The sequence below is a fragment of the Staphylococcus sp. HMSC072B07 genome, assembly GCF_001815505.1.
In the GTDB taxonomy this organism is placed as follows: domain Bacteria; phylum Bacillota; class Bacilli; order Staphylococcales; family Staphylococcaceae; genus Staphylococcus; species Staphylococcus simulans.
In genome coordinates this window covers 171919-229589 of record NZ_KV820915.1, presented here as the reverse complement: position 1 = coordinate 229589, position 57671 = coordinate 171919, and the positions used below count along the sequence as shown (strand labels likewise).

At 36.7% G+C, this 57671-nt stretch carries 53 protein-coding genes (2 of these 53 only partly in view); 37 read left to right on the top strand and 16 right to left on the bottom strand.

The window, feature by feature from the left end:
- The 17 genes from HMPREF3031_RS08460 to HMPREF3031_RS08380 all read left to right on the top strand — a co-directional run.
- Positions 1-223, top strand: partial view of a YceI family protein gene (locus HMPREF3031_RS08460; protein ID WP_002479741.1) — the 3' portion only. 293 nt of this gene lie to the left of the window's left edge; 223 of the gene's 516 nt are visible here — the last part of the coding sequence; its start codon lies off the left edge, out of view; its stop codon occupies positions 221-223.
- 144 nt (positions 224-367) lie between these two features.
- Positions 368-838, top strand: a complete 471-nt coding sequence (locus tag HMPREF3031_RS08455; RefSeq protein ID WP_002479740.1) for an SRPBCC family protein — start codon at positions 368-370, stop codon at positions 836-838.
- Between the two features lie 90 nt (positions 839-928).
- Positions 929-1120, top strand: a complete 192-nt coding sequence (locus HMPREF3031_RS08450) for a hypothetical protein (RefSeq protein ID WP_002479739.1) — start codon at positions 929-931, stop codon at positions 1118-1120.
- Positions 1121-1336: 216 nt separating this feature from the next.
- Positions 1337-2167: a formate/nitrite transporter family protein gene (locus HMPREF3031_RS08445; protein WP_002479738.1), complete on the top strand. Its 831-nt coding sequence runs from the start codon at positions 1337-1339 to the stop codon at positions 2165-2167.
- A gap of 190 nt (positions 2168-2357) precedes the next feature.
- A complete protein-coding gene (locus HMPREF3031_RS08440) occupies positions 2358-3074 on the top strand; it encodes a sirohydrochlorin chelatase (protein WP_002479737.1) in 717 nt (238 codons plus the stop codon).
- Between the two features lies 1 nt (position 3075).
- Entirely contained in the window at positions 3076-3531 is a 456-nt protein-coding gene (locus tag HMPREF3031_RS08435) for a precorrin-2 dehydrogenase/sirohydrochlorin ferrochelatase family protein (protein WP_002479736.1), read from the top strand.
- Positions 3532-3533: 2 nt separating this feature from the next.
- Positions 3534-5939, top strand: coding sequence for a nitrite reductase large subunit NirB (gene nirB / locus HMPREF3031_RS08430; RefSeq protein ID WP_002479735.1), 2406 nt, complete (start codon positions 3534-3536; stop codon positions 5937-5939).
- Between the two features lie 2 nt (positions 5940-5941).
- Entirely contained in the window at positions 5942-6256 is a 315-nt protein-coding gene (gene nirD, locus HMPREF3031_RS08425; protein ID WP_002479734.1) for a nitrite reductase small subunit NirD, read from the top strand.
- The gene (gene cobA, locus HMPREF3031_RS08420; protein ID WP_002479733.1) at positions 6247-7200 is read left to right on the top strand and encodes a uroporphyrinogen-III C-methyltransferase; all 954 of its coding nucleotides are present in this window, start codon (positions 6247-6249) and stop codon (positions 7198-7200) included. Before nirD ends, cobA begins: the two co-directional genes overlap by 10 nt.
- A gap of 221 nt (positions 7201-7421) precedes the next feature.
- The gene (locus HMPREF3031_RS08415; protein WP_070724817.1) at positions 7422-11096 is read left to right on the top strand and encodes a nitrate reductase subunit alpha; all 3675 of its coding nucleotides are present in this window, start codon (positions 7422-7424) and stop codon (positions 11094-11096) included.
- Positions 11086-12654: a nitrate reductase subunit beta gene (gene narH / locus HMPREF3031_RS08410; protein WP_002479731.1), complete on the top strand. Its 1569-nt coding sequence runs from the start codon at positions 11086-11088 to the stop codon at positions 12652-12654. The genes HMPREF3031_RS08415 and narH overlap by 11 nt, the downstream gene beginning before the upstream one ends.
- On the top strand, positions 12647-13222 hold the full coding sequence (locus HMPREF3031_RS08405; protein WP_002479730.1) for a nitrate reductase molybdenum cofactor assembly chaperone: 576 nt from the start codon (positions 12647-12649) through the stop codon (positions 13220-13222). Before narH ends, HMPREF3031_RS08405 begins: the two co-directional genes overlap by 8 nt.
- Positions 13215-13901 (top strand): respiratory nitrate reductase subunit gamma, encoded by a 687-nt coding sequence (narI, locus tag HMPREF3031_RS08400; protein ID WP_002479729.1) that lies wholly within the window; start codon positions 13215-13217, stop codon positions 13899-13901. Before HMPREF3031_RS08405 ends, narI begins: the two co-directional genes overlap by 8 nt.
- 11 nt (positions 13902-13912) lie before the next feature.
- Positions 13913-14368, top strand: coding sequence for a nitrate respiration regulation accessory nitrate sensor NreA (gene nreA / locus HMPREF3031_RS08395; protein ID WP_002479728.1), 456 nt, complete (start codon positions 13913-13915; stop codon positions 14366-14368).
- Positions 14355-15404 (top strand): nitrate respiration regulation sensor histidine kinase NreB, encoded by a 1050-nt coding sequence (gene nreB, locus HMPREF3031_RS08390; RefSeq protein WP_002479727.1) that lies wholly within the window; start codon positions 14355-14357, stop codon positions 15402-15404. Before nreA ends, nreB begins: the two co-directional genes overlap by 14 nt.
- A gap of 11 nt (positions 15405-15415) precedes the next feature.
- Positions 15416-16069: a nitrate respiration regulation response regulator NreC gene (gene nreC, locus HMPREF3031_RS08385; protein WP_031262458.1), complete on the top strand. Its 654-nt coding sequence runs from the start codon at positions 15416-15418 to the stop codon at positions 16067-16069.
- A 331-nt stretch (positions 16070-16400) separates the two neighbouring features.
- On the top strand, positions 16401-17567 hold the full coding sequence (locus HMPREF3031_RS08380) for a nitrate/nitrite transporter (RefSeq protein ID WP_002479725.1): 1167 nt from the start codon (positions 16401-16403) through the stop codon (positions 17565-17567).
- A 136-nt stretch (positions 17568-17703) separates the two neighbouring features.
- Here HMPREF3031_RS08380 and HMPREF3031_RS08375 read toward each other — a convergent pair whose 3' ends face one another.
- Both HMPREF3031_RS08375 and HMPREF3031_RS08370 read right to left on the bottom strand, forming a co-directional pair.
- Positions 17704-18903, bottom strand: a complete 1200-nt coding sequence (locus HMPREF3031_RS08375; RefSeq protein ID WP_002479724.1) for an FtsW/RodA/SpoVE family cell cycle protein — start codon at positions 18901-18903, stop codon at positions 17704-17706.
- Between the two features lie 225 nt (positions 18904-19128).
- On the bottom strand, positions 19129-20298 hold the full coding sequence (locus tag HMPREF3031_RS08370; protein ID WP_002479723.1) for a hydroxymethylglutaryl-CoA synthase: 1170 nt from the start codon (positions 20296-20298) through the stop codon (positions 19129-19131).
- 111 nt (positions 20299-20409) lie between these two features.
- Here HMPREF3031_RS08370 and HMPREF3031_RS08365 point away from each other — a divergent pair, with 111 nt between their 5' ends.
- Positions 20410-21561 (top strand): thiolase family protein, encoded by a 1152-nt coding sequence (locus tag HMPREF3031_RS08365; protein ID WP_070724816.1) that lies wholly within the window; start codon positions 20410-20412, stop codon positions 21559-21561.
- 5 nt (positions 21562-21566) lie between these two features.
- Entirely contained in the window at positions 21567-22844 is a 1278-nt protein-coding gene (locus HMPREF3031_RS08360) for a hydroxymethylglutaryl-CoA reductase, degradative (protein WP_002479721.1), read from the top strand.
- A gap of 123 nt (positions 22845-22967) precedes the next feature.
- On the opposite strand, the gene HMPREF3031_RS08355 is transcribed toward HMPREF3031_RS08360, so the two are convergent.
- Both HMPREF3031_RS08355 and HMPREF3031_RS08350 read right to left on the bottom strand, forming a co-directional pair.
- A complete protein-coding gene (locus HMPREF3031_RS08355) occupies positions 22968-23372 on the bottom strand; it encodes an Hsp20/alpha crystallin family protein (RefSeq protein ID WP_002479720.1) in 405 nt (134 codons plus the stop codon).
- Positions 23373-23522: 150 nt separating this feature from the next.
- Complete coding sequence (locus tag HMPREF3031_RS08350) at positions 23523-23960, bottom strand: MarR family winged helix-turn-helix transcriptional regulator (protein ID WP_002479719.1); 438 nt, start codon at positions 23958-23960, stop codon at positions 23523-23525.
- Between the two features lie 168 nt (positions 23961-24128).
- Here HMPREF3031_RS08350 and HMPREF3031_RS08345 point away from each other — a divergent pair, with 168 nt between their 5' ends.
- From HMPREF3031_RS08345 to HMPREF3031_RS08330, 4 genes are all read left to right on the top strand, one after another.
- Complete coding sequence (locus tag HMPREF3031_RS08345) at positions 24129-24755, top strand: nitroreductase family protein (protein ID WP_002479718.1); 627 nt, start codon at positions 24129-24131, stop codon at positions 24753-24755.
- A 125-nt stretch (positions 24756-24880) separates the two neighbouring features.
- Positions 24881-25237 carry a DUF3139 domain-containing protein gene (locus HMPREF3031_RS08340; protein ID WP_002479717.1) on the top strand — a complete coding sequence of 119 codons (357 nt, stop codon included), beginning with the start codon at positions 24881-24883 and terminating at the stop codon, positions 25235-25237.
- Positions 25238-25436: 199 nt separating this feature from the next.
- A complete protein-coding gene (locus HMPREF3031_RS08335) occupies positions 25437-26339 on the top strand; it encodes an EamA family transporter (RefSeq protein WP_002479716.1) in 903 nt (300 codons plus the stop codon).
- Positions 26340-26511: 172 nt separating this feature from the next.
- The gene (locus HMPREF3031_RS08330) at positions 26512-27789 is read left to right on the top strand and encodes a cation:dicarboxylate symporter family transporter (RefSeq protein WP_002479715.1); all 1278 of its coding nucleotides are present in this window, start codon (positions 26512-26514) and stop codon (positions 27787-27789) included.
- A gap of 118 nt (positions 27790-27907) precedes the next feature.
- On the opposite strand, the gene HMPREF3031_RS08325 is transcribed toward HMPREF3031_RS08330, so the two are convergent.
- The gene (locus HMPREF3031_RS08325) at positions 27908-28246 is read right to left on the bottom strand and encodes a DUF4889 domain-containing protein (protein WP_002479714.1); all 339 of its coding nucleotides are present in this window, start codon (positions 28244-28246) and stop codon (positions 27908-27910) included.
- A 124-nt stretch (positions 28247-28370) separates the two neighbouring features.
- Here HMPREF3031_RS08325 and HMPREF3031_RS08320 point away from each other — a divergent pair, with 124 nt between their 5' ends.
- Positions 28371-28934, top strand: a complete 564-nt coding sequence (locus HMPREF3031_RS08320; protein ID WP_002479713.1) for an LOG family protein — start codon at positions 28371-28373, stop codon at positions 28932-28934.
- A 69-nt stretch (positions 28935-29003) separates the two neighbouring features.
- Here the strand turns inward: HMPREF3031_RS08320 and HMPREF3031_RS08315 are convergent, their stop codons facing one another.
- On the bottom strand, positions 29004-29939 hold the full coding sequence (locus HMPREF3031_RS08315; RefSeq protein ID WP_002479712.1) for a magnesium transporter CorA family protein: 936 nt from the start codon (positions 29937-29939) through the stop codon (positions 29004-29006).
- Between the two features lie 163 nt (positions 29940-30102).
- Between HMPREF3031_RS08315 and HMPREF3031_RS08310 the strand changes: the two genes are divergently transcribed.
- The 3 genes from HMPREF3031_RS08310 to HMPREF3031_RS08300 all read left to right on the top strand — a co-directional run bounded on the left by HMPREF3031_RS08310 (position 30103) and on the right by HMPREF3031_RS08300 (position 32277).
- Positions 30103-30549 (top strand): MarR family winged helix-turn-helix transcriptional regulator, encoded by a 447-nt coding sequence (locus tag HMPREF3031_RS08310; protein ID WP_002479711.1) that lies wholly within the window; start codon positions 30103-30105, stop codon positions 30547-30549.
- Between the two features lie 93 nt (positions 30550-30642).
- Positions 30643-31083 (top strand): DUF2871 domain-containing protein, encoded by a 441-nt coding sequence (locus HMPREF3031_RS08305; protein WP_002479710.1) that lies wholly within the window; start codon positions 30643-30645, stop codon positions 31081-31083.
- Between the two features lie 156 nt (positions 31084-31239).
- Positions 31240-32277, top strand: a complete 1038-nt coding sequence (locus HMPREF3031_RS08300; protein WP_002479709.1) for an NAD(P)/FAD-dependent oxidoreductase — start codon at positions 31240-31242, stop codon at positions 32275-32277.
- A 57-nt stretch (positions 32278-32334) separates the two neighbouring features.
- Here the strand turns inward: HMPREF3031_RS08300 and HMPREF3031_RS08295 are convergent, their stop codons facing one another.
- Together HMPREF3031_RS08295 and HMPREF3031_RS08290 are read right to left on the bottom strand one after the other, a co-directional pair.
- Positions 32335-33693 (bottom strand): glucose transporter GlcP, encoded by a 1359-nt coding sequence (locus HMPREF3031_RS08295; protein WP_002479708.1) that lies wholly within the window; start codon positions 33691-33693, stop codon positions 32335-32337.
- Positions 33694-33866: 173 nt separating this feature from the next.
- Positions 33867-34859, bottom strand: a complete 993-nt coding sequence (locus HMPREF3031_RS08290; protein WP_002479707.1) for an acrylyl-CoA reductase family protein — start codon at positions 34857-34859, stop codon at positions 33867-33869.
- A 218-nt stretch (positions 34860-35077) separates the two neighbouring features.
- Between HMPREF3031_RS08290 and HMPREF3031_RS08285 the strand changes: the two genes are divergently transcribed.
- Positions 35078-35836 carry a hypothetical protein gene (locus HMPREF3031_RS08285; RefSeq protein WP_002479706.1) on the top strand — a complete coding sequence of 253 codons (759 nt, stop codon included), beginning with the start codon at positions 35078-35080 and terminating at the stop codon, positions 35834-35836.
- A 93-nt stretch (positions 35837-35929) separates the two neighbouring features.
- Here HMPREF3031_RS08285 and HMPREF3031_RS08280 read toward each other — a convergent pair whose 3' ends face one another.
- Entirely contained in the window at positions 35930-37648 is a 1719-nt protein-coding gene (locus tag HMPREF3031_RS08280) for a CDP-glycerol glycerophosphotransferase family protein (protein ID WP_002479705.1), read from the bottom strand.
- Between the two features lie 327 nt (positions 37649-37975).
- Here HMPREF3031_RS08280 and HMPREF3031_RS08275 point away from each other — a divergent pair, with 327 nt between their 5' ends.
- On the top strand, positions 37976-39577 hold the full coding sequence (locus HMPREF3031_RS08275) for an L-lactate permease (protein WP_002479704.1): 1602 nt from the start codon (positions 37976-37978) through the stop codon (positions 39575-39577).
- Positions 39578-39652: 75 nt separating this feature from the next.
- Here HMPREF3031_RS08275 and HMPREF3031_RS08270 read toward each other — a convergent pair whose 3' ends face one another.
- A complete protein-coding gene (locus HMPREF3031_RS08270; RefSeq protein ID WP_002479703.1) occupies positions 39653-40810 on the bottom strand; it encodes a glycosyltransferase in 1158 nt (385 codons plus the stop codon).
- 337 nt (positions 40811-41147) lie between these two features.
- Between HMPREF3031_RS08270 and mqo the strand changes: the two genes are divergently transcribed.
- Positions 41148-42635 carry a malate dehydrogenase (quinone) gene (gene mqo, locus HMPREF3031_RS08265; protein WP_002479702.1) on the top strand — a complete coding sequence of 496 codons (1488 nt, stop codon included), beginning with the start codon at positions 41148-41150 and terminating at the stop codon, positions 42633-42635.
- 59 nt (positions 42636-42694) lie between these two features.
- Here the strand turns inward: mqo and HMPREF3031_RS08260 are convergent, their stop codons facing one another.
- Together HMPREF3031_RS08260 and HMPREF3031_RS08255 are read right to left on the bottom strand one after the other, a co-directional pair.
- Positions 42695-44104: a sensor histidine kinase gene (locus tag HMPREF3031_RS08260; RefSeq protein ID WP_061054608.1), complete on the bottom strand. Its 1410-nt coding sequence runs from the start codon at positions 44102-44104 to the stop codon at positions 42695-42697.
- Entirely contained in the window at positions 44097-44771 is a 675-nt protein-coding gene (locus tag HMPREF3031_RS08255; protein ID WP_002479700.1) for a response regulator transcription factor, read from the bottom strand. Before HMPREF3031_RS08255 ends, HMPREF3031_RS08260 begins: the two co-directional genes overlap by 8 nt.
- Positions 44772-44926: 155 nt before the next feature.
- Between HMPREF3031_RS08255 and HMPREF3031_RS08250 the strand changes: the two genes are divergently transcribed.
- The gene (locus HMPREF3031_RS08250) at positions 44927-45985 is read left to right on the top strand and encodes an ABC transporter permease (RefSeq protein ID WP_002479699.1); all 1059 of its coding nucleotides are present in this window, start codon (positions 44927-44929) and stop codon (positions 45983-45985) included.
- Positions 45985-46674: an ABC transporter ATP-binding protein gene (locus HMPREF3031_RS08245; protein WP_002479698.1), complete on the top strand. Its 690-nt coding sequence runs from the start codon at positions 45985-45987 to the stop codon at positions 46672-46674. The genes HMPREF3031_RS08250 and HMPREF3031_RS08245 overlap by 1 nt, the downstream gene beginning before the upstream one ends.
- A gap of 159 nt (positions 46675-46833) precedes the next feature.
- Here HMPREF3031_RS08245 and HMPREF3031_RS08240 read toward each other — a convergent pair whose 3' ends face one another.
- Complete coding sequence (locus HMPREF3031_RS08240) at positions 46834-47823, bottom strand: YdcF family protein (protein WP_002479697.1); 990 nt, start codon at positions 47821-47823, stop codon at positions 46834-46836.
- 167 nt (positions 47824-47990) lie between these two features.
- On the opposite strand from HMPREF3031_RS08240, the gene HMPREF3031_RS08235 reads away from it, so the two are divergent.
- From HMPREF3031_RS08235 to HMPREF3031_RS08225, 3 genes are all read left to right on the top strand, one after another.
- On the top strand, positions 47991-48449 hold the full coding sequence (locus tag HMPREF3031_RS08235; RefSeq protein WP_002479696.1) for a MarR family transcriptional regulator TcaR: 459 nt from the start codon (positions 47991-47993) through the stop codon (positions 48447-48449).
- 316 nt (positions 48450-48765) lie between these two features.
- Positions 48766-50109 carry a TcaA second domain-containing protein gene (locus HMPREF3031_RS08230; protein ID WP_002479695.1) on the top strand — a complete coding sequence of 448 codons (1344 nt, stop codon included), beginning with the start codon at positions 48766-48768 and terminating at the stop codon, positions 50107-50109.
- A 166-nt stretch (positions 50110-50275) separates the two neighbouring features.
- Positions 50276-51496, top strand: coding sequence for a putative multidrug effflux MFS transporter TcaB (locus HMPREF3031_RS08225; RefSeq protein ID WP_070684081.1), 1221 nt, complete (start codon positions 50276-50278; stop codon positions 51494-51496).
- A 91-nt stretch (positions 51497-51587) separates the two neighbouring features.
- On the opposite strand, the gene HMPREF3031_RS08220 is transcribed toward HMPREF3031_RS08225, so the two are convergent.
- Complete coding sequence (locus HMPREF3031_RS08220) at positions 51588-52142, bottom strand: TetR/AcrR family transcriptional regulator (protein WP_002479693.1); 555 nt, start codon at positions 52140-52142, stop codon at positions 51588-51590.
- A gap of 127 nt (positions 52143-52269) precedes the next feature.
- Between HMPREF3031_RS08220 and HMPREF3031_RS08215 the strand changes: the two genes are divergently transcribed.
- Both HMPREF3031_RS08215 and HMPREF3031_RS08210 read left to right on the top strand, forming a co-directional pair.
- Positions 52270-52914: an HlyD family secretion protein gene (locus HMPREF3031_RS08215; RefSeq protein ID WP_002479692.1), complete on the top strand. Its 645-nt coding sequence runs from the start codon at positions 52270-52272 to the stop codon at positions 52912-52914.
- 12 nt (positions 52915-52926) lie between these two features.
- On the top strand, positions 52927-54759 hold the full coding sequence (locus HMPREF3031_RS08210; protein ID WP_002479691.1) for a DHA2 family efflux MFS transporter permease subunit: 1833 nt from the start codon (positions 52927-52929) through the stop codon (positions 54757-54759).
- A 111-nt stretch (positions 54760-54870) separates the two neighbouring features.
- Here HMPREF3031_RS08210 and HMPREF3031_RS08205 read toward each other — a convergent pair whose 3' ends face one another.
- Positions 54871-57396 carry an MMPL family transporter gene (locus HMPREF3031_RS08205; protein ID WP_002479690.1) on the bottom strand — a complete coding sequence of 842 codons (2526 nt, stop codon included), beginning with the start codon at positions 57394-57396 and terminating at the stop codon, positions 54871-54873.
- A gap of 165 nt (positions 57397-57561) precedes the next feature.
- Positions 57562-57671, bottom strand: the end of a protein-coding gene (locus tag HMPREF3031_RS08200) for a hypothetical protein (protein ID WP_070724813.1). It continues 529 nt past the right edge of the window; 110 of the gene's 639 nt are visible here — the last part of the coding sequence; its start codon lies off the right edge, out of view — the gene reads right to left on this strand; its stop codon occupies positions 57562-57564.

The window sequence follows — 57671 nt, the reverse complement described above, 5'->3', positions numbered from 1 at the left end:
AACAATCAAAGGCGAAACACATGAAGAAACTTTCGATGTTGACTTTGAAGGCGTAAGTAAAAACCCATTAAACGATACTAACGTAGCTGGATTCACAGTTTCAGGTAAAGTTGACCGTGAAAAATACGGTATGACATTCAACCAAACATTAGAAACTGGCGGCGTATTAATCGGTAAAGACGTTAAATTCGAAGCTGACGTAGAATTTATCGTAGAAGACTAATCTTTTCCTACTCACTGGAATATGGCGGAATGCTGTATTCCAGTTTTTTTATGCGCATTTTTTGCTTTTGAAATGGTATGATATGCCTGTTATTTGGGAAAAGATTATCAAGACATTCAAATCAACATTAAAGGAAGTGTAAATGTGACAGTCACAAGAGAAGGTAATGAAATTATCGGCAAGCGTACATTTGATGCGCCGATACAACAGGTATTCAATGCTTATACTACAAAAGAAAAATTTGAACAATGGTTCTTTCCTAAAGGGGGGGAGATACAAGTCTTTGAATTTAATCCAAAAGCAGGTGGAAAGAATTTCTTTAAAATAACGATGCCAGACGCTCAAAGTTATACTGTACAACACTATGAAATGATAGAAGCTCCAAGCAAAATTATTTATCGTGATTATTTCGCAGATGAAAAAGGTCATGTGGATACAAAAATGCATGGTATGCGTGTGGAAATCTATTTAACATCACAAGGAACTCATCAGACAGAAGTACGTTCTGTGTCAGTGATGCCTTCAGAAGAAGCAGCGAAACAACTAATGGAAATGGGTGTCGAACAAGGTATGGAGAGTACATTGGATCAGTTAGAAGAACTCCTGAAACAGTGATAGGGGATTCCCCGATTTCTGCGCTAAGTGATATTCAATCTCATTTGAAAGTGCTAAACTATAATTGTTAACATAAAAGAGGTGAGATGAATGAACGAGCGTTACGTAAAAGTTGTGATTCTTTACGTTATCAGTACATTACTTCCATCCTTAATTTTCCCATCAAAATGCGTTTCAAATAGCGGATTGAAATGGACATTAAGAACAATCGCAGGCTGTGGTATCTTCTCAGCTGGCTTAAAATGGATGGTTAAACGTAAAACACAAAAACAAGCTAAATAATTGATATGGAAATACTGGAGCGTTTTTGTTCCAGTATTTTTTCTTTTCTAATTTCCCATAATTTCAAAGAAACATTTACATAATTTTAAAATTGATTGGTCTGAACAGATTATTTAAATATTAGATATAGGAAGATTTAAATAAAGGGTAGGCATCGGCTTAAATTAATAATATACTAGATACATCTTGATTAGATTATGGGAGGGAAAGTTTTTTATGGTTATGCAAAATCATAAAACGGTTGAAGATACATATACTTCACGCGAAACGATGGATAGCGTAGTCAGTTCATCACAAATGAAATCAGTAATGTTAAGCAAAACCCCTGCACGTTACTTTTTAAAATCTATGATGTCAGGTTTCTTATTATCAATTGTGGCAGTATTTATGCTTGCGATGAAAACACAACACACTGGTTTAAATGAAGGAACAATCAACTTTATCGGAGCTGTTTCATTCAGTTTAGCCTTAGTATTAATTGTATTAACGAATTCAGAACTTTTGACGAGTAACTTTATGTATATGACTGCTGGTGCGTATTATAAATCAGTACCAATCGGTAAAATCTTATGGCTGTTTTTCGTATGTTTCCTAGGAAACATTGTCGGAGGCTTTGTGTTATTCGGTTTAATGAAATTCACAAGCGTTATGACTCCAGAAATGGTTAAAGCGTTGACAGGTATTGTCGATAAGAAAACAATCCTTGGCACTTGGGATGGTATTTTAGTGAAAGCCATCTTCGCAAACTTCTTTATCAATATCGGTATTTACGTATCTATGCAGTTTAAAGACGGCTTATCAAAAGGCTTCTTTATCGCATGTGGTGTTGTAGTCTTCGTATTCATGGGCTATGAACACGTTGTTTACAACGCTAACTTATTCTCAGGTATGATGTTCTACAATATCGGCGCATTAGCTTGGTTAGATGTCTTAAAAAATATTGTTTTCGCATTTATCGGAAACTATATCGGCGGCGGTATTTTCGTAGGTCTGCTTTATGCATTCTTTAACGGAAAACGTAATCACTACTTAGATCAACAAAAATAATAAAAGAATATGCAGCAGATGATGTAATGTTTTTTAATTTTTTATGTTTTCACATATAAATAGTTGAATACGTCAGGGAATCCCCTCAAGATAGAGCTAAGGGGATTCCCTATTTTTATATTAATTATGTGAATGCATTCACATTAACTCAAAATTTAAGGTACAATGCAATTAAAGGGGGGAAATGCATATGACACAAACCATTGTCGTTATGCATGGAATGAGACGTGGCAAACAAAATCAATTATTGATGGAGGAGCTTGACAGTGTTGCACAACAAATAGAAGGCACATTTGATGTTGCGTTTATCGAGAGTGATGAACTTTCATTACCTCAGGTAATACGTAAACATTTATGGGAGGGTGAAACTTCCTTTGTGATTGTGCCGCTTTTATTATTTTCTGGCAGACATTACTTACAAGATTTGCCTGAAGTGATGCGTCAGATGCAACTGATGTTTCCAAGTATTACGTATGAAATACGTCAGCCCCTTTGCGACCATCCAAGTTTAACTAAATGGATCAATCAACGTATCGAAGCATGGCCAGATGCACATACACCTGGTTCCGCAATTGTTTTGATTGGGCACGGCAGTCCGATTGTGACAGAGCCTGATGCTGAAATCGATGATATTGCGACACGAATTACTACAGATTTACCGGTCTACACCATGATGTTTTATGGGGATAAACAATTTGAGGGGTTACTCCCTGAAATAAAAGAGGATTATGACCAAATCTATGTGATTCCAATTTTCTTTTATGATGGTTTCTTGGTCAATAAGATTAAGAAAAAAATCGAGAAAATAAAAGGAGAATCCAATATTACAATCGCTTCAGCGTTGAATTTTGAACCGGAGTTAGATGAGATGTTAATTGATAGATTGAATCAGAAAGAGGCGGTTTGATATGTATCCTATACAACTGGATTTGTCAAAGAAACATGCAGTATTAGTCGGCGGAGGCAGAATCGGATACCGTAAGTTTAAACAACTGGCAAAAGCCAATTGCGGAGATGTTACAGTTATTTCCAAATCTTTTTTGCCAGAATTTTTTGAAGAGTCTTACCCCAATATGAAATTAATCACAAAAGACTATGCGAAGGAAGATATTGAAAACGCAGATGTCGTGATTATCGCAACAGACTCACCAGAAATCAACGATCAGATCAAGAAAGATACTAAACCGACACAGTTGGTTAACCATACAGGGGATAAAGAACGATCTGACTTTTTTAATATGAAAGAATTTGAGTTTGAAGATTTATCCATCAGTGTCCGTTCAAATGGCGGAGATTATAAAAAAGCGAAACATGTGGCACAAGCGATTCAACAATTTTTAGCTGAAGAATACGGGAGGGAATAAGGATGCCAAAAACTAAGTTAGTCATGATCGGTAACGGTATGGCCGGCGTCAGAACAATTGAAGAGATTTTAGAGAGAGACAAAGATAAATATGAAATCACAATTATAGGGAAAGAACCTTATCCAAACTATAACCGCATTATGTTATCAAACATTTTGCAAAAGAAAATGTCGGTTGATGAAACAATCATGAATCCTTACTCATGGTATGAGGAAAATAACATTTCACTTATTACAGGAGAACGTGCGACACGCGTTAATCGTGAACAAAAATTAGTGGAAACTGAATCAGGACAAGAGATTCCATATGATATTTGTATCTTTGCGACAGGTTCAAATGCGTTTGTCTTACCGATTCCAGGTCATGAATTACCAAGTGTAATCGGATGGCGTACGATTGAAGACACAGAACGTATGATTGAAATTGCGCAAACGAAAAAAGAAGCAATCGTTATCGGTGGCGGCTTGCTTGGCTTGGAATGTGCAAGAGGTTTACTTGACCAAGGTATGAACGTTACTGTTGTTCACTTAGCTGAATGGTTAATGGAAATGCAGTTAGACCGTCAAGCAGGTGAAATGTTACGTGAAGACTTAGAAAAACAAGGCATGCGCTTTGAATTAGGTGCGAATACAAAAGAAATTCTAGGTGAAAACGACGTTGAAGGTATCCGTTTAGCAGACGGCAGAGAATTACCAGCTGACTTAGTTGTTATGGCTGTTGGTATTCGTCCATTTGTTCAAGAAGCGAAAGACTCTGGTCTAGATGTAGAACGCGGTATTGTTGTGGATGACTTCATGCGTACAAGTGATGAAAACATTTACGCAGTAGGTGAATGTGCGCAACATAACGGCAAAGTTTATGGTTTAGTCGCTCCTTTATATGAACAAGGTAAAGTATTAGCTGACTACTTAACTGACCGTGATACAGACGGCTATAAAGGTTCAACAACATTCACATCATTGAAAGTATCAGGCTGTGACTTATACAGTGCGGGTCAAATTCAAGAAGATGAAGAAGTTGAAGGTGTTGAAATCTACAACAGTCAAGATCATATCTATAAAAAAATCTTCTTAAAAGGTGAACGTGTTGTAGGTGCGGTATTATACGGTGATACAGATGATGGTACGCGTTTCTTCAATATGATGAAAAAACGTGAATCTATCGAAGACTACACATTAGTTTCATTATTAAGCAAAGCTGGCGAAGAAGAAGGTTTATCTGTTGCGGACATGGATAATGAAGAAACAATCTGTGGCTGTAATGGTGTAACTAAAGGTACAATCGTCAATGCGATTGTAGAAGATGGTTTAACATCTGTTGCGGAAGTGACTAAAGCTACAAAAGCAGGTAACTCTTGTGGTAAATGTAAACCGCAAATTGGTGAATTATTAGAACATACATTAGGCGGCGCGTTTGTCGCATCAAGACCTGCTGGTATTTGTGAGTGTACAGATTTAACACGTGATCAAATCGTGACTCAAATCCGTGCTAAAGGTCTGAAAACATCTAAAGAAGTACGTAATGTGCTTGGATGGAAAACTGAAGGCGGTTGTCCTAAGTGCCGTCCAGCAGTCAACTACTACTTAAATATGATTTATCCAAATGAACACGAAGATGAAAAAGCATCTCGTTTCGCAAACGAACGTTACCACGCAAACATCCAAAATGACGGTACATTCTCAGTTATCCCACAAATGCGTGGTGGTGTGACTAACCCTGATCAATTAATCCGTTTAGGTGAAGTTGCGAAGAAATATGATGTACCTCTAGTTAAAGTAACAGGTTCACAACGTATTGGGTTATATGGTATTAAGAAAGAAGACTTACCGAAAGTATGGAAAGATTTAGGCATGCGTTCAGCATCAGCATACGCGAAGAAAACACGTTCTGTTAAGAGCTGTGTCGGTAAAGAATTCTGTCGTTTCGGTACACAATATACAACACGTCTTGGTATCCGCTTAGAGAAAACATTCGAATATATCGATACACCGCACAAATTCAAAATGGGTGTATCTGGTTGTCCAAGAAGCTGTGTAGAATCAGGCGTAAAAGACTTCGGTGTTATCGGTGTAGAAAATGGATTCCAAATCTATGTCGGCGGTAACGGCGGTACTGAAGTTGTGAAAGGTCAATTCTTAACTACAGTAGAAACTGAAGATGATGTAATCAAACTATGCGGCGCGTACATGCAGTATTACCGTGAAACAGGTATTTATACTGAACGTACAGCACCTTGGTTAGAAAGAATGGGCTTCGATGTGGTTAAAGAATATGTCTTAAACCCTGAAAACCAAGATGCATTATATGAGCGTATCATGGAAGCAAAACGTGCAGTTGAACAAGAGCCATGGTCTGAAATTGTAAATGATCGCGAAGATCAAAAAATCTTTGAAGTAGAGAAGGTGTAAGTATGCATACGTTAGAAAAAATTAAAGTAGCGGCGTTAGATGACTTAACACCCTTAATCGGTAAAAAAGTCATTGTGAAAGATAAACAAATTGGATTGTTCTTAACAGAAGACGGTACAATTCATGCGATTAATAATGTGTGTCCGCATAAACAAGGGCCATTATCTGAAGGGACAGTAGCAGGTCATACTGTATTCTGTCCGCTTCACGACTCTCAAATCGACCTAAAAACGGGTCTTGTCCAAGACCCTGATGAAGGTTGCGTTGAGGTCTATACAGTAGAAGTTGAAGATGGAGATGTGTATTTATGGCTGTAAGCACGACCGGGCATGTGTACTTGGTCGGTGCTGGGCCAGGGAATCCTAATTTATTGACACGTAAAGCAGAACATTTAATCCGTACTGCGGATATTGTCCTTTACGATCGATTAGTTAATCCCTTTATCTTGCAACTCGCACCTCCTGGTATTGAAATTGTCGATGTAGGTAAAAAGCCGTACAGCCGACATATTCAACAAGGTGAAATCAATGACATCATTGTAGATTCAGCATACAAACATCAAAGGGTCGTTCGTCTAAAGGGAGGCGACCCTGCGATTTTTGGGCGTGTACAAGAAGAAGTGGAAACTTTAAAAGGACATGATATTCCTTGTGAAATTGTTCCAGGGATTACGACAGCCAGTGCAGCATCAGCTGTTTTAGGTATTGGTTTAACAAGTCGTAACGTCTCTAAGAGTGTGACATTCACAACTGGAAGCTTTAAAGATTCAAAAGAAGAAGAAATTGATATTGCTTCATTGATTGATGGCGGAACTTTAGCTATTTACATGGGTATCAAGCGTCTGCATAAGATTATTGAACAAATTTATCGACAAGTCGGCAAAGATTACCCGATTTGTGCCATTTTCAACGTTTCTTATGCGAATCAAGTGATTATTCGCGGACATCTGTCTACGATTGAAGAAGATGTACGAGATGCTGCACCTGAAGATGCACCAGGTATTTTACTAGTCGGAGATGCGATGGGCTTAACAGAAGGTGCCACATATATTGAGTCTGATCACTTGCCTGAGTATTTCGGTAAACAATGTATCGTTACAGGTGAGAGAGAAGCGGCTATTGAAAAAGCATTTGAAATTTATGATGCTGGCGGTTGGGCCATGATTGATCCGAATAGCGGAGACACTTATCATCAAAGTCAATTAGATTTAATCTACCGCTTTATGCAGATGGATGACATTACAGAAATTGTGAAAGCATAGAAAAAATATCTTAAGTATAAGCAGTGCCACTTACTAAGAGGGTGCTGCTTTTTTGTGTTGTTCAAAAAACATAGGGAATCCCCTCTAGGTTATAGGTGAATCCCTAATACATCTTACATAATAGAAATCGTACAATAAGAGTAAGTTGAAAAAATAGTAAACAGTATTTACGAAGTTAACAGCCTAGTGAGCAAAGTAATTGAGATGAGAGGATGTTAGAGATGGCAAAATTTGGATTAAACTTCTTTAAGCCGACTGAAAGATTTAATGGTAATTGGTCTGTTTTACAAGATAAAAGTAGAGAATGGGAAAAAATGTATCGTGAACGTTGGAGTCACGATAAAGTAGTCAGAACAACTCATGGGGTGAACTGTACAGGTTCATGTTCTTGGAAAGTATTCGTCAAAAACGGTGTCATTACTTGGGAGAACCAACAAATCGACTACCCAAGCTGCGGTCCAGACATGCCGGAATTCGAACCGCGTGGATGTCCTCGTGGTGCTTCATTCTCTTGGTATGAATACAGCCCGCTTCGCGTACGCTACCCATACATCAGAGGGAAATTATGGGAACTTTGGACAACAGCATTAGAAGAAAATGAAGGTAATATGATTAAAGCTTGGGCTTCTATCGTTGAAGACAAAGAAAAAGCAGATATTTATAAAAGTGCACGTGGTAAAGGTGGACACATCCGTGTCGCATGGAAAGATGTTTTACAACTGATTGCAGCACAACTTCTTTACACAATCAAAAAAGACGGTCCTGACCGTATCGCAGGCTTCACACCGATTCCAGCGATGTCAATGATCAGTTATGCATCAGGTGCACGTTTCATCAACCTATTAGGTGGAGAAATGTTAAGTTTCTATGATTGGTATGCCGATTTACCACCAGCGTCACCGCAAATCTGGGGTGAACAAACAGACGTACCTGAATCAAGTGACTGGTACAACTCAAGCTACATCATTATGTGGGGTTCAAACGTACCGTTAACACGTACACCAGATGCTCACTTTATGACAGAAGTTCGTTATAAAGGAACAAAAGTGGTTTCAGTTGCACCTGACTATGCTGAAAACGTGAAATTCGCTGACAACTGGTTAGCACCAAACCCTGGTTCAGACGCAGCGATTGCACAAGGTATGACACACGTTATCTTGCAAAAATATTACGTAGATGAACCTTCTGAAATGTTCGTTAACTACGCTAAACAATATACAGATATGCCATTCTTAATCATGTTCGATAAACATGAAGATGGCTTCAAAGCAGGTCGTTTCTTACGTGCAAGCGACTTAGGTATGGAATCAGAAAACAACGAATGGAAACCTGTTGTATTTGATAAAGAATCAAGTCAAATTATCGTACCTAACGGCACAATGGGCCAACGTTGGGAAGAAGGCAAGCAATGGAACTTGAAGCTTGAAAATGAAGATGGTTCTAAAATCGATCCAGCGTTAACAGTAGCTGACGATGAACACGAAATTAAAATTATAAAATTCCCTTACTTCGATAACGCTGGCAACAGCATTTTCGAACGTCCGATTGCAGCACGTAAAGTAACATTAGCAAACGGCGAAACAACATATGTGGCGACTGTTTTCGACTTAATGACAAGTCAATACGGTGTACGTCGTTTCGGACATGAATTAGAAGCAAAAGGTTATGATGATGCGGATACAGAATACACACCAGCATGGCAAGAAAAAGTAACAGGTGTGAAACAAAAAGTAGTCACTCAAGTTGCTGAAGAGTTTGCCCAAAACGCAATTGATACAGGTGGCCGCTCAATGATTATCATGGGTGCAGGTATCAACCACTGGTTCAACTCAGACACAATTTATCGTGCAGTCTTAAACTTAGTTATGCTGTGCGGTTGTCAAGGTGTAAACGGCGGCGGCTGGGCACACTATGTAGGACAAGAAAAATGTCGTCCGATTGAAGGCTGGAGCACAATTGCCTTCGCGAAAGACTGGCAAGGTCCGCCACGTTTACAAAATGGTACAAGCTGGTTCTACTTCACAACAGACCAATGGAAATATGAAGAGTCTGGTGTCGATAAATTAGCATCACCATTAGCAGAAAATATTAAACACCAACATCCAGCTGACTATAACGTAACAGCTGCACGTTTAGGATGGCTACCGTCTTATCCGCAGTTCGATACAAACAGCTTGAAGTTCGGTGAAGAAGCAAGAGATGCTGGAGAGTTCAACAACGAAGCAATTTTAAAACGTGCTGTTGACTCTGTGAAAAATCGCGAAACGAAATTTGCGATTGAAGATCCGGATTTACGTAAGAACCATCCGAAATCATTATTTATCTGGCGTTCAAACTTATTATCAAGTTCAGCAAAAGGACAAGAGTACTTCATGAAACATATGTTAGGAACAAGTTCTGGATTACTTGCTGAAGCAAACGAAACAGATAAACCTGAAGAAATGATCTGGCGTGATGAAGTACAAGGTAAATTAGACTTGATTGTTGCATTAGATTTCCGTATGACTTCAACACCATTAAAAGCAGATATCGTCTTACCAGCTGCAACTTGGTATGAAAAACACGACTTATCATCAACAGATATGCACCCATTCGTTCACCCATTCAATCCAGCGATTGACCCATTATGGGAATCACGTTCAGACTGGGATATCTTCAAATCATTAAGTAAGACATTCTCTGATTTAGCGAAAGTGCATATGCCAGGTACATTCAAAGATGTGGTGACTTCACCATTAGCGCATGACTCTAAACAAGAGATTGCGACACCTTACGGTAAAGTTAAAGACTGGACAAAAGGCGAAGTTGAAGCGATTCCTGGTAAAACAATGCCTGGCTTCTCAGTTGTAGACCGTAACTATACAGAAATCTATGACAAATTCATTTCTGTCGGACCTTTACTAGAAAATGCGAAGTTAGGTGCGCACGGTGTCAGCTTCCCAGTTAAAAAACAATACGAAGAAGCTAAAGATATCGTTGGTACATGGAATGACGATACAGTGAAAAACGGCTTGCCACGTATTGATACAGCAAGACGTGCTGCAGATGTCATCTTAAATATTTCATCAGCAACAAACGGTGAGTTATCTCAAGCGTCATATAAAGACTTAGAAGATAAAACAGGTATGCCTTTAACAGATATTTCTAGTGACCGCAGTGCTGAAAAGATTACATTCTTAAACATTACATCACAACCACGTGAAGTGATTCCGACTGCAGTATTCTCTGGTTCAAATAAAGGTAAGAAACGTTATTCGCCATTCACAACAAACATTGAACGTTTAGTACCGTTCAGAACATTGACTGGACGTCAAAGTTACTATTTAGATCATGAAATCTTCCAGCAATTCGGTGAAAGCTTACCGGTTTATAAACCGACATTACCACCGATGGTCTTCGGTACAAAAGATAAGAAAGTCATCGGCGGTCAAGATAACTTAGTCTTAAGATATTTAACACCGCATGGTAAATGGAATATTCACTCAACATACCAAGATAACCAACACATGTTGACGTTATTCCGTGGTGGTCCGGTTGTTTGGATTTCTAAGGAAGATGCAGAAGCACACGATATTAACGATAACGATTGGTTAGAAGTATATAACCGTAACGGTGTTGTTACAGCAAGAGCCGTTACATCACACAGAATGCCGAAAGGAACAATGTTTATGTACCACGCACAAGATAAACATATCCAAACACCGGGTTCTGAAATTACAGGAATGCGCGGCGGTTCACATAACGCACCGACTCGTATTCACTTGAAACCTACGCAAGTAGTTGGGGGCTATGCCCAAATCAGCTATAGCTTTAACTATTATGGTCCAATTGGTAACCAAAGAGATGTTTATGTAGCAGTGAGAAAGATGAAGGAGGTAGATTGGCTTGAAGATTAAAGCACAAGTAGCCATGGTATTGAACTTAGACAAATGTATCGGGTGTCACACATGTAGTGTCACTTGTAAGAACACTTGGACAAACCGTCCGGGTGCAGAATATATTTGGTTTAATAACGTAGAAACGAAACCAGGTGTCGGTTATCCGAAACGCTGGGAAGACCAAGAGAAATATAAAGGTGGATGGACACTGAACAAGAAAGGCAAATTAGACCTTAAAGCGGGCAGCCGCTGGTCTAAGATTGCTTTCGGTAAAATCTTCTACAACCCAGATATGCCAGTCATTAAAGATTACTACGAGCCTTGGACTTACAACTACGAACATCTGACAACTGCAAAAGCAGGCAAACATTCTCCAGTTGCGACTGCACACTCAGTCATTTCTGGTGACAAAATGGATTTACATTGGGGTCCTAACTGGGAAGATGACTTAGCAGGCGGACACGTAACTGGGCCAGAAGATCCGAACATCCAACGTATTGAAGAAAAAATCCAATTCGACTTTGACCAAACATTCATGATGTATTTACCACGTTTATGTGAACACTGCTTAAACCCAAGCTGTGTAGCATCATGTCCATCAGGTGCAATGTACAAACGTGACGAAGATGGTATCGTGCTTGTTGACCAAGAAGCTTGTCGTGGATGGCGTTACTGTATGACAGGATGCCCATACAAAAAAGTTTACTTCAACTGGAAAACTAACAAAGCTGAAAAATGTACTTTCTGTTTCCCACGTGTTGAAGCTGGTTTACCAACAGTATGTTCAGAAACTTGTACTGGCCGTATGCGTTATTTAGGTGTATTACTGTATGACGCTGACCGTGTACATGAAGTTGCATCAACTGAAAATGAACAAGATTTATACGAAAAACAATGTGATTTATTCTTAAATCCATATGATGAAGAAGTTATTGAACAAGCGTTAAAAGACGGCGTATCAATGGAATGGATCGAAGCTGCACAAAACTCACCAGTTTATAAATTGGCAATCGAGTACAAATTAGCTTTCCCATTACACCCTGAATACCGTACATTACCAATGGTTTGGTATTGCCCACCATTAAGCCCAATCATGAACTACTTCGAAGGTAAAGATTCAATCAAGAACCCAGATGCAATCTTCCCTGCAATTGAAGAAATGCGTTTACCGATTGAATACCTTGCAAGCTTATTGACTGCTGGTGATACAAAAGCAGTTAAAGAAGCATTACAACGTATGGCAATGATGAGAAGTTACATGCGTGCACAAGTGACAGGTAAAGACTTCGATTTAGATCGTTTAGACCGTCTTGGTTTAACAGAACGTCAAACTAAAGATATGTATCGTTTATTAGCGATTGCGAAATATGAAGATCGTTTCGTAATCCCAACATCTCACAAAGAACAATATATGGACACTTATGCTGCACAAGGCAGTCAAGGTTATGAATTCAGCGATAACACAATCGGCGGAAGCGGTTGTGACGGCTGTGGCGCACCAGTAGCAATGAAACCGGGACAAACTGGACAAGAAGCTTATAACGAAAGCTTCTATGGAGGGATTTTCCGTGATTAACCTGAATAACTTTTATAAATATCAAGAGTCAATCGGTTATTTTGCGCAACAATTGAACTTTCCAGAAAAGTTAACTTTCCATCCTAAGACATTTGAAGATGTTTTCGATAGTCACCATCCAGCATATGCTGAGATGGTGGAATATCGTGAACGTATTCTAAGTTATCCGTTGACTGAAATTAAACAACTGTATACAGATACATTTGATTTTAATAAAGAAGCACCGCTGTATATGACTTACAATAAATTTGATACGCAGAAAGAACGCGGACAAATGTTAGCGAAACTCAAAGTACTCTATGAAATGTTCGGACTCGATATGGTCGATAATGAACTTTCAGACTTCTTACCGTTAATGCTTGAATTCTTATACGCTGCACAATGGCAAAACGATGATCGTGCAGAAGGCAATATCGAATTCATTATTATGGTAATTGAAGATGGAACATTTGCGATGCTGAATCAATTAAGAGAAATGGATAGTCCGTATGCACCTTTAATTAAAGGCTTAAGAGAAACACTCAAATTATGTTTACAACCAAGTGAAGAGGTGACACCGCATGCTTAATCAATTTTTGTGGGTCATATACCCATATTTATGTATCGCTATTTTTATTCTCGGTCATATTGCCCGCTTTAGATATGACCAATTCTCTTGGACAGCAAAGTCCAGTGAATTTATTGAAAAGAAACGTTTGAAATGGGGCAGTTTATTATTCCACTTAGGGATTATCCCGGTAGCAATCGGACACTTTGTGGGTTTAGTAATCCCGCCATCATGGATCAGCGCAATGGGAGTCAGCCATGAGATGTACCATTTCGGGGCTGTATATATCGGTAGTATTTTTGGTATAATAACATTAATTGGAATGTTTTTATTAACGTCACGCCGTGTATCAGTTAAGAATATCAGACATCTTAGTTCTGCATCAGATATGGTTGTAAACTTTTTCTTGTTGATTCTTGTATTTATGGGGTGCTATGCAACGTTAGTAACAAATGCGGTTATGCCAGATTTTGATTATAGATCATCAATTTCTGTATGGTTCAGACAATTATTCACATTTGGACCAGATGCAAATTTAATGACAGATGTGCCATGGTCATTTAAACTTCATGTATTACTTGGTTTTGGTATCTTTGCGTTATGGCCATTCACAAGATTGGTTCATGTGTGGAGTGTACCATTGACTTATGCGAGCAGAAGTTACATTATTTACCGCAGAAACAAAGTCAAACATAGATAGGAGGAGACAATTTGAATAGTGTAGTTGCGACGGGTTACTTTAACTATCAAGCTGCTTTGGAAGAAATCAGAGAAGAAGAACAGTTTGATTTTGCGGCGATTGCTTTGCCTGAAGATGACTCACATAGTGCAGTCATCAAATGGAGACATGCGTCAGGCAATCTCAATAACCGCTATCAGCTGATTGTCTTGCGCCCTGGCAAGGGGTTGGCTGGTCTTGTTATCCGAACTGGCTCTAGAATGATTATCGATGATGTCAATACTGTGCTGAGTCCAAACGACAAGCTCAGTTATCCGATTGTTTTAAGTGAATCACTGACAGCAATGGTTGCCATTCCTTTATGGCATGATAATCGTGTGTATGGCGCATTGTTGCTAGGTCAACGTAATGGGCGTCCATTGCCTGAAGGCAGTGAAGAGATTCGCATTAATCACAGGTTAGGGAGTTTTAGAGATGAAATCAATTGATAACCGTGAAAAATTACAAGAATTATTGACCAAGTATTATTTAAATACCAATGAAAAAATGGTGTTTTTAAATAAGGAAGGTCAAGTGATCGCGTTGAATGAAGCGGCGGAAGAGGTCTTTTCTGAAGAAAATGACTATAGTCAAATGACGAATGCGATTTGCAGAAGATGCGAAGGTTATTCAAATGAGTTTGATATTATGTCATGTGAAAACTGTTTCTTAGAAGCGTTAGAAATCGGCAAAGGCAGCTTCCAAGTCTTTATGCGCACACGAGACAATAAAATTGAACCATACACTGCTTCATACGAAATCATCGATACAGCCAATGAAATCTATGCATTTACACTACACAATGTTTCTCCTCAGATTGAACGACAAGATAAACGTTATCAGCGTTTGATGATGCAAAAAACAATTTCAGCACAAGAAAATGAACGTAAGCGGATTTCCAGAGAATTACATGATGGTATTGTCCAAGAATTGATTAATGTAGACGTTGAATTACGTTTATTAAAGTATCAACAAGATAAAGATGAAATGGTTGATAATTCTAAGCGTATTGAAGGCATTATGTCACGTTTAATCGATGATGTCCGTAATTTATCTGTAGAGCTGCGCCCATCTTCATTAGATGACTTAGGACTAGACGCTGCTTTCCGCTCTTACTTTAAACAGTTCGAAAAGAACTATGGTGTGCATATTGCGTATCATACTGATTTTTCGGCACAACGTTTTGACAGCGAAATCGAAACGGTAGTTTATCGTGTGGTACAAGAAGCATTATTCAATGCGCTGAAATATGCACAAGTAGACACAGTTTACGTTTCCTTACACTTAGGAGAAGCGTCCATTATCGCTGAAGTGAGCGATCACGGTACAGGATTCAATATAGGTGATAAAGCCAAAGGAACCGGCCTAGGATTATTCGGCATGAATGAACGTGCTGAATTAGTCAATGGTTCGGTTAATATTGATTCACAAGTGGGACGTGGTACAATAGTGACGTTAGAAGTTCCAATAACTGATAAACGATAGGAGACTTGATGTTGAGAATTGTTATTGCAGATGATCACGCAGTGGTGAGAACGGGCTTCTCTATGATCTTGAATTTCCAAGAGGATATGGAAGTCGTAGATACTGCTGCTGAGGGTGTTGAAGCATACCAAAAAGTGATGCAGCATCGCCCTGACGTGTTAATTATGGATTTAAGCATGCCGCCAGGGGAGTCAGGTTTGATTGCGACAAGTAAAATTATGGAAAGTTTTCCTGAAACAAAAATACTTATTTTAACGATGTATGATGATGATGAATATCTGTTCCATGTCTTAAGAAATGGCGCGAAAGGCTATATTTTAAAGAACGCACCAGATGAACAATTAATTTCAGCTGTGCGTACGGTTTATCGCGGCGACACTTATATTGACCCTAAAATGACGACATCATTGGTCAATGAATTTGTGAATAATTCTGATCAAGATGGCAAAAATACGAATGATCCGTTTCGTATTTTATCTAAACGCGAGTTAGAAGTATTGCCTTTAATTGCCAAAGGTTATGGAAATAAAGACATCGCAGAAAAATTATTTATTTCAGTGAAAACTGTAGAAGCACATAAAACACATATTATGCAGAAGTTAGAATTAAAATCTAAACCAGAATTAGTGGAGTATGCCTTAAAGAAAAAATTGCTTGATTTTTAAAATAGGAATGACATTGAACTCATCAAAATAGATGAGTTCTTTTTTAATTTAAAGTCGAACAATTTGAATAGTATGTGACTAATATGTGAAAAAATTGTGATGAAAAAAGCCTTTAACATGCTGATTTTAACTAAAATAGAGGGATTAGGGAAAAGCCGAATGTTTTAAGGGAATGCCCTTATGTTCAATAATTCACCTAAATAATACACTATTAAGTGTAAGCAGTATCCTTAACTGATGAATAAAATAACTTCGACTCAAAAAACACATCAGGAGGATACTGCTGCTCTTATTAAATATGATATGAAAATGTAATGTTAGGGTGAAAAAAATGAACAAATCTAGAGGCGGTTTACAGTTAACCATCCAAACGTTGAGTTTGGTTGCCGGCTTCATGGTATGGAGTATCATTGCACCATTGATGCCGCTGATTTCAGAAGACATTAAAATTACGAGCGGACAAGTTTCAATTGTACTCGCAATACCAGTTATTTTAGGATCTATTCTTCGTATCCCATTCGGTTATTTAACAAACGTTATTGGCGCAAAATGGGTCTTCTTCGCAAGTTTTATTATTCTATTAGTACCTATCTTTTTATTAAGTTCAGCAACATCAGTTAACATGTTAATGATTGCAGGCTTCTTCTTAGGGGTAGCAGGTGCGACTTTCTCAGTTGGGGTAACGTCATTACCTAAATATTTCCCTAAAGAAAAAGTTGGTTTAGCGAATGGTATTTACGGTATGGGTAACTTAGGGACAGCCGTATCTTCATTCTTAGCACCACCATTAGCAGGTGTTATCGGTTGGCAATCAACAGTGAGATTATACTTAATCTTAATGGCAGTATTCGCAATCATAATGTTCTTCTTAGGAGATGCTAAAGAACCTAAAGTTAAGGTTCCATTTGTAGCACAAGCGAAAGACTTATTAAAAGACTTACGTTTATATTACTTAAGCTTATGGTATTTCATTACGTTCGGTTCTTTCGTAGCATTTGGTATCTTCTTACCTAAATACTTAGTTGATCATTTCAATTTGACTTCAGTAGACGCAGGAATCAGAGCAGGGGTCTTTATCGCAATTGCGACATTACTTAGACCGCTTGGTGGTATCATCGGGGACAAAATTGATGCGGTGATGGCATTAAAAGTCGACTTTATTATTATGATTATCGGTGCTGTCTTATTAGGTATTTCTGATGGTATCTTATTATTTACAATCGGATGCTTAACAATCAGTGCATGTGCAGGTATCGGTAACGGTTTAGTATTCAAATTAGTACCGCATTACTTCCACAAAGAAGCAGGTGTCGCAAACGGTATCGTATCAATGATGGGTGGTCTTGGAGGATTCTTCCCACCATTAGTGATTACGTATGTGACAAGCTTAACAGGAACAAGCCACTTAGCTTTCATCTTCTTAGCATTATTCGGAGTGATTGCGTTTATCACAATGTGGCATTTAGGCAAGAGAAACCGTTCGCTTGCAGCTAAATAAGAACGGTATGGATGAATGAACATGTAAATATTGAAGACGTAAGGACCACTAATAGATGAATGTTAGTGGTCCTTAGTCATATTAAAAAGCAGGACAAGAGAAAGGTGATAGACTTACATTTGTCCTGCTTTGAATGTTATTTAATTGCTTGAAGTTTAGCGTGCGCGGTACGTTCACGATTAATTTTACGTGTCGTTATAATCAATGCCGCAAATGCAATACTGACACTTAACATCGATGAACCGCCATAGCTGAGCAACGGTAAGGTTACACCTGTTAAAGGAATGGTACCTGAAACACCGCCGATATTAACGAAGGCTTGGATAAAGATATAACTGCCGATACCGATACATATCAGCTTGTAGAAGTGATTTGAAGTACGGTTAGCATAGATTAAACTTTTCACCACAATGAGTCCATAGAGTCCTAATACAATCAGTACCCCGATTAAGCCTAACTCTTCAGACAAGACAGTGAAAATAAAGTCTGTATGCGGCTCTGGCAGGTACCCAAGTTTTGAAACTCCATTGCCGAGTCCTTTACCGAATAAACCGCCATTACCGATTGAAATTAAAGCACTTGTCAGCTGATACCCTTCATTATTTTCATATTTGAAGGGGTTTAAGAAAACAGCAATACGTTTGATTCTGTAAATGTTCTTCGTATCAAAGAGCAATGTATAAATCAGATACATTGCTACAGGCAAGAGTGCGATGCCGAAGATTTGTACTTTAATTTTATTCTTGATATCAGAATAAAGTAAAATGCATCCTATAATGACGACGGTTAACATGGTTCCACCTAAGTCACCTTGTAAGAGTACAAGGACCAGACCAAAGCCTAATAAGAGTAACGGTGGAATTAAATGATTAATTTGATAGTCACGCTGTCTGCTTAATCGTCGATCAATGATGTATGAGAAATAAAATATAGAAGCGAGTTTTAAAAACTCGGAAGATTGGAGACTGAAAAATCCTAAGTTCAGCCAGTTTTTGGAACCGTTGATTTCTTTACCTATTAATAAGGTTAAAGCTAAAAGTCCAAAGGTAACTAACAACATGACCAATTGAACATTTGGAGATTTAAAGAAATCGATTCTGACAAAAAGAGAGAAAAAGATTATGATAAGTCCAATCACGAAATAAATAGCTTGGCGTTTCATGAAATGGTTGCTTGCGACAGGGTAGCCGCCTGTTAAAGAACCTTTTGAAGCGGGTACCATACTAGCACTATAAACCATGACAATCCCAATAAAACCAAGCAGGATAAAGGTTATGATCAAACTCAGATCCACACCTTTAGTTGCGTTACGCAACGCTCTGAGAAATTTCTTCAATTCTAGTCACCTCTACGATTGTCTGTTTTTCCTTAAACGCGATGTGAAATATAATGCATTAAATATCTATTATATAGATTTTGTTTACAACTATCCACCTTTTATAGGTAAAAGAAAATTGAATGAAACACAAATAAAAAAATAGAGTATGTACAAATAAAAAAGAAGCCTTGAAATGACTTCAAGACTTCCAAATCAAGCATTGCTTCACACAAGCTTTATCTATTATTTTACGGTATCATAGTAACGAATGTTGTCTGAGATTTCTTTAAGGTAGAAGTTGCCTTTTGGTTCAACTGCTAACTCAGTTTCAGCATCAAATTCAAGGTTGTCGAAGCGTTTGAAGAATGATTCGTACTCTTCAACAGATAATGCTTTTCGGTTTTTCAACATTGCTTGATGTGCTTCAACATCAAGTGCGTCTTTGAAGCCGTCTGCAAGTGTAGCTGTGAAGAATTCACCTACTGAACCAGAACCATAGCTGAATAGACCGATACGGTCTCCGCTATTTAAATCATGGTTTTCAAGTAAAGAAATCAAGCTTAAATAAAGTGAACCTGTATAGATATTTCCGACATAGCGGTTATAATCCGTAGCAGATTTGTAACTGTCATTTAATCTTGCTTGTGTATCTTCTGAGGCTGTATCTGTTAAAATAGAATCAAGTGCTTTTTGACCCATCTTTGTGAATGGTACATGGAAGCATAACGCAGCAAAGTCAGACAATGATTTATGATAACGTTTCGCGTACTCGTTCCAACTTTCTTGGAAAGAATGGATATAAGCATCTTTAGATAATTTACCGTCAACAAGCGGATAAATTTCACCAGATGGTCTCCAGAAATCGTAAACGTCTTCTGTAAATGCAACTGAATCATCATGCAACTCAGCAATACGCGGGTTATGACTGATTACCATAGCGACTGCACCAGCACCTTGTGTCGGTTCACCGCCACTGTTAAGTCCGTAACGCGCAGTATCACTTGCGATAACTAATACTTTTTCATTAGGACGTGGTACTAAATAATCTTTTGCCATTTGAATCGCAGGAGTCGCTGCATAGCATGCTTCTTTCATTTCGAAACAGCGTGCAAAAGGTTGAATTCCTAGTAGATGATGAATCTGTACAGCAGACGCTTTCGCTGAATCAATTGCTGATTCAGTTGCGACAATAACCATCGTAATATCTTTCTTGTCTTGTTCTGTCAAGATAGGTTGAGCAGCGTTCGCACCCATTGTTACAATGTCTTGACTGACTGGGCTTACAGCCATTTCAGTCTGACCGATACCAATCAGAAACTTGTTTGGATCTACATTGCGTGCTTCGGCTAAATCAGCCATATCTACGTAAAAGTTCGGAATATAAAAATTAAGTTGGTCGATACCAATTGTCATAAATAACCAACATCCTTTCTTGATATGTTAAATCACTTTAAATCATATCAAAAGAGGGTACAAAAATACAATTTTAAATTAGTAGCTAGTGATAAAAAAGGAGACTAAATTATGAGCAAAATCGCAATTGTTAGTGCAAAACGTACACCAGTAGGAAAATTCAGAGGGAAATTAAGAGATTATTCTGCAGTACAACTTGGCACCATCGCTTTAGAAGCAGCAATTGATGCTATCAATCTGCCGAAAGATAAAATCGAGAATGTAATTTTGGGTAACGTATTGCAAGCAGGCAACGGTCAGAATCCAGCACGTCAAATCTTGGTGAATGCCGGATTGCCGACATCAACTCCTGGAATGACTATCAACGAAGTATGCGGTTCTGGTTTAAAAGCTGTAATCTTAGGTAAACAACTGATTCAATTAGGGGAAGCAAAAGTTGTCGCAGTTGGCGGTGTTGAAAGTATGACAAATGCACCGAAACTGGTATTACCTGGACAAGAAAAACCTGTACCAAGCTTTATGCATGACGGTTTGACAGATGCGTTTGAAAATGTACCGATGGGGATTACGGCTGAACGTATTGCGGATAAATATGAAGTGACACGTGAACAACAAGATGCGTTTGCGGTCAATTCACATCAAAAAGCGTACGAAGCATCTCAAGCTGGTAAATACCAAGCAGAAATGATTCCATTAACAGATGCAGATGGCGAAGAAATGACAATGGACGAAGGTATCCGCGGTAACAGTAATGTAGAGAAACTTGCGACTTTAGATACTATCTTCAAAGAAGACGGTACAGTAACAGCAGGAAATGCTTCAAGTATTAATGACGGTGCATCAGCCTTAATCTTAATGGATGCAGACTATGCACGTGAAAACGGCTATGAAATTATGGGGATTTTAGGTGATTACGCAGAAGTCGGTTGTGATCCTGAAATTATGGGTATCGCACCTTACTATGCTGTATCTAAATTATTAGAGAAAACAAATCAAACAATTGATGATATTGATTTAGTAGAAATGACAGAAGCATTTTCAGTTCAAAGTATTGCGGTTAAAGAGAATTTGAATATTCCAGATGAGAAATTGAACATCTACGGCGGCGCAGTCGCAATCGGTCATCCAATCGGTGCTTCAGGGGCACGTTTAGTGACATCATTAGTTCATGAACTGCATCAAGAAAACAAACACAACGGTATTGCAACAGCATGTATCGGCGGCGGTTTAGGTATCGCATTAGAAGTTGAAAAAGGAGAGTAAGCAACATGAAAGCATTGGGGAAAGATTTCAGACACTTATCACGTCAAGATAAATTACAGCGTTTAGAAGACAATGGTTGGATTTCACAAGAAAGTCATCAAGAATTGTTAGATATACCGCTGCTTTCTGAAGAAGTGGCTGATAGTCTGATTGAAAATGTGATTACACAAGGTGCATTGCCTGTCGGATTATTACCAGACATTATTGTAGACGGTAAACATTATGCGGTGCCGATGATGGTAGAAGAACCATCAGTCGTAGCTGCCGCAAGTTATGGTTCGAAGTTAGTCAATCAAACTGGCGGATTCAAAGTTGAATCGAGTGAACGTTTGATGATTGGACAAATTGTCTTTATGGAAGTAGAAGATCCAGCACAATTAGCTGAACAATTAATTGAGAAAGAATCACAAATTCATCAAGTCGCAGATGCAAGTTATCCATCGATTTTAAAACGTGGCGGCGGTTATCGTAAAATTGATGTCGATACGTTTGAAAAAGAAAAACTAGTTTCTTTAAAAGTTTATGTTGATACAAAAGATGCGATGGGCGCTAATATGATGAATACCATCTTAGAAGGCATTTCTGGCTTCCTGAAAGGCGAATGGCCAGAAATCAATGTCCTAATGAGTATTTTGTCTAATCACGCTACAGCGTCACTTGTGTGCGTCTCAGGAGAAATTGATGTTTCAGCTTTAGCACGTGGTGAGATGAGCGGTGAAACAGTTGCGAAACGTTTGGAAGCTGCTTCAGTTTTAGCTTATGTCGATCCATACCGTGCAGTGACACATAATAAAGGTGTTATGAATGGTATTCATGCAGTAGTATTAGCAACAGGCAATGACACACGCAGTGCTGAAGCCAGTGCACACGCATATGCATGTAAAGAAGGACAATATCGCAGTATGACAAAATGGGAGTACTTAGAAGATAAAGGTCGTTTAAGAGGAACGATTGAAATTCCGATGACACTCGCAACTGTCGGTGGCGGTACAAAAGTGGTTCCGATTGCACGTTTAGCACAAGAAATCTTGCATGTGGATTCTGCACAAGAATTAGGTGAAGTTGTGGCAGCAGTCGGCTTGGCTCAAAACTTCTCAGCGTGTCGTGCTTTAGTATCTGAAGGTATTCAAGAAGGTCATATGAGTCTGCAGTATAAATCATTGGCGATTGTCGCAGGTGCGAAAGGTGCAGAAATTGAACAGGTAGCCGATGCTTTAAAACAAGCAGACACTGCGAATATGGCTGAAGCGGAAAAAGTGTTAGCTGAATTACGTAGTAACTAAAAATAAATGTTATAAATCAATATGAGATGTCATTTTGATGAGAGAAGCGGGTTCTTAAAGAGGACTCGCTTTTTTGACGTAAAAAAACAGCATCCCTTAAAGGAATGCTGCGAAAAATAATTATTAGTCGATTGTGATATTAGAACCTGCTAAGTCTTGTTCATCTTTCTTAGGCAATACAACAGTTAAGACACCATCTTTGTAAGATGCTGAAATCTTGTCGCTGTCGATATTACTGAAAGAGAATTCACGGCTGACACTGTCAGTGCTACGTTCTCTTTGGATTACGCGACCTTCTTCATTTTCAGTACGACTTTCAATTGAGCGTTTTGCGCTGATTTTCAGTGTACCTTCATTATAAGAAAGGTTGATATTCTTTTTATCAAATCCTGGTAAATCTGCTTCAACAATATATTGGTTATCTTTTTCTTTAATATCTGTTTTTACAGCATTTACTGTTGGGATTTGATCTATAAATTGGCGTCCGAATTCTTTGAAAATGTCAGTGGGTTTACTTTCGAAAGGCATATAAAATCGCTCCTTTTCATTGTTTAATTAAAGCTCGCGTTAGTCATTCATACCCGAATTCTTGTAAGGCAATCTTACTGAGTATTCAGCGAGTTCTGACTTTAATTATATCACGTCCAGGAGCTGATAGATAATCAGAGGATTGTAGTGTTAGGCTTCAGAAAAGTTATTAACGATAAATTTCGAAAGGATAGATTTAATTGTTTTCGCATCTTCCATTGAAATGTCTAAATCATTGAAAACTTCCATCGCAATATGTGAGATTTCGTGGCGAGTGTTAACACCTTCTTCAGTTAAAGAGACAAGGAGATTTCTTTCGTCTGATGGCTGTCTAAGACGTTTAACAAGCCCTTGTTTTTCTAACTTTTTAATCATTGGTGTTAATGTTCCGGAATCTAAATATAATCTTTCCCCTAAAGATTTGATATTGATAGATTCATCGTCTTCTATAGCGAGTAGAACAATATAGCCAGTATATGTCAGCCCATATTTCTTAAGATGCGGGGTATAACGCTTAATTATCTCTTTAGACGACACATAGAATAAAAAACATAATTGTTTATCTAAAAAGTTGTTAGGTTCATGCAATTAAATCACTCCTTATTTAAAATAACGATATTATGAACGCAATCACTTGTCAAGAATAAATTTCGTGCCTATAATTTACTATGTTTAAACTTTGTAGTATGAAAATATTCAAATAGATTCCGTTTTGTTCGAAAAATAAACATAATAGATAAAGGAGCAAAAAATATAATGGAAAAACAATGGTTTGATGATGTGCTGAGAGCACGTAAATCAGTAAAGGTTTATGACCCAAATGTGAAGATTTCACATGAAGAAATGGATGAAATGTTAGGGAAAGCAGCACTAGCACCTTCTTCAATTAATATGCAGCCATGGCGAGTTGTTGTAGTAGATAGTGAAGAAGGTAAAGAGAAAATCCATCCTGCTATGCAATTCAATACAAGACAAAATGATACATCTGCAGCGATGGTTGTTATTTTCGGTGATTTACGCAACTACGAGTATGGTGAACAAATCTATCAAGGTAACGTTGATAAAGGCTATATGCCTCAAGAAACTAAAGATGACTTATTATCTAAGTTTCTACCATTTTATAAAGGGTTAAGCTTGCCGCAAATGACATCTATCGTAAATATCGACTGCAGCTTGTTTGCGATGCAGTTCATGCTTGTCGCTAAAGCGCATGGCTATGATACTAATCCAATCGGCGGTTTCGATAGAGAAAATATTGCTTCTATTTTAGGTTTAGATCCTGAACGCTATGTTCCAGTAATGGTGGTTGCTGTAGGTAAGGCAGATCAAGCAGCACATCATACGTATCGTTTAGATGTAGATGCTTTCAGACGTTATTTCTAATGTAATCATCGACAAATTTGTTACAATATAATTAAACGTGTGACAAGTAAGGGAAACTTCATTCATAATTATATAGATAATATATTTTTATATGGATGAAGTTTAAAGGCTAAAGGAGTCTGGCTATGAGTAAAAAAGTTTTTCATTTGATTTTAATTATTATCGGTTCCTTAATTATTGCAACAGTATTCTTCTTTGGTTTGAAAACCTATCAAGGTAAGCAAAATTTAAAATTGGTGGATCAGTATATTGCTGAACATCAATTACAAGATGATATCAAATCAGAAAAGAAAAAATTCAATGCGAAAGACGGCGTTTATTATAAAGAGGTTGTCTTTAAAGATGAACCGCAATTAACGTATGTGATTCAACCGATGGGGACTTCAAAGGGATTATTTGCACAAGCATTTGATACGCAAACAAGAAAGCATATCAAAAAAGCTAAACATAATTTCTTTGATGACAATTATAAGCTTAAATAACCGATTAAGTATGTTAGAATAAATGTGATTAAGACATTAAACACGATGAATAGTGTTTAGTGTCTTATTTGCGTTACAAGGATAGTTGTGTGAGTATGAAAACTCTATCACAACTTATCAAAAATTGATTATTATCATCAAAAATGGATATAACACCTTTAGTATCAGCATAGAGAAAAAACATGATAGGAGGGACGGCATGACACACAGAAATCAAAAACGTTGGCCGGGCTTTGTACTCGTGATTATTGGCTCTATCTTCTGGGGCGTCGGCGGTACAGTATCACAATGGTTGTTTGAAAATAAACAATTACCGGTCACGTGGTTCGTGGGTGTTCGTTTATTAGTATCTGGATTACTTTTAGTTATAATGTCATTCTTTTTAGAAGGTAAGAAGACAATCACCATTTGGGCAGATAAAAAAGATACGCTCAAATTATTTATTTACTCACTCATTGGTATGTTAGGTGTGCAATACTGCTTTATGGCGACCATTCATTATGGTAACGCAGCAGTAGCGACGTTGCTCCAATATTTAGGTCCTGTCATTATTATCTTGTATTTAGTTGCAGCTAAAGTCATCCGTTTCAGATGGAAAGAAGGTATCGCAGTCACATTGGCACTGAGTGGTACATTTTTCCTATTAACGAATGGTTCGCTTGCAACATTATCTGTTCCGATGCCAGCAATTATTTGGGGTGTAATGTCAGCTTTTGCGATGGCATTCTATACCATCTTCCCCGTACAATTGCTTGCTAAGTGGGGAACGGTCAATGTTGTAGGTTGGGCGATGTTAATCGCAGGTATATTCTTAAACTTCTTACATCCGATTTGGAAAGTTGATACATCAAATTGGGATGTAAAAGTCATTGTGTATTTATTCATTTCAGTGATTATTGGTACGATGTTTGCATTCTGGCTATTTATTTCCAGTTTGAAATTCTTATTCCCGCAAGAAGCCAGTGTACTTGGTACGATCGAACCGTTAACAGCGATTTTATTATCGGTTGTATGGCTAGGCGTATCATTCGGTGCTTGGCAAGTTATGGGTGTCGCATTAATCGTATTAATGGTAATCTTCTTAGCAGTCGTCAAAGACTAGCGGTATAATTAGGATAGAAAGATAATTGCTTCAAAATATGTTATTTTACACTGTTATTTAATATAATTTTAAACATTTAGTGTAAAATCATCTTGAAGTTTTAAATTTTTCTATCCTAATTATTTATTTTCTGATATAATTAAACAATGTCAGAAAAAGGGGAGATGCATCAATGGCTATATTTAAGAGAAAAATAAGTTTACCAGTGCAGGTTATGATCGCGCTTGTTCTTGGTGTTGTTGTAGGACTATTGCTTTATGGACAAAAAGACATCGCGAATTATATACAACCGCTTGGTGATATATTTTTAAACTTAATTAAAATGATTGTTATTCCAGTCGTTTTCTGTTCGCTTGCCATATCTATTTCAGGTGTAGGTGAATCTAAAACAGTTGGACGTTATGGACTTAAAACAATTATTTACTTTGAAGTGATTACAACTATCGCAATTGCATTAGGTGTTTTGTTCGCGAATATCTTTAAACCGGGGACGGGACTAGATCCGAACAAATTACCAAAAGGTGATATTACTAAATATGAATCATCAGCACATGCAGCTGAACATTCTACATATGGCAATCATTTTATTGATACCATTGTTAATATCATTCCGACGAACTTTTTCGAAGCATTAGCTAAAGGCGAATTGCTTCCGATTATCTTCTTCGCTGTATTCTTTGGATTAGGAATTGCAGCTATCGGAGAAAAAGGAGAGCCTGTTAAAGCTTTCTTAAGCGGAGTGTTAGAAGCGACATTCTGGATGATCAATAAAATCTTGAAACTCGCGCCTCTAGGCGTATTCGCATTTATTTGTGTAACAATTATGACATTTGGTGCTTCAGCATTGGTTCCACTATTGAAATTAGTGGCTGTTGTTATCGGCGCAATGGTCTTCTTTGTAGTAGTAGTATTGGGCATTGTAGCTAAATTATGCGGCATCAGTGTATTTGATATTATAAAAGTATTGAAAAGTGAAATTTTATTGGCATTCTCAACTTCAAGTTCAGAAGCAGTATTGCCAGTTATGATGAAAAAAATGGAAAACTTCGGTTCTCCGAGAGACGTGACATCATTTGTAATTCCAATCGGCTACACATTCAACTTAGATGGTTCAGCACTGTATCAATCAATCGCCGCATTGTTCGTTGCACAAATGTATGGTATTCACTTAAGTTTAGGTGAACAACTTGTATTAATCTTTACATTGATGATTACATCAAAAGGTATGGCAGCGGTGCCGGGAACTTCAATCGTTGTACTTTTAACAACATTAGGTTCTATGGGCTTACCAGCAGCCGGTCTTGCATTAATCATCGGTGTGGACCGTATTCTGGATATGGTTCGTACATGCGTTAACGTAGTCGGTAACGCATTATCAACAGTCGTTATTGCGAAATGGGAAAATGTCTTCGATAAACAAAAATCTGAAGACTACTTAAAATCTATTTAAGCAATACACACATATAGAGAGGTTGTTAAAACCTGACTCTAAATTTAAATTTTCTGACATAATATTTGTAAAACTATTAAAAAAACACCGGCGTAAAAACGTCGGTGTTTTCGTATGCTTAATGATGCATATCATGAATCTTCATCATTAAACCATGTGGAATATCATCATGTTCTACCACTTTTTTCTTACTGAACTCATCAGTACCTACTTTTTTAACAAGTACCACAAAGTCGCCTTTTTTAGGCTTAAATTGATCGTCAGAATCAACTTTAACATTCTTCTCAATGTGATTATCTTTTTCACTGATCATTTTTTCAACCGTTTGATTATCTTTCATAATCCCGTAATATGTTTCTTTTTCACCAGAAGCAAAGATCATAATAACTAATACGATACATGCGATTGTTAAAAGCGCAATCAGTGATATACCTAATGTTTTGCCATTCTTTTTCATATGTGTGAAACTCCTTTCTTTATCTGTTAATAGATATACCGAAAAATGATAAAAAAAGCAATGAATAACAACATGGTTATATTTGTTATAATGAAGTGTAACTTAGTCAAAAGGAGAGAGCACGATGCATATTATTGTTTATTGCGGTGCAAGCACAGGACAAAATCCAGTGTATTTAAAAGCAGCAGAAGCGTTAGGTACATGGATGGCACAACACAATTATGGCTTAGTCTATGGCGGCGGCAATGTCGGTTTGATGGGACATCTCGCAGATACGGTTAAACAACATCAAGGCCATGTGGTAGGTGTCATGCCGAAATTCTTAGAGGAAAAAGAAATTGCACATCAAGGTTTAGATGAATTGATAATTGTTGATACCATGGCTGAGCGTAAAGCAGCTATGTTAGATAAAGGAGATGCTTGTTTAGCTTTACCTGGGGGACCAGGAACGTTAGAAGAAATTACGGAAATGGTTTCTTGGGCAAGAATCGGTCAAAATGCTAATCCATGTATCTTTTGGAACGTGAATGGTTATTATGACAAAATCGAAGCGTTTTATGACCAAATGGTTGAGGAAGGTTTTTTAAGTCAGGCAGACAGAGATTTGATTTTATTCACAAATGATTTTGAAACATTAGCAGCCTTTTTGAGAGACTATCAGCCACCGCATATACGTCAATATAAATAAAATAGACATCGTGTATCAAAATAATGACTACTTTGATACATGATGTCTATCTTTTAGTTTGAAACTAGGTCAGATTTTGCCTTTGCGCCATAAAAGTAAAAAGACAATCGCAACGATAATCATAGAGATACCGAGTGTCGCAATCCAAGAAGTCGGGCTATGATCGTTAAGCGGAAGCGGTACGTTCATACCGAAGAAACTGAATACTAAAGTCGGTAACGTCAAGAAGACTGTAAAGAGTGTCAAAGTCTTCATGATATTGTTCATATCATTTGAAAGCAGAGATTCATATGAAGTCGTGATACTTTCTAAGATACGTGTATGCAACTCTGTTGTTTCAATGGCTTGGTTTGTTTCGACAAATAAGTCTTCAATCAAGTCTTCATCTTCTTCGAAACGTTTAATCGGCGGCAGTTTGAAAAGTTTATTGAAGACATCTTCATTACCTTTCAATGCAGCTAAGAAATAAACCAAACTCTTTTCAACTTCCATCAAGTTATAAAGTTGTTTGTTCGTTACTTTTTTCTTCAATTCACGTTCGATGCGTAATCTTGATTTATTCAATAAACGCAAATTACGGTTGTAGTGGTTTGAAATGGTTAATAAGATATTCAACGCAAATTGACTGCGATAATGCAGATTTTGACTAGATTTCGCAAAGTGATCTAAGAAATCAACTTCATGATCGCAAATCGTCATAATGCGTCTGTGTCCGATAATAATACCCAGTGGAATTGTCATAAACGAAATAATTTTATTGTTCGTATTATTGACGATTGGAAAGTCGATGATGATTAAAGAATAACCTGTTTCGTCATCAAATTCGACACGTGCGCTTTCATCCGCATCCAAGGGGTCTTTTAAGAAGTCTTCTGGAATATTAAAGCGCTCAATCAAAGATTCTACTTCTTCTCTCGAGGGCTCGGTAATATTAATCCATAAAGCTTCCTCTAAGGAAGTGGTATGAATATCTTGATGAACATTATGTTTATAAGCTGTAATCATTCTGAAGCTTCCTTTCTGTGTGTAAATCAAACATGCAAGGTTTAATATCTATCGTTTAAGTTAAAACTATAGAGAACGCTTTGCTCGATTTATTTGATATGTGCTTAATTATAGTACCATAATTTAATGATTTGTGTAGTCTAAATAAGGAGAGATGCGACACATGGCAACGACAATCCAATACTTATTACGTATGATTACAAATGAAATGAAAGTAAAAGCTGACCAATTGTTAGGTGTATACGATATTACGTTAGAACAAGCGCAAACGTTACGTTATATTTTTGAAAGTGACACAGGCGTCATTCCGCAAAATGATTTAATTCATATTTTTAATCGTAAAGGCCCAACAGTGAGCAGCGCATTGAGAAGTTTAGAAAATAAAAACTTAATAGAACGTATCAGTGATAAAAATGATACACGTAAAAAAGATGTCGTCTTAACTGCAGTCGCAAAAAAAGATGTCAGAGAAATTATTGAAATCTTAGATGAAGTGGAATCTACTTTATTTTTAGACATTCCAAAAGCTGACCAAGCGGCATTAAAAGAGATATTATTTAAAATGAAAGATAATCTAAATACCTTAAATGAAGAAGATAAAGAATTCTAGTTGTGTATAATTCGTGAATAATAACGCGATACTTTCTGAAAGCGTTGCTGTCAGTTATAATAATGAGTGATGCAAAAAGGAGGGTTTTTAGGTATGCGTAGAATTCTGTATACATTTTTAACTTATACAATTATAGGCTTATTATCAGGTGTTTATTATCGTGAATTGACAAAAGCCTTTGAGTTTACAGGCAAAACACAACTTGCGATTGTGCATACACACATACTAATGCTTGGTATGTTTATGTTCCTAATCTTATTAGTCTTTGAAAAACTGTTCTCAATCAGTAAATACTACTTATTTAACTGGTTCTATTATGTTTATAATATCGGCTTGATTGTGACAGTCGCACTACAAGGCATTAAAGGGACAATGCAAGTGACTGGCGCAAGTGTTTCACCAGGTATTGCTGGAATTGCAGGACTAGGTCACATGACATTATCAGCCGGCTTTATTATCTTGTTCTTCCTATTGAAAAAAGCAATTTTAACACATCCTATTGAAGGACAAACCAACCAAAATAAAAAACTCTAATCTTTATTTTAAAAAGAGATACGACTATTTGTGTTGTGTCTCTTTTTTTATAGCTAAAGTTTTCCTCATACAACTAAATCATGTAAAATATAAGTGAGAACAATTTTCAATTAATGATTATGCAGCACAGAGAAAAACTAGGAGGCAAGCATAACTATGAAAGATTTAACTATTATCGGCGGAGGACCTGCCGGTTTATACGCAAGTTTTTATGCAGGTATGCGCGGCATGAGTGTGCGTTTAATAGATGTACAACAAGAATTAGGTGGCAAGATGTGTTTATATCCTGAAAAAATCATTTGGGATATCGGTGGGGTCGCACCGAAACCTTGTTTTGAAATTACGAAAGATATTATTGATCAAGGCCTGCATTTCAATCCAGAAGTACGCTTACAAGAGCGTGTGATGGATATTCATAAAGTTGCAGAACGTCATTTTGAAGTGACAACAGATCAAGGCAATGTATATGAATCTAAAGCAGTCATTATTGCTATTGGCGGAGGAATTATCCATCCGAAACCCTTAGATATTAAAGATGCGAGTCGTTATCAAATCTCAAACTTGCATTATGTCGTACAAAAATTATCACGCTTTAGAAATAAACGTGTATTAATTTCCGGCTCTGGCAATTCTGCGATAGATTGGGCGTGTGAAATAGCGCCATATGCAGAAAGTGTGCATTTGATATATCGTAAGGATCAGTTAAAAGGCTTTGAAGCGATGCAAGATAAGCTCGCAACATTTGGTGTGATTCAACATCCAAATAGTCAAATCACTGCGTTGATCGGGGATGAAGCACAAGAGAATATTGCTTCAGTAGTCATTGAAAATAGTGCGACAGGAGAAGCGGAAACTTTAGAAGTCGATGATGTCATTATCAGTCATGGCTTTGATATTGAAAATCCATTGTTAGAAGATGCTTCAACTAAACTAGAAATGATGAATGATTATCAAATTAAAGGACAAGGTAACGCACAAACGAGTGAAGCGGGTATTTTCGCTTGTGGTGATATTATTCATCATGATGCCAAAGCACACTTAATTGCGAGTGCCTTTAGTGATGCAGGGAATGCCGCAAACCTCGCAAAACAATATATTGAACCAGAGGCAGCGAAAGAGGGTTATGTCTCAAGTCATAACGAGGCATTTAAAGAAGAAAACAAAGAAATTATCAAACAATATAATGAATCATAACAGTAGAAAAGGGATGTCTTCTCGAACGTGAGAGGACATCCCTTTAAATGTTTATATCTATTTATTTAAATCTGGTGTTGTAGCTGAAGTACGTTCACGTAATTCTGCTTCAATTTCTTCTAAGCTGCGTCCGCGAGTTTCTGGTAAGTATTTTGCTACGAAGAATAAAGCAAACACACCAATTACTGCGAAGATTAAGAAGACACCATGTGTTGGTAAGACATCAGTTAACATTGGGAAGAATTGTGCGACTGCTAAACTTCCGATTGAAAGTGTTAAAGCAGCGATTCCTGTTGCGGCACCACGTGCACGCATTGGGAATAATTCCGGCAACATTACCCAAAGTACAGGGCCCCAAGAGAAGCCGAAGAAAATAATAAAGATTGTAAGACAAACAATGCTGATCCAAGCTGCTGATTGGATACCCATGATCCAAATCAGTAATGCCATAATGACTAATGATGCGACCATACCGATATTACCGATAATTAATAATTTCTTACGGTCTACTTTATCAATAATCATAATCGCTACAATTGTCACAAGTACGTTGACTGTACCGATACCGACTGAACCTAAGATAGAAGCAGAGTCACCTAAACCGGCTTTAACAAAAATAGTCGGTGCGTAGTAAATAATTGCGTTAATACCGATGATTTGTTGGAACAATGCGAAGACACAACCGATGATAATCGTTGGACGTAACCATGGTGAGTTTAATACTTTCCATGTACTTTCTGAAATCGCATTGATTTCTTTCATTTCTGAGATTTCATGATCAATCTCATTTTTAGGGAACGTTAAAGCCATTACTTTACGTGCCGCATTTTCACCGCGATGTTCAAGCAGCCATCTTGGACTTTCCGGCATAAAGATAACACCGACTAATAAGATGACAGAAGGGACAACCGCAAGCCCTAACATCCATCTCCAGCCTTCGACACCTGCGAAAGCGTAACTTGTTAAGTATGATGCTAAAATACCGATTGTAATCATTAATTGGTTTAATGAACTTAAAGAACCACGTGATTCTGTCGGTGCCATTTCGGATAGATAAACTGGCACAATAGCTGTTGAACCGCCGACTGCTAAACCAATTACTAAACGACCGATGACTAACATAGTTAAGTTAGGCGCAAGTGCTAGAGCTAATGCACCTACTATGTAAATAATTGCGATAATAAAGACGACGCGACGTCGACCTAATTTATCTGATGAAGGTCCACTTAAACCTGAACCGAAGATTGCACCAATCAGCATTGATGAAACGACAAGTCCTTGTGTGGTACCGTTTAGCGGGATTTCATCTGGAATATAAAGCAGGGCACCTGAAATAATACCCATATCATAGCCATATAGTAATCCGCCTAGTGCACCAATGAAAAAGATGAGGTTTTTGTTAAACGTTTTACTCATTATGAGTCCTCCTGGTTATTTTTATCGTAAATTCAGTATACGCTTTCATAAAATTAAAGTAAATATCAATATATTTCCATTAGTACAATAAAGTAAAATAGAATTAAATGTAATTACCATTTTAGTAAAAAAAGACAACTCCAAAATAAGAGTTGTCTGATTGAGTATTTAAATTATTTTTCGTTAATCTTCACGAGATAACGACCAGCACTATGATTATTTAATAAATTATCCATTGCTTCTGGCACGTCATTGAAATCAATGACTTGTTTAATAGAGTGCAGTGCTTCTGGTTTTAAGTCAGTAGCTAATCTGCGCCAAATTTGTTTGCGGACTTTCATAGGTGTTTCTGCTGAATCCACACCTAAAATACTGTTACCACGTAAAATGAATGGTAAGACTGTCGTCTCAAATGCCAGACCTGCTGTATTGCCGATTAACGCAATACTGCCTCTATTTTGCAGGCGTTTTACAATGTCACCGACATGTTTGCCGCCGACAGGATCAATCACTGCTTGCCATTCTCTTTTGTCTAATGGTTTGTCTGAGGTATCTTCGACACGTGGGACCACATCTGTTGCGCCGATTGATTTTAAGTAATCTGCATTTTGTTTATTGCCTGTGCTTGCGATGACTTTGTAACCGATATTACTTAGCATCATGACAGCTAAACTGCCGACACCGCCACTGGCGCCACGTACAAGTACAGGTGAACCTTCTACTGTTAAGCCATTGTCTTCTAATTTTTGGATGGCTAATGCTGCAGTATAGCCCGCAGTACCGTAAATCATGGCTTCTTCTAATGTTAAGTCTTTAGGAAGCGGTACAATCCATTCTTCTTTGACACGTGCGTATTCACTAAGTCCTCCATGATGAGATACACCTAGATCATAGCTTGTCACAATAACTTGATCGCCTTCTTTATAAGTAGAAGTCTCAGACTCTACAACTGTACCTGCTAAATCTATACCTGGAATAATCGGATAGTTTTTAACGACTCCCGCACCTTTTTTAGCTGCTAGCGCATCTTTATAGTTGATGCTGGAGTAAGCGACTTTGATTAATACATTTCCTTCATCTATTGTATCCATGGGTAAATCTTTAAGTTCAGTATGGATTTCTTTGCCTTCTTTTTCTGCATAATATGCTTTAAATGTCTCAGGCATCTTTATCAACCCTTTCAAATAAATAAACTAAAGCGATAGTATCACGAAGTAGCCAGAACAACAAACAGGTTGCTGTAGCTAAATGATAAATATCTGTCATAATAATATTTTCTTAAAAGAATTTTTACAATTTTGATGTTTATAGAATATAATGGAAGTGTATAAGTTAAGGGATAATACATTTAAAAGATTGAAAGCCACTCAAGGAGGAGAACAGAATGAAAAAGTTATTTGCCAGCGTTTTAACGCTATCTTTAGTGCTAGCAGCTTGTGGAAATGATGACAGCAAGAAAGAGGAAGACAACAAAGACAAAGATCAAACAACACAAGAAAGCAAATCTAATCAAGACAAAGAAAAGAACAAAGACAACGAAAGCAGCAAAGATAAAGACAGCAATAAAGAAAAAGAAAACAATGAACAAGCAAATGATGAACAAAGCAATGACAAAACGCAACAAGACGAGTCACAATCAACAGATGCGCAAAACAATGACAGCAATCAAAATGCGACTTCTGAACAATCAAATAACAATCAACAAGCTTCTCAAACATCAGGTGCCAATAATGGTCAAAATAGCAACAATAACCAACAAGCAACACAGCAAACATCAAATCAAACAAATGCTAACCAAGCATCAAACCAAGGTACAAATCAAACAGGTTATGTAGCACCTTATCAAGGTCAAAATACAGCACCTGCAGCACGTACAATTGGTAAAGCACCAGTAGATCAATCTACTTTAAAAGTATTGCCGAACTTCCCGCAATCACTACAAACTGCACAAAATGAAATCAACAACTTAAATGGTCAATCTAACCCTTACAATGACTTTGGCGTACAAGATAATGGTGACGGTAGCTATTCTTATGTGTTCAGTTTCGCAAATCAAGCACAACCTGGCACATATGCATTAGTTAGAGTCGACCAACAAGGTAAGGCAGCAATTTTAGATCCAGCATATCAAGCAGGTCAATAATATAGTATTTAGTTTTAAGTTCAAATAATTAGAACATAAGATAATCATGCAAAAGGCTCAGCACGAAATATGCTGAGCCTTTTTAATATTTTTTTAGTTTTTACGTCTTTTTTGACGTTTAGGTAAATGTTGTACAATCAAGCTTGCGATAGTTTCAAATGAATGATTATCTCGATTAATGTATGCACTTGCAATATGAGGAATTTCTTGGTTTATGAGTGCTTTGGTTAATGATTCAGCATCTCGATACGTGACTTTATCAAAGTCTTGCCAAACTTCTAGGTATAAACCGCGTTCTGTTTGATAGTGTTCAAGGTTTGGAGTATAAAGCGCAACGGTTTTATCAATAGTTAATGCATCAAAGACAACTGACGAATAGTCACTGACTAATACATCACAAGCAAGTAATAAATCTTGTGTCTCAATTTGAGCAGCAGGTTGAATGACTGCTTGCGGTAATTGTGTTTCAGCTTCTTTACTTTCGATATGGCCACGATAAATCACATTATAATGGTCAAGCAATGACTCAGAAAGTGGTAACATATCGTTTGGTTGTGGATCTGTTTTCCATGTCGGCAAGTAAAGTAACGTCGGTTTGTTAGGGTCTAATTTAAGTTGTTGTTTCATATATTGAACATAAGTTTGTTCTTTATATTTATCTAATAAATATCTGACACGTGGGTAACCGCATGCGACAACTTCTGTATATTGCATAGGGAAGGCTGATTTAAACAAATCAGCTGCATGAGAACTATCGCATATAAAGTAATTTTGATGTAGCCACTTGTTGTATTTTCGTGCACGATAATTATAAATTTCTTTATTTTGATAAGGTTCTGAGCTGTCTAAGAATAACTGTTTTAAAGGCGTGCCATGCCACAATTGAATGATTGTACCGTTCGGTTTGATGTGATCGGGTATATAACTTTCAGCGACGACAACTTCCGCATTTTCAATTAGTTCTTGTGCTTCTTCATGTTCTGGTGATACAAAGTGCGGGCCTGTGGCATCATTTGTGATAAAGAAAGCAGGATATTTAGAGTAATGCTTAGCAAAATAATTAAATAAATAGCGAGAGTTGCCTCTAAAGCCATAATCAAATCCTAAGAAAACGACAGCACCGTTTAATTCCATTGCTTGTTTTTCATAAATATTGCTCATGCTTTGATGCTTTTCAATACTGCGACTGAGTACTGAACGTGTTATAAAGTGCGGCAACATAAAATGTGTCTTCCAAAGTAGTGAATCGACAAATCGTTCAGGCTCAGGTAAAGCTAAATTGCGGAACTTAAACGGTGGTTTTTGATGATGTAAGTAAGCTAATTTATTTAAATTAAATTGTGTAATTGCGTTATATTCATGTTGTTTAATACTTTGATAGAATGTTTGGGAAGTACGGATTGTATGTTTAAAATCAAAGATTACGTGACCATTTGTTTCTACGTTTTGATTTAATAACAGGCCAATTGCTAAATCAAAAGCCGTTTCACAGTGTATTTCATCTATAACGTCTAATACTTGCTGAATACTGAAAATAAGATTAGGAAAGTGATTAATATTATTCATCCAAGTATTAAAGTTGATTGTCTGATTTCCAAAATAGCGACAATCATTTTGATAGTACTGATCGATGGTGTAGTCAACAACGATTGAGTTTTGTGTTTCATGGTGTTTCAATGCTTCTAATTGATCAGGATAAATATCTATATTTAAATCAGAAGGAATAAAATGCGTGTAACCTTTAGCTAAGGCTTCTTGAAGGTTAATGCGCATTTTTTCATTTGATTGATATTCTGATGTTAATATTTTCATATTATGACCTCAGTTTGATTATATTAAACTATATTTTAACATTTTGACTGCAAACTGTGAATGACAAGACGTATACGTTATTAATTAAACTGTACTATTATAATTTAAATTTTGACTAATACAGATGATTCATAACATTTTATGATGTAAGCGAATACATTGGTATGTAAGGGTTTCCAAGCAAAAAACAGTTTGAAAAAATTACGAAAAACTAATTGAACAGCTCCATAAATCGTGTTATATTATATGTGAAATAAATCACAAGACTAAATTTGATTTTGCAAATAAATATAAACACAAAATAAACTACAGAAAGAAGCGACAGAAATGTTAGTATCTTCATTTGATCCATTCCACAATTTACTTATTTCAAGTCTCGTAGCAGGTGTGCCAATTATCTTATTCTTGCTATGTTTGACAATCTTCAAAATGAAAGGAATTTATGCTGCATTAACAACATTAATCATCACAATGGTTGTTGCAGTATTTATCTTTAAACTTCCTGGAGCGATGGCCACTGGGGCGGTTATCGAGGGATTCTTCCAAGGTTGGTTCCCAATTGGTTATATCGTTATTATGGCAGTTTGGCTTTATAAACTCTCAACAAAAACTGGTCAGTTCAGTATGATTCAAGATAGTATCGCTACAATCTCTCAAGACCAACGTGTGCAATTATTGTTAATCGGTTTTTGTTTTAACGCGTTCTTAGAAGGGGTTGCAGGTTTCGGTGTACCGATTGCAATCTGTGCGATTTTATTAATTTATCTTGGTTTTAAACCATTACAAGCAGCGATGTTATGTTTGGTCGCTAACTCAGCAGCAGGAGCATTCGGGGCTATTGGTTTACCTGTTGCCGTTATTGATACTTTGAATTTACATGGCGGTATTACTGCACATGAAGTTTCAACTTATTCAACATTAACTTTAGTATTCATCAACTTCTTTGTTCCGTTTTTAATTGTCTTTATCATTGATGGTTTCAAAGGTATTAAAGAAACACTACCATTTATCTTAACGGTTTCAGTGGTATATGCTGGTTTCCAAGGTGTGTTAACATTCTTCCAAGGTCCAGAGTTAGCAGACGTGTTACCACCTTTAGCAGCAATGGGTGCTTTAGCTATTATGAGTCGTAAAATGCAGCCGAAACATATCTTCCGTATTGACGAAAACGTGAAACCACCGGTTACACAAAAATTAAACTTTAAACAAATTATGTATGCATGGAGTCCATTCTACATTTTGACAATCTTAATTATGTTTTGGAGTATGCCATTCTTTAAAGGCTTATTCTTACCGGGCAAACCATTAAGCTTCTTAGCAGCTAAATTTACAGTGCCAGGTACTTATAGTGAAGTGACTAAAAAAGCTATTGTGTTGAACTTGAATATCTTAGGTTATACAGGTACAGCAATTTTATTAACAATTATTATTACTGTATTATTATCTAAAACAACTGGCTTTAAAGATGCATTTAGTTTATTAGGTGAAACATTTAAAGAATTATGGATTTCAGTTGTCACAATCTGTTTCATCTTAGCTGTTTCAAAATTAACAACTTATGGCGGTTTAAGTGCTGCAATGGGACAAGGTATTTCTAAAGCAGGCGGTATCTTCCCATTATTCTCACCAGTATTAGGTTGGATCGGTGTATTCATGACAGGTTCAGTAGTTAATAACAACTCATTGTTCACACCAATTCAAGCTTCAGTTGCTAGTCAAATTGGCGTTAGCGGCGGCTTATTAGTTGCAGCAAATACAGTAGGTGGGGTAGCAGCAAAAATTATTTCTCCACAATCTATTGCGATTGCGACAGCAGCCGTTAAACAAGTAGGTAAAGAGTCTGAACTCTTAAAAATGTCATTACGTTACAGTGTAGGCATGTTAATCTTCATCTGTATCTGGACATTAATCTTATCTTTAATTTTGTAATAGGTAACAATGAAAATAAAAGAAGCGGAGCCGAAATAATTTCGGCTCCGCTTCTATATTTATCACAATAACTAATTATTCAGATGTTTCTAATGCTTTCGCAAAATCTTGATAGACACTATCTGCTGAATAAGTTTCAACAGTCGCAAAAGCATTTTCGATAATCTTTCCTTGTTCAGAAGGTGGTGCAGACATTACATTTAAAATGTGTTCTGAAAGGGAAGATATATTTTGATACTCAGCCAGGAATCCATTTTGGTTAGATTGAATTAAAGTTTCAGGTCCTGTATTACCTTTAAAGCTGATTACGATGCTGCCTTGATTCATGGCTTCTAAAATGACTAAACCAAACCCTTCATTACGAGATGGTACTACTGTAATCATACTTTCAGCCAAACGTAATGGCAGATGCAATGTAGCAGGATGCAACTGTACAATATCTTTTAATTGATGTTGTGAAATGAATTCTTCGAGGTCATGTTTTTGTTGACCATCACCATAGATATGTACAGTGAAATTCATTTCACGTAAACTGTCTTGAATCATTTCTACACTGCGTAATAAAAGATCGAAACCTTTTTCATATTCTAATCTTCCGGCCGCAATAATTTGCGGTTTCTTTGGAATTTCAATACGAGGTTCATTCATCATATTTGGAACGACATAGACAGGGGTGTCAATGATTGATTTGAATGCTTTGCGATCAGCATCCGTTAAGACTGTAATACGATTTAATCGTTCATAAGCAGATTTAATTTCTTGTTGATAACTCTTAGTGTAAGCCTCCCAGTTCATATGTTCCATGCCGACAGTTAGGACGTGGTCAGGTGCATAATCTGCAAGCAGCAAATTATAGCTGGCACGTGTACCGACTAACACATCTGTTTCTACATGTTGAATCGCATGAACGATTTTCTTTTCAACATGACTTGAAAATTGCGATAAGCCAGGTTCATTTTGAGTGATCAGTTGCGGCTTGAGGAATGGTGTCCATTTACGTAGACGATTCATCAAGATATCTACTAAGTTATGAGGTTTTAAATTATAATCGACCAATGCTTTGACTTCTATATCTTGATGCAGTTTGAAATAAGGTGCTTTACTTCCTTTGAAAACTGATATAATTTCCACTTTATGACCTTTCACTGCCAACACATTTGCGAGTTGTGTTACGGCCTTGACAGTACCGCCCATTGAATAAATGTTGTGCATTAAAAAAGTGATAGATTTCACGTGGTGTCACCCCTCCTGTATATTTCTGTTTAATTATAGCATAATTCAAACTATGCAATACAAAGGTACATGCTTTGCAATATATTTTTAACCTGCACTTAAAACAAAATGAATCATATTTTCGTGTTTAAGCACCTTCCCCCTTTTGTCTTAATCTGTTTATGTATATAATAAAGGAATAGAACGAAATCACTTAGCAACAATATCCAGGCATGACTTAGGTGTGTTATTTTTTTAAGTGTTTAATTAAGCGCTTTCTCAAGAGAGGGTTGAGAGAAGAGAACGACATACTTAAGAAGGTGTCATCTTCATTATGAAAAAGGGGGCTGTATTTGTTATGAGTTCACAACATAGCAAAACAGATGTCATCTTAATTGGTGGCGGAATCATGAGTGCGACATTGGGTACATTACTAAAGAAAGTTGCACCAGAAAAAGAAATTAAAGTATTTGAGAAGTTGGACGCATCTGCACAAGAAAGTTCAAATGCATGGAATAATGCGGGAACAGGGCATTCTGCACTATGCGAAATGAACTATACGAAAGAAATGCCTGACGGTTCTTTGGATATTTCTAAAGCCTTAAAAATTAATGAACAGTTCCAAGTTTCTAAAGAATTCTGGTCTTATTTAGTAAAACACGGTAATTTGACACAGCCAGAAGCATTCATTCATACGGTACCGCATATGAGTTTCTGTATCGGTGTGCGTAATGTAGATTTCTTAAGACGTCGTGTCAAAGCATTGAAAGAAAATGCATTATTTAATGAAATGACAATGACAGAAGATAAAAGCCAAATTGAAAAATGGTTGCCTTTAATGATGGAAGGCAGAAATAACAATATTCCAGTTGCAGTCAGCCGTGATGAGACAGGTACAGATGTTAACTTTGGTGCTTTAACACAAAAACTATTTGACTTCTTACAACAAAACCAAGTCGATGTAGAGTATGAGCATCAAGTTACAGACTTAAAACAACGTAAAGATGGTACTTGGAAAGTTAAAGTGAAAGACTTAAAAACAGAAGAAACAACAACTTATATTACTGACTTTGTATTTATCGGAGCTGGAGGCGCTAGCTTGCCATTGCTTCAAAAAACACATCTGCCAGAATCGAAACATATCGGCGGATTCCCAGTCAGCGGTTTATTCTTAGTCTGCCAAGATCCTGAAATTGTAAGTCAACATAATGCGAAAGTGTACGGTAAAGCTAAAGTAGGCGCACCGCCGATGTCAGTACCGCATTTAGATACACGTTATATTGACGGTAAACAATCATTATTATTCGGTCCATTTGCAGGATTCTCACCTAAGTTCTTAAAAACAGGTTCAAACATGGACTTATTCAAATCAGTTAAACCCAACAACTTATTGACGATGTTATCTGCAGGTGCGAAAGAAATGAAATTAACACAATATCTGATTTCACAATTAATGTTGTCAGATGATGAACGTATTGAAGAGTTACGTGAATTTATCCCGAATGCGAAGAAAGAAGATTGGGATATTGTCGTAGCAGGACAACGTGTTCAAGTCATCAAAGATACAGACAAAGGTAAAGGTACATTACAATTCGGTACAGAAGTTATTTGTTCTGAAGACGGTTCGCTTGCCGCATTACTTGGCGCATCACCAGGTGCTTCTACAGCGGTGGATGTAATGTTAGATATTTTACAACGTAGCTATAAACATGAATTCCCAGAGTGGGAAACAAAAATTAAAGAAATGATTCCATCATTCGGTCAAAAACTTGCGGAAAACCCAGAGTTATATAAAGAAGTTAAAGCGGATGTTGAACATTATTTGAAATTAAATAATCAAAAATAAGCCATAAAAAAAAGCGCTTCAGTCAGATTTAATTCTGATACTGAAGCGCTTTTTGTTTTTTATTGATTTAATGGTTCCAAAGTAGGTGTGTTATCTGCTTGTGATAACGGCATACTTAAAATAAAGGTACTGCCTTCACCGAGTATACTTTCTACTTTAATATCTCCACCATGCAAACGCATAATCATTTGTGCGATGGCTAGACCTAAGCCATTGCTTGTCGCAGAAGAATTTCCTTTATAGAAACGTTCGAAAAGATGAGCTTGTACATCCTCTGACATACCTGGACCATCATCTGTAATACGACAAATCATAGTTGTATTATTTTCAGAGAATACATCTATATCAATACTGCCTTCTTGTTTAGTATATTTAATTGCGTTGGTCAATATATTATGAAATGCCTGATAAAGCAGACGATAGTTACCTTTGACTGTAATTGGTTCAAGATCAGTCATAATTAATAAGTCTTTGGCGTCAATTGCATACTGTTCGTGACGCACCATTAAACGCAGCATCTGAGTAATTTCAACGTCATCGTCATAATCTAAGTGGTCGTTGTTATCTAACTCTGCAAGCAATAATAATGCTCGCGTTAAATTACTGAGACGACTCGTTGTCGCATGGATTTCATCTATATAATACTGTCTCGTTTCGTCGTCTTTCGCTTGACTGAGACGATCTAACAGCTGATGGATATGTGTTAAAGGTGTTTTGATTTCATGCGAAACATTTTGAACAAAGTGCTGACGCATGTCATCAAGTTGTTTAAGTGACACACGCATTTGTTCGAAACGATATTGCAGTGTACCAAGTTCATCGTGACGTGTCGTTTCTATCGATGTGCTAAAGTCACCCTCCATCAAACGATTAGTTGCATTTTTAAGTTGTGTAATTGGTTTGATTAACGTGTAAGTTGAACTGATAATCAGTACCATCGCAATCATGAGTAATAACACAATTAATACTGCTAAGAACACACGGAACTCACTGAATGATTTACCGATATCAGGACGCATAAACACCGCTACATTACCTTCTGGTGTCTTAAAGCGTGTGCCGACAGTATTGTTGGTTTCATTATCAAAGAAACCTGTCACAAAGAGTTGGTAGGGATGGTTTTTAATTCCGTGATAATTATGTCCTTTCAATACACTATCAATGGTCTCTTGAGTCAGTGTATCGCGTCTGAAACTTGCGCCATAAAAAGTTTTATGACCTTTTTGATCGACAGTGACAAGCTGGAAGTTCAGTTCGCTTAAATGTTTGAAGTAGGCTTTCATATTAGTTGTATGGGATTCTTTTTGGTACTTTTTAGCTTCTTGTAAGGTGGTCATAATCTTATGGTCATTTGAGGGTTTCAAAGCAACGTGATACAAAACATTGGTCAAAATAAAACTTGCGACAGCGCTGAGTAATAAAATGACAATCGTGTAGACTGCAATCCGTGTATAAAGTGATTTAAACATGAACTTCCACCTTATAACCTAAGCCTCTGACCGTTTCAATCGTGACATTACTGCCGATTTTCTTTAAACGGTTACGTAAGCGTCTGATATGCACATCAACCGTACGGTCATCCCCTTCATAATCAAATCCCCATACACGTTCAATACATTCTTCTCGTGAAAAAACTTGTTTCTCATGACTTGCTAATAAGAAGAGTAAGTTAAATTCCTTATTCGGTAAGGTCATTGTTTTTGTATCGCAAGCAATTTCTAAATAAGATTGGTTCAGTTTTAAGTTACCAATGGTTAATTCATTTTCCGCATTAATTTGATAGCGTCTTAAAACAGCTTTGATCCGGAAGATGAGTTCTTGTACTTCAAAAGGTTTGGTTACATAGTCATCAGTACCCGTTAAATAAGCTTCTTCTTTATCACTTAAAGCATCACGTGCGGTCAACATAATGACCGGCATTTCATAAGAAGCTTTTATTTCATTACATAATTCAAAGCCATCCATGCCATCCATCATAATGTCGACAATCGCAATATCAGCTTGATGTGTTTCTAAATAGTTTAAGGCATCACGCGCATTGGAATGCGTGGATGTTTTAAAACCTTCACGTTCTAAATAGGAAGATACATAATGAAGGATTTGATAATCATCATCGACAATGAGACATGTTGTCATCCTTATCACTCCTAGTAATCATTTAGATTAATTATACCTTTCAGTAACTGAGTGACACAAATATATCAAATGAACAAAAGTTTCGGCTTGTTCATATTGAGTTCATAAAGTCTGCTTACAATATAAGTATCATAAAAGAAAAAGGAGTCAATAATATGAAGTTAGCATGGAAAGAGATCGTATTCTATAAGTTCAAATATATTTTAATAATGCTGATTATCTTGTTACTGGCTAGCATGGTATTATTCATTAGCGGACTCGCACAAGGGCTTGGACGCGAAAACATTTCTATGTTAGATAATATGAATGCTGAAAAATACGTCGTACAAGATATGAAAGAGCCGGTGATTGAAAAATCAGCGCTTAAACCAGACGAGAAAAAAGACATCGAGAATGTAGTCAACGCAGAGCCATTCCAAATCGGAATGCAATCAATGAAAAGCGAGAATTCAAATGACCTAGACATCATGTTGATTAATCCTGGTAAAGACTTCAAACCAGCTTTATCAGAAGGTCATTATCCAAATGCTGATAATGAAGTTGTTATTAATAAAAAATTAACAGCTGATGGTGTGAAAAAAGGTGACACTGTAACATTCAAGAATGGTGACAAAGATTATAAAGTTGTAGGTCTATTAGAAGACACAATGTATTCACACACATCTGCAGTGATGACAACAGGCGATACGTTTGAAAAATTAGTGCCAAAAGCAGCAACATTCTATCCATTAAAAGATGTATCTAAAGCAGATGAGAAAAAAATTAATGACATTAACGGTGCAAAAGTAGTAACTGAAAAAGACTTAACTGACAATATTCCAAGTTACAACGCAGAGCAAGCACCATTAACAATGATGATTGTCAGCTTATACGTGATTTCAGCAATTGTCTTAAGTGCATTCTTCTACGTTATGACAATTCAAAAAATCTCTGAAATCGGTATTTTAAAAGCTATCGGTATCAAAACAAGACACTTGTTATCATCATTAGTATTCCAAATCTTACTTGTTACAATGATTAGTGTGGTTGTTTCATTACTGATTATTAGTGGCTTAGGTATGATAATGCCAGTAAGTATGCCGTTCCACTTAACTGCAGGCAACATGTTACTTGTAGTAGGCGTCTTCGTAGTCGTTGCAATTATCGGTGCAGCATTATCATTCATTAAACTCGTTAAAGTAAATCCAATCGAAGCAATCGGAGGTGAAGGATAATGGGTTTAGAAGTTAAAGATATTACAAAATCATTCGGTACTGGCCAAGCTAAAACAGATGTTTTAAAAGGTGTTAACTTTGAAGTTAAAACTGGAGAATTCGTTATCTTGAGCGGTGCTTCAGGTTCAGGTAAATCAACGTTATTAACAATTTTAGGTGGTCTACAAGATCCAGATACAGGTAAAATTATCTACAATGGTGCGCCATTGTTCTCAAAAGAAAAAACAAACTCAGATATGCGTTTAACTGAAATTGGCTTTATCTTCCAAGCTTCGCATTTAGTACCTTACTTGTCAGTTAGAGACCAATTGACATTAGTAGGACAAGAAGCGGGCATGTCTAAAAAAGATGCGAAAGCACGTGCAGAGCAATTATTAGACCAAATCGGTTTGAAACATCGTTTAGATGCTTATCCGTTTATGTTATCTGGCGGTGAAAAACAACGTGTTGCGATTATGCGTGCATTCATGAATAATCCAAAAATCATCTTAGCTGACGAACCAACAGCAAGCTTAGATGCCCACCGTGCAACAGAAGTAACTGAAATGATCAGAGAACGTATCACAAATGAAGATATGGTCGGAATTCTTATCACACATGACACAAGACTCTTTGATTATGCAGACCGTGTCATTGACTTGTTCGATGGTAAAATTATCAATAAAAAAGATGACAGTGAAGAAGTATAAACACAGTCAAATATAATTAACGCTCATAATAGTAGCCAATGATTAATCGCGTTAATTGGGGAAACATGATTAAGGGAAAATAATGTAAAAAAAGTTGAGGTCAAACCTAAAATAGGTGAGACCTCAACTTTTTTATTTATATACATAGCATTATATGAGTTAGAACATAGATAAAAAGAATTCAAGTAATATAGGGTGCTTAACGAACATACTGCCAATGAACAAAGCACCGAAATAAATGGTTAATAACAGTTTATAACAATACATCAAAGCAAAAAAGTCTCTGATTAATGCTGTATCAAAAAATGGATAAGGTGTGCGACTGCCAGCACCGACTGCGTTCATCTTAAGAACTTGTGCAAAACGCAAGCCGCGTAATATGTGAAATTGACTCGTGACAATAGCGATGTGTTCAAAAACTTGATTGCTGATAAGTGCTTTTGTATTATTCAGGTTTTCAAAAGTGCTATGTGATTGATCTTCTAAAATAATACGATCTTCTGGAATGTGTTGTTCAATTAAATACGCTTGCATGGCTTCAGCCTCTGACACTTTATCTCCTTCACCAGTCCCGCCGCTGACTACAATGTAAGGGTTGCCAAGATGATTTTGATATAAAGCAACTGCACGATCTAAGCGCCAAGCCAGCATTTGTGTCACTTGATTGCGATATAAACCTGCACCTAGTACAATGATTACATCAATCGGTTCTGGCAGTACGACCATACTAAATGCTGAAGACCAACTTAAATAGTGGACTAAGGCAAAGAGTGTACTGATAGTAATCCAACCGATCCATAAGAAAAGTGCATTCAGCACGGGTACTGGAATATGACTTAATAAATTTAAAGCCAATGCTAAGAAAGTAACAGCTAAAGTCAGACCCAAAATTCTTGTGAAGAACATACGTGCACTTTTCCAAACTAAAATAGCCCGATGCTTGAATAATAAAAGTAAGGCACCTATTATTGATACGCTGGCTAAATCATAAGGCAATGTACGCGTGATTAAATGAATAAATAATATGATGAATCCTAAGACCAGAGTAATGAAAAAGGATTGTATATTTAAAAAGCGATAGTGATTAAAGTATAAATAGATATAACTACATAAAATCAATAGGCTTAATATGAGTGAAAGTAATAGCATAATTAACCTCTATATAATAAATTTCCTTCTTCTAATCTTACCCTATTTCGCCTTATGTTACTTTAGATATGATATGATTAGATATACGGATTGTTTAATATGTAGAATAAAAAGGTTCTCATACTGAGATGCAATAAGAAATTTTTATAGTTATGAAGGAGAAAATCATGGAAAACATTGAGCAACACACGCAGTTTATGGCAATGTTTATCGAAGATATTAATACCCTCATGGCAAGTTTGCTAGAAGGTTTACGTAAGGAATATCATATTTCGATTGAACAATCTCAAGCTTTATTTTTACTAGACAATAATAAATCTTTGACACTTTCAGAAATTACTGAAAAACAAGGTGTCAATAAAGCTGCCATCAGTCGTCGAATTAAAAAGTTAATTAATCTTGAATTAGTTGAACTTGTAAAACAAAATGAAAACGTAGACCAACGTTTGAAGTATGTGAGACTTACTGACAATGGTCGCGAATATATAGAACGTACTAAAGTGATTGTAAATGATGTTTCTACATACTTGCTTCAAGATATATCACAATCACAAATAGAAGAAACAGCTAAAAACTTAAGAATTATCGATCAACGTATTAAAGAATATATTTCTAAAATTCGATAAATCAAATAGCATTGATAAAAATCGGTACCTTTTCAAAGTGTACCGATTTTTGTCATAATTACTGTTAAAAAAGGACATAAGGCTAAATACTGATATAATTTTATTGTGTAGTCTATTATAATAGAACTATCCAACAGTTTTACAGAAGAAATGTCGGTTTTAGTTTTACTTTTTTGTGCAATACCTGTAAAATTTGTGCGGGTTACATAAAATTTAAGAAAAACAAACATTCTTTACATAGAAAATCGAGTTAGTTTCAACATTTCCTGGGAAATGTGAATAAAATTTGAAAGTATTGAAACGAGGTGAACTGTCAATGGGGCAATCCGAAAAGCCGGATTCTAATGAAAGCCGCAAAACGCGTGAACAACGTATGCGCACAAATCAGAATCTACGTAAAATGGTGCCGTGGGGTATCGGTATTTTTATCGTTATCTTATTGATTATTCTGTTTTTCTTGTTGAGAAATTTCAATACACCAGAAGCACAAGCAAAAATCTTAGCGAATGCAGTGAAGAATAATGATACACAACGTATTGCGACGATTTTAAGTACACGTGAGAATAAAGTAAGTACGTATGAAGCGGAAACGTACATTAAATATATAAAAAGCGAAATTGGCCAGAATAAGTTTGATAAAGAACTGCAAGAGACGATACGCAACATAGACCGTAACGACAAAGATGCCAGCTTTATTAAAACACCTGATGGCAATAAAATACTGCGCATTACTAAAAATGGCCGCCGTTTTATTTTCTTTGATAATATCAGTTTCACTACGATTACTAAGAAACCGATTATTAAACCTAAAACGAAAACAACGTATATTTTTAGAGCGGATGATCGAAAACGTAAAGTTATCGCAGAAGCTAATGAAGCCACTATGTTAGGTAACTTTATTCCAGGTGATTATAAAATTCCAGCAACAAAAGAAACAGCTAATGGTAAATTCAGTGGTTATTTGACTTTCTCATTTAAAAATAGTAACAGCGAAACAGTCGATGTTCATGAAAAATTCCCTGAGGCGAATTTAAACATCAAGTTAGAAGGTGCCAATAAATTAGAAGGTAAGCATACGAAAGTAAAAATTAATGGTAAGTCTTACAATTACGATCACACACGTTTATATGGACCTTACCCTGTAACTGATGAAGTTGAAGTATCAGCAGAAGGTAAAGTCAAAGGCAGAACATTCGAATCTGACAGCATAAAAATTTATCCGAATGAATTAAAAGAGAATACCCCTGTGACGTTACACTTCGAAAAAGAAAAAATTGAGAAGTATGTTGAAGAGAAAGAAAAAGAGGAAAACAGTTTAAAAAATAAATTGTCTCGGTTCTTTGATAAATATACGTCAGCTTTAAATGAAGCGTCGACGAATAATAACTTCGCAAGTGTCTCTCCATTTTTAAAATCAGGAACGGATAATTATAAACAGACACAACATTTGATTCAAACAGGTCAAGGTGCAGCGTCTTTTTACCAATCGCCCCAAGTCGTTGATGTAACGACTGAAGGGGCGCACGTTTACGCTGAAGTCTTAACTTTAAATAACCAAGGTGTATGGGTTAAATCAACCTATAAACTTTTAGATGATAATCATAAATCGGGTCAGATACCAAGTACTGACGACTTGAAAATTATCAGCTCTCAATCATAAATAAACTCCTTTTTATCCATTGGATAGAGAGGAGTTTATTTAATATACGTCACTTGTAGTTTTGTTTATTTGAAATACGTGTTTTATTTTCATTGTATTATTTTGACTATCGGTATAACATGAGGATATTAATTGAATTGTACAGAGAGAAAGAAGGGGATTGTTTGTGAGTCAGGGACATACATATCAAAAGCGACCGCCTATATTTTTGATTATTATCTTAGGGGCGCTGACAGCCATCGGTGCGTTATCCATCGATATGTTTTTACCAGGGCTGCCGCAAATCAGATCGGATTTTAATACAACTGCATCTGCGGCACAATTAACACTGACTTTATTTATGGTTGGATTAGCGTTTGGTAATTTGATTATGGGACCTTTATCAGATGCTTATGGAAGAAAACAACCTTTAATTATAGTGATGGTCATCTATACTATCGCAAGTATAGGTATTGTTTTTTCAGTGAATATCACGATGATGATCAGTTTAAGATTGATTCAAGGTTTATGTGCAGGGGCAGCTGCGGTGATTTCACGAGCGATTGCCAGTGATATGTATTATGGAAAAGCTTTAACAAAATTCCTAGCTGTTTTAATGTTGGTGAATGGTGTCGCACCTGTGATTGCGCCAGCACTGGGCGGCATTATCCTATTATTTTCAACATGGCATATGGTCTTTATTATCTTAACGATTTTCGGGATTTTTATGGTATTCAGTACCTCTATACGTGTGCCAGAATCATTAAGTAAGCAAGCGAGAGAGCCAGCTGATATCAAATCAATTTTAATTCAATTCAAACGTTTGTTGAAGCGCCCGAGATTTGTTTTACCGATGTTGCTTCAAGGTATGACTTTTGTGATCTTATTCAGTTATATTTCAGCCTCTCCTTTTATTACACAACGTATTTATACACTTTCACCACAAGCGTTCAGTATTATGTTCGCAGTGAATGGTATCGGCTTGATTATTTCATCACAATTATCTGGTAAATTAGTTGATTACTTTTCACCTTTATCAATAATGCGTGGTTATACTTGGGTTCAACTCGTCGGAGTTGTCTTGATTTCAATTGTGCTGATTTTCCACTCGCCCATTTTCTTTTTATTCATAGCTTTCTTTGTGTTAGTCAGCCCAGTAACAGGTATCGCAACACTTGGATTTTCAGTGGCGATGGATGAACGTACAGGAGGCGGGGGCAGTGCTTCTAGTTTACTCGGTTTAGTTCAAACATTAATCGGAGGCATCAGTACACCGTTAGTCGGTTTAATGGGTGAAAGCAGTTATATCCCTTATTTAATTATCATTTTTATCGCATCAATAGTATTAATAATACTTCATTTGATTACTGCCAGAGTCTTTGCGCAGCCGCTATCAGAGAATGAGTAGTGAAAATATATAAAGCAGTTGTTTTATTTATTCATATAAAAAGAGGAAGTGTCTTCGTCAGACGCTTCCTCTTTGCTTATTATTGAGTATTTTAAGCTTGTTGTCTCATTTTAATAGTATTGACTAACATCGTTTGTGCCATTGCTTCAGGTGCTTCTGTACAATCACGTCTTAACCAAGTATGAATTACACCTAATTGGCCTCCGATTAAGTAATGTGCAAAGTAAATCTTATCTGAAATACGTGTATAATCATTCAACAATCGTTCGTAAGATTCATGTGTAAAAGTGACGAATTTAATAATCACATCTTTTTGTGGATGTGTGACAAAGATGGCACGAAAAAATCGTTGAAATCGATTAATGTATCTGAAGATAATACGGAAAAACTGAAGCAGCTTTTGATTATCCTTTTTAATGGTTTCAAAATCTTGATATACAATGTGCATTAACTTTTGATAACGCGACATGTGATAGTTTTGAATCTGTTCAAATAAATCGTATTTATCTTGGAAGTAGTCATAAAAAGTAGAACGGTTAATACCACTATATGCGCAAATCATTTTAATTGTGATTTCTTCTGGCGCATAGTTTTCCATCAGACCAATTGTATTTATAAATATTTTGATTCGAGCACGCTTTTTCATCTCTGCACCTCTTCGTTACACTTTAGAATCGCCCGACACATTTTTTAAAAGTGTTGGTGTTTTTTTAAGTTACATGTCTTTATACTATTAAAAGTGACTTTGAAAAGCAAATAGGAGGAAAGTATGTATGAAGAAGTTAATCATTATTAATATTGTGACAATCGTAGTGCTTGTGTTAATCGGCATCGGCGGATTTTACTATTATAACCAAGCAACAAGTTATATAAAAACAGATAACGCGAAAGTAGATGGTCAACAAATTAAAATTGCGAGCCCTGTTTCAGGTAAAGTAGAATCATTTGATGGCAAAGAAAACAAATACTATAAAAAAGATGAACAAATCGCAGAAGTAGCAGGTAAAGGAGAAGACGGTTCTCCACAAAAAATGGATATTAAAATGCCTCAAGCCGGAACTATTGTGAAAACAGATGCGCAAGAAGGTGGCATGGTTCAAGCAGGTTCTCCAATGGCATATGCTTATAATTTAGATGAATTATATATTACCGCAAATGTAGATGAGACAGACATTGGCGATGTTGAAAAGGGTAGAAAAGTAGATGTTAAAATTGACGGTCAAGATTCTAAAATGAAAGGTAAAGTAGAACAAGTCGGTAAAGCGACAGCTTCAAGTTTCTCTTTAATGCCTTCATCTAATAGCGACGGCAACTATACTAAAGTATCACAAGTCGTACCTGTGAAGATTTCACTTGAAAATGCACCGGCAAAATCAGTGGTTCCAGGTATGAATGCTGAAGTAAGTATTCATAAGTAAGGAGGTCAATCTATGACACTTGCTTTAATTATATATATTGTCGTTGCATTACTGATTGTATTGCTGATAAATGTTTTCTTAAGAAAACGTAAAACTTCTCAATCAGTACGTCAACCTAACCCCTCTCACATCAAACAAAATACTGATCCTTCAAGATTTAAAGCGAGCGATTTAGAAACATCAGATGAATCAACAGAGGAGACAGACTTAAAACAGACTCACTCAGATGAAACAGAAACTGAGTCCACATATGAACAAGAAATAACACAAAACTCAGAAACAGAAGAGACAGAACAACCTGCACAAGGCGATTCGGTCATGTATCGTTTTGGTAAAGGTGCAACACGTAATAAAGTCCTTGCGGCGATGTTGTTTGGGATGTTTATAGCAATTTTAAACCAAACATTATTAAATGTGGCATTGCCTAAAATCAACAGTGATTTCAATATTACCGCATCAACAGGTCAATGGTTGATGACTGGTTTTATGTTGGTAAACGGTATTTTAATTCCGGTCAGTGCCTTTTTATTCGACCGTTTTTCTTACCGTAAATTATACTTGTTCTCACTCGTTATTTTCACACTCGGCTCATTAGTGTGCGGGATTGCGATGAACTTCCCGGTTATGATGACTGGCCGTGTGCTTCAAGCAGCGGGTGCAGGGATATTAATGCCGCTAGGTTCTAATGTGATTATGACGATTTTCCCACCGGCTAAACGTGGTATGGCTATGGGTGTGATGGGCGTTGCGATGATTTTAGCGCCAGCCATCGGCCCGACATTATCAGGTTATATCGTTCAAAACTATCACTGGAATCTTATGTTTTACGGTATGTTCTTTATCGGTATTGTGGCGATTGTTGTCGGTTATTTCGGTTTCAAAATTTATCAACATACGTCTCAACCTAAAGCAGATGTCCCAGGTATTATTTTCAGTACATTAGGTTTCGGCGCATTACTGTATGGCTTTAGTGAAGCAGGTAATGCAGGTTGGGGTTCAAATGAAATTATCGTTTCATTTACTATCGGAGTTATCTTTATTATCTTATTCATCTTAAGAGAGTTACGTATGAAGATGCCGATGTTGAACTTTGAAGTCTTGAAGTTTCCGACTTATGCATTAACAACACTTATTAACGTTATTGTCATGATGAGTTTATATGGCGGTATGTTATTATTACCGATTTATTTACAAGATTTACGTGGTTTTACCGCGATTGATTCAGGTTTATTACTATTACCAGGTGCTTTAGTTATGGGACTATTAGGTCCAATTGCTGGTAAATTGTATGACATGATAGGTATTAAACCACTTGCGATATTTGGTATCTCGGTTATGACATACGGAACATGGGAGTTAACGCATTTAACAATGGATACACCGTATTCGCATATTATGGGGATTTATATTTTACGTTCATTTGGTATGGCATTTATTATGATGCCGATTATGACAGCAGGTATGAATGCATTGCCAGCACGTTTAATTTCACATGGTAATGCCTTAGTGAACACATTGCGTCAATTAGCGGGTTCTATCGGTACAGCTATTCTCGTTACAGTGATGACGACACAAACAACTGAACACATGAATACGTTCGCACAAGATTTAGATAAAACGAATCCGGCGATTCAAGATCAAATGAAAGAAATGGCCATGCAATATGGCGGTCAAGAAGGCGCAATGAAAGTGATTATGACCTTCTTAAATAAACTTGCGACAGTTGAAGGTGTCAATGATGCTTTCTGGATTGCGACATTATTTAGCGCTATCGCATTATTCCTTAGTTTCTTTATTCAAAGTAAGAAAAAAGCAGATGCATTTGCGCAAGAACATGATCATTAAAAAATATTGAAGATATTAAAAAAGCGACAGGTGCTGTATCTGTCGCTTTTTCTAATAAAAACGCCTCTGCGTCCTTTACGCAGGGGCGTTTCTTCAATTATGATTCATTTTTTAATTTGTAGGGTCTGTATTTGACGTGTTAGTTTGAGAATTCTTCGTAGGTGCTTTAAATGGCCACCAGTTTCCTTGATTGAATGATTGTGCAACCGAAGGAATGAAGAGCGGTAATAAGAGTACGTTATAAATGATAAGTCCGATAATAATCACAGTCGCAATTTCCATAAGTGTTAAGGCACCAGAAGTATAAAGTGCTGCGACAGTACCGACTAAAATGACACATGCGGTCATGATAACTGTACCCATCTTACGCATTGAAGTGATGATGGCGTCAGTGACTGAATGACCTTGTTCGACTTCTTCGGTGAAGCGGTTGACTAAGAAGATTGCGTAGTCGATACCTAAAGCCATGAGTACAACAAAGCTGAAGAATGGAACAACTAATGAGAGGCCACCCATATCAAATAAGTTTGTAAAGATTAAGTTTGAAATACCGATAGATGCATAATATGTGATTAAAATAGATGCGATCATATAAATCGGCATAATAATTGAGCGTTCAAAGATTAACAGTACAATAAATAAGAATACTGTAATCAATGCGATGGCTTTACTCATATCACTATTGACTGTTTTTTCTAAGTCATTGTTTTGTGATGATGTGCCACCAAACTCAATATCACTGTTTTCGAATGATGTGCCTTTGACTTGATGATCGACAGTTTCGTGTATCGTATCTACAGTCTGCATAGCTGATTTAGAGAAAGGATCTCCTTTTAATTCAACAGTCATTAAGAGTACCTTACCATTGCCTTCGCTATACTGTTTAACCGAATCTTTTAAATCTGTATTTTTCAACATATCATCTGTGATGTGCATACCAGACTTGTCGATGTTTTTGTCATCGGCCATTTCTTTTAAGCGTTGTTGAATCTGAGTTTGTCCGTCTTGAACTTGTGAAATACCATTTTGTGATTGTTCTAACCCTTGTGCTAATTGACCAGACTGTCCAGTAACTTGTTGAACAGCTTGTTGTGGTGGAAGTTGAGAACTTTGTTGCAGCATTTGTTGTACACGTTGTTGTTCTGTTAGAGGTTCAACTTGTGACTGCATCTCACCTAAACCATTGTTAACTTGATCGAGTCCTTGATTCGTTTCATTTAACTTGCCTTGAATGACATCTAGTTGATGCGATGCTGAAAGAGATTTAATCGGTTCTCCGGTAGGGCGTGTAATCGTGCTGACACTATCGACACCTTTTATTTTTTCAATTGATTGTGCCAAGACTTCAGCATCATTCACACCTTTAGAAGTTGTCAGTTTATGATCATCTGCGATTGCAATATTTACTGGGAATGCTTGTCCCATAGTGAAGTCATCTTTAATGATATTGATGGCTTTGATGGAATCATATTGATCACTGATTTCATTAGTATTGTCGAATGAAATTTTATTAGGTGCGAAAATAATAATTGGTACCAAAATTACTAACACAATGACAAGGCCAAAGAAAGAACGTTTCGTTGTAAATTGACCCAACGTGCCCCATAATTTACTATCTTTGTGTGTACCAGCATTTCTGCTTGGCCAGAATATTTTTTCACCCGTTACCATTAATAGTGTAGGCAGCAAGGTGAATAAGATAATCATCAGACATAGCACACCGATTGCGATACCCATCGCTGAACGGAAGAGACTAAACTCTACAAAGAATAATGCTGCAAAGCCGACTAATACTGTAATGGCACAGATTAAAATCGTGCGTCCGCCATTTTTGAAAGTGTTAAATACAGCTTGATAATTGGATTGGTTTTTACTCAACTCTTCTTTATAGCGGTTAAGTAATAAAATACAGTAATCCGTTCCAATACCAAACAGCAACGCGATTAAGAACGGTTGAATATAGATGGAAATTGGAAAATCGATATATTTAACAAGCAGTGCCAAAATACCTTGTGAGAATAAATAAGAAATACCAACTAAAAGTAATGGTACAAAAGGTGTAACTACAGAACGGAAGACTAAGAATAAAATACCAAGAATTAAAATGACTGTAATAATTTCAGTCTTCTGCAGGCCTTCGTTCACACTCTTATTGATGTCATCATTGATGATTTCATTACCAGTTAAATAAGAAGACTTAAAGTCTTGATGAATATGATTGATATCATCCGCAGCATTTAAAGTCTTAGTTTTATCATCTGTCGTTTCTATAGGAATGAGCACAGTTTTTTTATTATCTGCCACTAATTTGTCTTCAATGTCCTTACTTTCGACAGGATTAATGACATTTTCAACATGTTTCACGTTCTTGATGTCTTTAACATAGTCTTTAAGCTGTTGACGACTTGTTTTATCTAGAGGTCGATCTAACTTGACGACAGCGCTGATACTTTCGGAATCAGCACCGACTGTTTTTAATTTATTTGTATATTGTTGTGAGGTCATATTATCAGGAGGCTTTATATCACCTTTATCTTCAGCTAATTTTGTTAAATTAGGTGCGAAAATTAAAGTGCAAGCCACCATTATCACAACAATAATTGAAATTAGCCATCTGAATTTCAATATTGTTTTCATTTTCTATATTGACTCCTTTTTTATAAAATTTCCTCATACTTTTTAGTTGAGAGGTGTTAACTATATCTATGATAAAGAGAATTGAGTTTATTGTAAAGTTAAATGTTTGAGAAAATTGAATATAAAAAAGCAACAACTCGGTGTGAGCTGTTGCGTAGTCATTAACTATTTAATTCGAATACGACGGTTTCTGAAGAATAAGCTGATAAAGAGTAAACCGAAACAACACGCGAGTAATACGGTCGCATTACTTATTGCTTCACCTGTGACTAAGA

Coding starts and splice junctions, on each gene's coding strand:
- nirB (WP_002479735.1), top strand. CDS start 3,534: ATGCCAAAAACTAAGTTAGTCATGATCGGTAACGGTATGGCCGGCGTC.
- HMPREF3031_RS08365 (WP_070724816.1), top strand. CDS start 20,410: ATGAGCAAAATCGCAATTGTTAGTGCAAAACGTACACCAGTAGGAAAA.
- nirD (WP_002479734.1), top strand. CDS start 5,942: ATGCATACGTTAGAAAAAATTAAAGTAGCGGCGTTAGATGACTTAACA.
- HMPREF3031_RS08220 (WP_002479693.1), bottom strand. CDS start 52,142: ATGAAAAAGCGTGCTCGAATCAAAATATTTATAAATACAATTGGTCTG.
- HMPREF3031_RS08295 (WP_002479708.1), bottom strand. CDS start 33,693: ATGAGTAAAACGTTTAACAAAAACCTCATCTTTTTCATTGGTGCACTA.
- HMPREF3031_RS08210 (WP_002479691.1), top strand. CDS start 52,927: ATGACACTTGCTTTAATTATATATATTGTCGTTGCATTACTGATTGTA.
- HMPREF3031_RS08315 (WP_002479712.1), bottom strand. CDS start 29,939: ATGATTACAGCTTATAAACATAATGTTCATCAAGATATTCATACCACT.
- HMPREF3031_RS08440 (WP_002479737.1), top strand. CDS start 2,358: ATGACACAAACCATTGTCGTTATGCATGGAATGAGACGTGGCAAACAA.
- HMPREF3031_RS08310 (WP_002479711.1), top strand. CDS start 30,103: ATGGCAACGACAATCCAATACTTATTACGTATGATTACAAATGAAATG.
- HMPREF3031_RS08280 (WP_002479705.1), bottom strand. CDS start 37,648: ATGAAAATATTAACATCAGAATATCAATCAAATGAAAAAATGCGCATT.
- HMPREF3031_RS08275 (WP_002479704.1), top strand. CDS start 37,976: ATGTTAGTATCTTCATTTGATCCATTCCACAATTTACTTATTTCAAGT.
- HMPREF3031_RS08205 (WP_002479690.1), bottom strand. CDS start 57,396: ATGAAAACAATATTGAAATTCAGATGGCTAATTTCAATTATTGTTGTG.
- HMPREF3031_RS08250 (WP_002479699.1), top strand. CDS start 44,927: ATGAAGTTAGCATGGAAAGAGATCGTATTCTATAAGTTCAAATATATT.
- HMPREF3031_RS08450 (WP_002479739.1), top strand. CDS start 929: ATGAACGAGCGTTACGTAAAAGTTGTGATTCTTTACGTTATCAGTACA.
- HMPREF3031_RS08235 (WP_002479696.1), top strand. CDS start 47,991: ATGGAAAACATTGAGCAACACACGCAGTTTATGGCAATGTTTATCGAA.
- nreB (WP_002479727.1), top strand. CDS start 14,355: ATGAAATCAATTGATAACCGTGAAAAATTACAAGAATTATTGACCAAG.
- HMPREF3031_RS08255 (WP_002479700.1), bottom strand. CDS start 44,771: ATGACAACATGTCTCATTGTCGATGATGATTATCAAATCCTTCATTAT.
- cobA (WP_002479733.1), top strand. CDS start 6,247: ATGGCTGTAAGCACGACCGGGCATGTGTACTTGGTCGGTGCTGGGCCA.
- HMPREF3031_RS08245 (WP_002479698.1), top strand. CDS start 45,985: ATGGGTTTAGAAGTTAAAGATATTACAAAATCATTCGGTACTGGCCAA.
- HMPREF3031_RS08445 (WP_002479738.1), top strand. CDS start 1,337: ATGGTTATGCAAAATCATAAAACGGTTGAAGATACATATACTTCACGC.
- HMPREF3031_RS08230 (WP_002479695.1), top strand. CDS start 48,766: ATGGGGCAATCCGAAAAGCCGGATTCTAATGAAAGCCGCAAAACGCGT.
- mqo (WP_002479702.1), top strand. CDS start 41,148: ATGAGTTCACAACATAGCAAAACAGATGTCATCTTAATTGGTGGCGGA.
- HMPREF3031_RS08415 (WP_070724817.1), top strand. CDS start 7,422: ATGGCAAAATTTGGATTAAACTTCTTTAAGCCGACTGAAAGATTTAAT.
- HMPREF3031_RS08285 (WP_002479706.1), top strand. CDS start 35,078: ATGAAAAAGTTATTTGCCAGCGTTTTAACGCTATCTTTAGTGCTAGCA.
- narI (WP_002479729.1), top strand. CDS start 13,215: ATGCTTAATCAATTTTTGTGGGTCATATACCCATATTTATGTATCGCT.
- HMPREF3031_RS08335 (WP_002479716.1), top strand. CDS start 25,437: ATGACACACAGAAATCAAAAACGTTGGCCGGGCTTTGTACTCGTGATT.
- HMPREF3031_RS08305 (WP_002479710.1), top strand. CDS start 30,643: ATGCGTAGAATTCTGTATACATTTTTAACTTATACAATTATAGGCTTA.
- HMPREF3031_RS08355 (WP_002479720.1), bottom strand. CDS start 23,372: ATGCCTTTCGAAAGTAAACCCACTGACATTTTCAAAGAATTCGGACGC.
- HMPREF3031_RS08435 (WP_002479736.1), top strand. CDS start 3,076: ATGTATCCTATACAACTGGATTTGTCAAAGAAACATGCAGTATTAGTC.
- HMPREF3031_RS08330 (WP_002479715.1), top strand. CDS start 26,512: ATGGCTATATTTAAGAGAAAAATAAGTTTACCAGTGCAGGTTATGATC.
- HMPREF3031_RS08300 (WP_002479709.1), top strand. CDS start 31,240: ATGAAAGATTTAACTATTATCGGCGGAGGACCTGCCGGTTTATACGCA.
- HMPREF3031_RS08290 (WP_002479707.1), bottom strand. CDS start 34,859: ATGCCTGAGACATTTAAAGCATATTATGCAGAAAAAGAAGGCAAAGAA.
- HMPREF3031_RS08260 (WP_061054608.1), bottom strand. CDS start 44,104: ATGTTTAAATCACTTTATACACGGATTGCAGTCTACACGATTGTCATT.
- HMPREF3031_RS08320 (WP_002479713.1), top strand. CDS start 28,371: ATGCATATTATTGTTTATTGCGGTGCAAGCACAGGACAAAATCCAGTG.
- HMPREF3031_RS08215 (WP_002479692.1), top strand. CDS start 52,270: ATGAAGAAGTTAATCATTATTAATATTGTGACAATCGTAGTGCTTGTG.
- HMPREF3031_RS08340 (WP_002479717.1), top strand. CDS start 24,881: ATGAGTAAAAAAGTTTTTCATTTGATTTTAATTATTATCGGTTCCTTA.
- HMPREF3031_RS08325 (WP_002479714.1), bottom strand. CDS start 28,246: ATGAAAAAGAATGGCAAAACATTAGGTATATCACTGATTGCGCTTTTA.
- HMPREF3031_RS08240 (WP_002479697.1), bottom strand. CDS start 47,823: ATGCTATTACTTTCACTCATATTAAGCCTATTGATTTTATGTAGTTAT.
- HMPREF3031_RS08370 (WP_002479723.1), bottom strand. CDS start 20,298: ATGACAATTGGTATCGACCAACTTAATTTTTATATTCCGAACTTTTAC.
- HMPREF3031_RS08380 (WP_002479725.1), top strand. CDS start 16,401: ATGAACAAATCTAGAGGCGGTTTACAGTTAACCATCCAAACGTTGAGT.
- HMPREF3031_RS08360 (WP_002479721.1), top strand. CDS start 21,567: ATGAAAGCATTGGGGAAAGATTTCAGACACTTATCACGTCAAGATAAA.
- HMPREF3031_RS08345 (WP_002479718.1), top strand. CDS start 24,129: ATGGAAAAACAATGGTTTGATGATGTGCTGAGAGCACGTAAATCAGTA.